Raw genomic sequence first — 57,671 nt, forward strand, 5'->3', positions numbered from 1 at the left:
AAAGGGACCGAGGCGCTGGTGATACTTGCCAGAAAACTGGCTCGGGTACTGTTTGCCTTGATGAAAAACCAAAGTGAATACAAGCCTATTTCTATGTTTGGGGGTTCCCCCCAAACATAGAATCTCCCACAGGGTTTATGTCGATTCTAAAATCGCGTACGACTCAAATCCTGTGGGAGCGAGCCTGCTCGCGATGACAGCATGACTGCATAACACCGATCATCGAAAACCCCGCCGCTCACGAATCAACGTGTAGGCGCTGTGCAGCTCACGCGTACGCTCGGTCGCTTCACGAACCTGCGATGCCGTCGCCCCGCTGCCGGCGATCTTGTCCGGGTGATGGCGACTGAGCAGGCGCCGGTACGCACGCTTGATCTGCGCCGGCTCGCTGGTTGCCGACACGCCCAATAGCCGCAACGCATCTTGATAGGTCGGCGCCTGGTTGGCCAACGGCCGCTTTTGCGGCTCATAGTCGTGGGCCAACGCCTGTACCTGATGCGACGTCCAACCCAGCCACTTGCCCCATTGGTTGATCAGTTCGCGCTCATGGCGACCGGCACGACCGTCGGCCCACACCATCCGCCAACAAGCCCGCAGCACACCTTCGGCGGCATGGGGTTGTGCGCTCAAGCGGCGCAGGTAACCGCACAACCGGTCACTGCCCGACTTGCCACGATTGAATGCAGCAATCGCCCGGCGTCGGGCGGGTTCGGACATCTCCAGCGAGCGCATCTCCGCTCGGGCCTGCTCGATGTGTCCTGCCAATACCTGGCCGTCGCATTTGGCCAGACGCCCAAGCAGCACGAACAGCAGTTCATCGTTGCGCAGCATCGAACGGCCGCCCAGTTTTTCCCGCAAATGCCCCCAACTCTGCAGGTGCAAGCGCCGATCCAGCGCCTGACCCAACAATGCGCCGAGCATGGCCCCCGGAATGCTGGCTATGGCAAAGCCCGCTCCGGCTCCAATCAGAGTCCCTGGCCACAGCATGTCAGCGGCTCGCTTCTATCAATGTTTCAGCTTCAGCCAGACGCTCGTGAGTGCCAACATCGACCCAGTGTCCTTTGAGATGCTCGCCGCTCACTTGCCCGTCCGCCATGGCTTTTCGCAACAGCGGTGCGAGTTTGAAAGCGCCTGCCGAGCAACCGTCGAACAACTGCGGATGCAATACGGCGATCCCGCTGTACGTCAGCGTCGCGGTGTCCGGCTGACCGTCGCGTACCTGGTCGCCGATCAGGCTGAAATCCCCTGTCGGGTGATGAGCCGGATTGTCGGCCAGCACCAGATGCGCCAGCCCGGTGATGGATGGGTGCAGCACGCTGAAGTCGTAATCGGTCCAGATGTCCCCGTTGACCACCAGAAACGCTTCGTCACCCAGCAACGGCAAGGCGCGGAAGATTCCACCGCCGGTTTCCAGCGGCTCCCCTTCTGCAGAATATTGAATGCTGACGCCATACCGCGAGCCATCCCCCAGATAATCTTCAATCTGCTGGCCGAGCCACGCATGGTTGATGACGATGTCGGTGAAACCCGCGGCGGCCAGCGCACGCAGGTGATACTCGATCAGTGGCACGCCGCCTGCGCGCACCAGAGGTTTAGGCGTCGTCAGGGTCAGCGGGCGCATGCGCTCGCCTTTGCCCGCGGCCAGAATCATTGCCTTCATGCGCTGGCTCCAGCTCGCAGGCCGCCCAACAACTCGGCCAGGCCTGACAGTTCAGGACGGCGGGCAACTACCGCTTCTATGTAAGCGAAGAAGCGCGGCACATCACCCAAATAGCGCGGTTTGCCGTCGCGATGACAGATACGGGCAAAAATACCGATGACTTTCAGGTGACGTTGGACCCCCATCAAGTCACTCGCACGCAGGAAGTCCTCCAGATCAGGTTGAACAGGAATGCCCAACGCGCCCGCCTGCTGCCAGTAGTTTTCCAACCAGCCCCGCACACGTTCTTCGGGCCAACTGAGGAAGGCATCCTTGAACAGGCAGGTCACGTCATAAGTCACCGGGCCATAGACCGCATCCTGAAAATCCAGCACCCCGGGATTAGGTTCGCTGAGCATCAGGTTGCGCGGCATATAGTCGCGATGCACCAGGACTTTCGGTTGGGCCAGGGCACTGTCGATCAGCAGATCGCTGACCTGCTGCCAAAGCGTTTGCTGCGCCGAATCGAATTCGACGCCCAGTTCGCGCTTTACGTACCACTCAGGGAACAGCTCCAGTTCGCGGCGCAACAGGGCCACGTCATAGCTCGGCAGTGGCGCAACCATTGGCAACTGCTGAAAAGCCAACAGTGCTTGCAGGGCATCGCTGAACAAATCGTCGGCGTTTTCGCTGTCGATCACGTCCAGATACGTCTTGTTGCCCAGGTCGTTGAGCAAAAGAAAGCCGCGATCGAGGTCTTCGGCATAAATTTTCGGCACATTTATTCTGGATTTCGCCAGTAAAAAAGCGATATCCACGAAGGGTTTGCAGTTTTCCTGGGGCGGTGGCGCGTCCATGACGATGAAACTTCTGTCACCGCCTTCCCAGCGGAAATACCGCCGAAAACTCGCGTCACTGCTGGCCGCGGTCAACGTGGCCGGGGGTACGCCCCCCCAGCCCTGTTCAGCAAACAGAGTTGCCAATTGCTCTTCGAGCCAAACTTTCAGGTGTTGCAAACGTACATCTTGGTCAGGCATTGCAAGGGTCTCCGACGGCGCTAGCCGTCAAGCGGGTCATGCTTTATTATCCAGCATCTTTTTCAGACCATCGAGAGGCGTGCGGCCCACACCGCGGGCAGATGGCACGCAGGAAGCCCGGACTAATAAGATGGCATTGAAATCCCCCGCGTTTCGTAAAAAATTTCCGTTGTTGGTCACCGGCAGTCTGCTGGTCCTGCAACCCCTCGCCACTTCCTTCGTGGTCGCTGCGGAACAGTATGACTGCTCAGTCTCTGCTTCGGGTGCCTGGAACTGTGCGCCAAAATCACCGGCAGCTGCATTGCCTCCGCGTCCCGTGCATGACGACAGCGCAGTCTCCGCGACCGGTGAAGCCCCGGCCGAGAGCGGCTCCAGCGAAAATGCCGGCGCCAAGGCTGCACTGGTTACCGAGTCCAAGGGCCGTGGCCTGAAGTCGCGCAGTGAAGACTACAGTCACCTCGACTGGGTTCCCCGCGAGCAGCTCACCGCAGCACAGTTGGCCGAAACCGGTCCTTATTGCGCTGGTTCCTATATCGAACCGATTCGTCCTGGCATGAATGACAAGACGAATAAAAGTGACGCGCCTACCTTTATCGGCGCCAAAGCCTCCCGCTATAAGCAGGACGAGCAGATCGCGACCCTGGCCGGTGACGTGGTCATGCGTCAGGGCAGCATGCAGGTCGAAGCCGACGAAGCGAACCTGTACCAGGCCGAGAGCCGTGGCGAGCTGAACGGCAACGTGCGCATTCGCGACAACGGCGCGCTGATCGTGGGCGATCACGCCGACGTGCAGCTCGACACCGGTGAAGCCAAGGTCGACAACGCCGAATACGTGATGCACAAATCGCGCATCCGCGGTAATGCGCTGTACGCCAAACGTTCCGAAAACGCGATCATCCGCCTCAAGGACGGTACGTACACCACGTGCGAACCGAACAGCAACGCCTGGCAGCTCAAGGGCAATAATGTCACCTTGAACCCGGCCACCGGTTTTGGTACCGCGACCAACGTGACACTGCGGGTCAAGGACATTCCGGTCCTGTACACGCCTTACATCTATTTCCCGATCGACGACCGTCGCCAGTCCGGCTTCCTGCCGCCGACCATCGGCACCGGCAGCGATACCGGCTTCCTGCTGGTCACCCCGTACTACTTCAACCTGGCGCCGAACTACGACGCCACGTTGTACCCGCGCTACATGTCCAAGCATGGTTTGTTGATGGAAGGCGAAGCTCGCTACCTGACCCAATCCAGCGAAGGTCAGTTCGGTGCCGCCTACCTCAATGACGAGAGCAACGATCGCGAGGAGCAAAGCGACTACGACAAGACTCGTTACATGTACAACTGGCAGCACAAGGGTGGCCTGGACTCGCGTGTATTCACGCAAGTCGACTACACCAAGATCAGCGATCCGTATTACTTCCAGGATCTGCAGTCTGACCAGATTGGCGTGAAAAGTGCCGATTTCGTGAACCAGCAAGGCGCCGTCACCTATCGTGGCGACAGCTACACCGCTCGCGTGAATGCCCAGGCTTATCAGCTGGCGACCGTATCGAACATCACGCCGTATGACCGCTTGCCGCAGATCACCTTTGACGGTGCCCTGCCCTATCATCCGAACGGTCTGAACTTCTCCTACAACACCGAACTCGTTCGGTTTGACCGGGATCTGCAGAACGGTACCTATTCCGATGAAGACGGCAATGTGGAGCCACGGCTTGATAACAATATTCAAGGCCTGGCACGTGCCACTGGCGACCGTCTGAACCTTGCCCCAGCCGTTAGCCTGCCGCTGGACTGGACGTACGGGTTCATCAAACCGACGCTGAAGTACCAGTACACCCAGTACCAACTGGATCTGGACAGCATCGGCAAAGCCCAGGTCGCTGCGCAAAACGCAGAACAGGACAAGCTCAACGGCACCTTCGACAGCAACCAGAACCGTGGTGTGCCGATTGCCAGCGTCGACAGCGGCCTGTACTTCGATCGCAATACCCAATGGTTCGGCAAGGACTATCGCCAGACCCTCGAACCGCGTCTGTTCTACCTCTACGTTCCAGAAGTGGATCAGGAAGACATTCCGGTATTCGATACCAGTGAAAACACCTTCAGCTATTCGTCGTTGTTCCGCGACAACCGCTTCTCCGGCACCGACCGTGTTGGTGACGAGAACAAGCTGTCGCTGGGTGTGACCAGCCGCTGGATCGAAGACAACGGCTTTGAGCGTCAACGCGTCAGCGTCGGCCAGGCCTTGTACTTCAAGGATCGTGAAGTCCAGCTGCCGGGTATCGATGCCAAGACCCGCGAAGACGCGCATTCCGACGTGTCACCCTACGCACTGGAATACGAATACCGCTACAACCGCGACTGGCGCACTACCGCCGACTACAACTGGGACCCGGACACCCGCAGCCCGCGTTCGGGCAGCGCAATGTTCCACTACCAGCCTGAAGACAACCCGAACAAGGTCATCAACGCCGGCTATCGCTATCGTAATGACCAGGTCCGTTACGACCAGAACACCGGTAAATGGACTGTGGGTGGTGGTGACTATGGCACCCCTGGCCAGCCTGGTTACGTGAAGGACTACTACAAGATTCAACAGCACGACTTCTCGGTGATCTGGCCGATCGTGCCGCAATGGAACGCCATCAGCCGTTGGCAGTATGACTACAACCGTAACCGTACCCTGGAAGCCTTCGGTGGCTTCGAGTACGACAGCTGCTGCTGGAAATTGCGCCTGATCAACCGTTACTGGGTTTCTTATGACGAATTCAGTCAGGAAGCACCGGAAAACGAAAAAGGCGACCATGGCATCTTCCTCCAAATTGTTCTGAAGGGACTCGGCGGCCTCACTGGCGCCAAGGTAGAGACCTTCCTTGACAAAGGCATTCAAGGTTATCGTGAACGTGAAGACCAAGCTTTCTGATTGTCTGCGCCCGCTGATGCTGGGCGCGCTGTTCCTGAGCACGGCGGCGAGCGCCGCCGTGCAGTCCATCGACAAAGTGGTGGCCATTGTCGACAACGACGTGGTCATGCAGAGCCAACTGGACCACCGCGTCCATGAAGTTCAGCAAACCATTGCCAAGCGTGGCTCTGCCGCACCACCAGCCGGTGTGTTGGAACAGCAGGTACTTGAGCGCTTGATCGTCGAAAACCTGCAGCTGCAGATCGGCGAACGCTCCGGCATCCGCATCACCGATGAAGAACTGAATCAGGCGGTCGGCAGCATCGCCCAGCGCAATAACATGTCGCTCGAGCAATTCCGCGCCGCCCTGTCCCACGACGGTCTGTCTTATGACGACGCCCGTGAGCAGATTCGTCGCGAAATGGTCATCAGCCGCGTGCGCCAGCGCCGGGTTGCCGAACGCATTCAGGTGTCCGAGCAGGAAGTGAAGAACTTCCTGGCATCCGACCTTGGCAAGATGCAGCTGTCCGAAGAACTGCACTTGGCCAACATCCTGATTCCAACCCCTGAAAGCGCCAACTCTGAAGCCATTCAGAATGCCGCGCGCCAGGCAATGGACGTCTACCAGCAACTCAAGCAAGGCGCTGACTTCGGTCAAATGGCCGTTGCCAGATCCGCCAGCGAAAACGCACTGGAAGGTGGCGATATGGGCTGGCGCAAAGCCGCTCAACTGCCGCCTCCGTTCGACCGCGAACTGAGCAGAATGACGGTGGGTGACATCACTCAACCGGCGCGGACGCCAGGTGGCTTCATCATCCTCAAGCTCCTCGGCAAGCGTGGCGGCGAGACCCAGATGCGCGATGAAGTGCATGTGCGTCATATTCTGGTCAAACCGAGTCCGATCCGCGACGAAGCAAAGACCAAGGCACTGGCTGAGTCGATTTACACGCGTATCGAAGCCGGCGAAAACTTTGGCGATCTGGCCAAAAGCTACTCGGAAGATCCGGGTTCTGCCCTCAACGGCGGCGACCTGAACTGGATCGACCCGAACGCTCTGGTTCCGGAGTTCCGAGAAGTGATGGCCAAGACCCCCCAAGGTCAGCTGTCCAAGCCATTCCAGACGCAATATGGCTGGCACGTACTCGAAGTTCTTGGTCGCCGCGCCACCGACAGCACCACCCAGGCTCGTGAGCAGCAAGCAATGACCGTACTGCGTAACCGCAAATACGACGAAGAACTGCAAACCTGGCTGCGTCAGATCCGTGACGAAGCGTACGTAGAAATCAAACTCCCTGGCGCCGACCAGGCAGCGCAGTGAAACCCCAACGTTTCGCGCTGACACCCGGCGAACCAGCCGGCATAGGTCCCGACCTGTGCCTGCTGCTCGCCTCGCAAGCCCAGCCACACCCCCTGATTGCCATTACCAGCCGCGACCTGCTCCTTGAGCGGGCCGCGCAACTGGGCGTGGCTGTCGAAGTGCTGCCAGTCACGCCGGACCATTGGCCGGACGCCCCCGCACCCGCCAATAGCCTGTATGTCTGGGATACGCCCCTCAACGCCAGGGTTGTCGCGGGGCAGCTGGACAAGGCCAACGCCGCATTCGTTCTGGAAACCCTGACCCGCGCCGGCCAAGGCTGCCTGGACGGGCATTTCGCCGGGATGATTACTGCCCCGGTGCACAAAGGCGTGATCAACGAATCCGGCATCGCCTTTTCCGGGCACACGGAATTCCTCGCAGACCTGACCCACACCGAACAAGTGGTGATGATGCTGGCTACTCGCGGATTGCGAGTGGCATTGGTGACGACTCACCTGCCCCTTCGCGAGATTGCCGATGCAATCACCCCGGAGCGGCTGGAGCGTGTGACGCGAATCCTGCACGCCGATCTGCAAAACAAATTCGGCATCGCCCAGCCACGCATCCTGGTGTGTGGGCTCAACCCCCATGCCGGTGAAGGCGGACACCTGGGCCATGAAGAAATCGATATCATTGAACCCACATTAGAGCGCCTGCGCGGCGAAGGCATGGACCTGCGCGGTCCCCTGCCCGCCGACACTCTGTTTACCCCCAAGTATCTGGAGCACTGCGACGCAGTGCTGGCGATGTACCACGACCAGGGCTTGCCTGTGCTGAAATACAAAGGCTTCGGCGCGGCAGTCAACGTGACCCTCGGCTTGCCGATCATCCGCACATCGGTCGACCACGGCACCGCCCTGGATCTGGCCGGCAGCGGCAAGATCGATACCGGCAGCCTGCAAGTCGCCCTGGAAACCGCCTACCAGATGGCCGAGACCCGTTTATGACCGAGCATTACCAACACAAGGCGCGCAAGCGTTTTGGCCAGAACTTCCTGCACGATGCCGGCGTTATCGACCGCATCCTGCGCTCCATCCACGCCAAGACCGAGGACCGACTGCTGGAAATCGGCCCGGGCCAGGGTGCGCTCACCCAAGGTTTGCTCAGCAGCGGCGCACAACTCGACGTGGTTGAACTGGACAAGGACCTGATCCCGATCCTCAACCAGCAGTTCGCCAGCAAGAGTAACTTCAACCTGCATCAGGGCGACGCGCTGAAGTTTGACTTCAACAGCCTGAATGCTGCGCCTGGCAGCCTGCGTGTGGTCGGCAACCTGCCGTACAACATCTCCACGCCGCTGATTTTCCACCTGCTGCACAACTCGCACCTGATTCGCGACATGCACTTCATGCTGCAAAAGGAAGTGGTCGAGCGCCTGGCCGCGGGGCCTGGCGGTGGCGATTGGGGTCGTTTGTCGATCATGGTTCAGTATCACTGCCGGGTCGAACACCTGTTCAACGTTGGTCCGGGTGCGTTCAATCCGCCACCGAAAGTCGATTCGGCCATCGTGCGTCTGGTGCCTCACGCCGTGTTGCCGCACCCGGCAAAGGACCACCGGCTGCTGGAGCGCGTCGTTCGCGAAGCCTTCAACCAGCGTCGTAAAACCCTGCGCAACACGCTCAAGCTGCTGCTGAGCAACGACGAAATCGAAGCGGCCGGTGTCGACGGTAGCTTGCGCCCCGAGCAACTCGACCTGGCCGCGTTCGTGCGCCTGGCTGACAAGCTCAGCGAACAAAAGCCCTCCACCGACTGACAGGCGATGAGCGCTATCGGGTAGGACGCCACTCTGGTTTACTACCCGATACTTGGCCTAGACTGAACTCAATCAGTTATGCCCCGCGTCCCGCTTCGTTTTTAAGGCCTCTTGCATGTCCGATCCTCGTTATCAGGTCGACGTCAGCGTCGTCACCCGCTATCTGGCAGAACAATCGCAACCTGAACATGAACGTTTTGCCTTCGCCTACACCATTACCGTGCAAAACAACGGCCTGGTGCCCGCCAAGCTGCTGTCTCGGCATTGGGTGATCACCGATGGTGACGGGCACGTCGAAGAGGTTCGCGGTGCCGGCGTGGTCGGTCAGCAACCTTTGATCGAGGCAGGCAAGAGCCACACCTACAGCAGCGGCACGGTCATGACCACCAAGGTTGGCACCATGCAAGGTTCGTATCAGATGGTTGCCGACGATGGTAAGCAATTCGATGCCATCATTGCCCCGTTCCGCCTGGCCGTGCCGGGGTCGTTGCACTGATGGCAACGTACGCGGTCGGCGATCTGCAAGGCTGCCTTGAAGCGTTGCAATGCCTGCTCAAGCAAGTCGCATTCGATCCTGCAAAGGATCGCCTGTGGCTGGTGGGCGACCTGGTCAATCGCGGCCCCCAGTCGCTGGAAACCTTGCGTTTTCTCTACGGCATCCGTGAATCACTGGTGTGCGTACTCGGCAACCACGACCTGCATCTGCTGGCGGCCGGACGCAACATTGAGCGCCTGAAGAAGTCCGATACCCTGCGCGAAATCATCGAAGCGCCCGATTGCGCCGAATTGCTTGAATGGTTGCGCCAGCAGAAGCTCATGCACTACGACGAACAGCGCAAAGTCGCCTTGGTCCATGCCGGCATCCCGCCCCAGTGGTCGCTGCGCAAAGCCTTGAAGTACGCCGCGGAAGTCGAGACTGCGCTGCGAGACGACAACCTGCTGCCGCCCTATCTCGATGGCATGTACGGCAACGATCCGGCGAAGTGGGAAAACGACCTCAAAGGCGTGACACGCCTGCGAGTGATCACCAACTACTTTACTCGCATGCGTTTTTGCACCGCTGAAGGCAAGCTCGACCTCAAGAGCAAGGAAGGCCTGGACACCGCTCCGCCAGGTTACAAACCCTGGTTCCAGCACAAAGAACGCAAGACCAGGGACCTGAAGATCATCTTCGGTCATTGGGCGGCGCTGGAAGGCAAGATCGATGAGCCGTGCATCCTGGCGCTCGATACCGGTTGCGTCTGGGGCGGCGCCTTGACCCTGATGAACGTCGACAGTGGCCAGCGCGTGTCCTGCAAGTGCGACGAGCACGGGCACCCTGCACCGCCAGTCGCCTCCCCCATTCCCGAAACATCGCCAGCCAGCGCCCCGCGCTAGACTGCCCATTCAGCCGAGCCACAGGAGCCCGCCATGAGCGAATTCAAACGTATCCCCCCGGAACAGGCCCAGGCCCTGCGCGAGCAAGGCGCAGTGGTGGTCGACGTCCGTGACCCCGCGACTTTTGCCTCCCTGCACATTGCCGGTTCGAAGCATCTGGACAACCACTCCTTGCACGCCTTCATCCAGGGTGCCGACCTCGACGCGCCGACCGTGGTGGTCTGCTACCACGGCAACTCCAGCCAGGGCGCTGCGGCCTATCTGATCAGCCAGGGCTTCTCGGATGTCTACAGCATGGATGGCGGTTTTGAGCTGTGGCGTACGACTTATCCTGCGGAAACGTCGCAAGGCACTTCCGAATAATTTTTTTGTAACACGCAAGCCCCCGGCAGCCGCGGGCTAGCGCGGTGGCAGACGAACGGTCTGCCACAACTAATTACGTATCTCGCCTTTACCTCCCGAATTCCCAACTATCCTTAAGCGCAGGCCATCCAAAACAGGGGAGAGCCGGTACACCGGCGCGCGGGTCATCGGGAGTAGCTTTCGGGGCAGTCAGCTCCGGGAGAGTTCTGGGGGGTAAACAGCGATCGCCTGTTCGGTTGCTGCCAGCATCGACTGAATGATCCGGCGTCGGCTCCACGTATCGAGCGAGGTGACGTCATGAGTATCTTTAGCCACTTCCAACAACGCTTCGAGTCCACACGCCAGGAAGAACTCTCTCTGCAAGAGTATCTGGAACTGTGCAAAAAAGACCGCAGCGCCTACGTTTCCGCCGCCGAGCGTCTGCTGTTGGCCATCGGTGAACCGGAACTGCTCGACACCTCGACCAACTCGAGACTGTCGCGAATTTTCTCCAACAAGGTCATTCGCCGCTATCCGGCCTTTGAAGACTTCCATGGGATGGAAGAATGCATCGACCAGATCGTGTCGTACTTCCGCCATGCCGCTCAGGGCCTGGAAGAGAAGAAACAGATTCTTTACCTGCTCGGCCCTGTCGGTGGCGGTAAATCCTCCCTTGCCGAGAAGCTCAAGCAACTGATTGAAAAAGTGCCCTTCTATGCGATCAAGGGCTCGCCAGTGTTCGAATCACCTCTGGGTCTGTTCAACTCCACTGAAGATGGGGCGATCCTCGAGGAAGATTTCGGCATTCCACGGCGCTACCTCAACACCATCATGTCCCCATGGGCGACCAAGCGCCTGGCTGAATTCGGCGGCGACATCAGTCAGTTCCGCGTAGTGAAGCTTTACCCGTCGATCCTCAACCAGATCGCCGTGGCCAAAACCGAACCGGGTGACGAAAATAACCAGGACATCTCGGCGCTGGTGGGCAAGGTCGATATTCGCAAACTGGAAGAGTTCCCACAGAACGACGCCGACGCCTACAGCTACTCGGGCGCACTGTGCCGGGCCAACCAGGGCCTGATGGAATTCGTCGAAATGTTCAAGGCACCGATCAAGGTGCTGCACCCACTGCTGACCGCCACCCAGGAGGGCAACTACAACAGTACCGAAGGCCTCGGCGCGATTCCGTTCACCGGGATCCTGCTCGCGCACTCCAACGAATCGGAGTGGCACACCTTCCGTAACAACAAGAACAACGAAGCGTTCATCGACCGGATCTACATCGTCAAAGTGCCGTACTGCCTGCGGGTCAGTGACGAAGTGAAGATCTACGACAAACTGCTGTTCAACAGCTCACTGGCCAAGGCCCACTGCGCTCCCGACACTTTGAAGATGCTGGCCCAGTTCACCGTACTCTCGCGCCTCAAGGAGCCGGAAAACTCCAACATCTACTCGAAGATGCGCGTGTACGACGGCGAGAACCTCAAGGACACCGATCCGAAAGCCAAGTCGATCCAGGAATACCGCGACAACGCCGGTGTCGACGAAGGCATGAACGGCCTCTCGACCCGCTTCGCGTTCAAGATCCTGTCGAAGGTCTTCAACTTCGACCCGCACGAAATTGCCGCCAACCCAGTGCACTTGCTTTACGTGCTGGAACAACAGATTGAGCAGGAACAGTTCCAGGCCGAAACCCGCGAGCGCTATCTACGCTTCCTCAAGGAATACCTGGCACCGCGCTACATCGAGTTCATCGGCAAGGAGATCCAGACCGCGTACCTCGAGTCCTACAGCGAGTACGGTCAGAACATCTTCGATCGTTACGTGCTGTACGCCGACTTCTGGATCCAGGACCAGGAATACCGCGACCCGGAAACCGGCGAAATCCTCAACCGTGTGGCCCTGAACGAAGAACTGGAGAAAATCGAAAAACCGGCCGGCATCAGCAATCCGAAGGATTTCCGCAACGAAATCGTCAACTTCGTCCTGCGTGCCCGCGCCAACAACAACGGCAAGAACCCGACCTGGCTCAGCTACGAGAAACTGCGGGTGGTCATCGAGAAGAAAATGTTCTCCAACACCGAAGACCTGCTGCCAGTCATCAGTTTCAATGCCAAGGCCAGCAAAGAGGACCAGCAGAAACACAACGACTTCGTCACACGAATGGTCGAGCGGGGCTACACCGACAAACAGGTACGACTGCTGTCCGAGTGGTACCTGCGGGTCAGAAAATCACAATAACCCGCTGCCGGTCAGACCGGTTGTCGTCAGCCAGAGACCTGTGTGCGCTTTTTCTGTTACACAGGCCTCTGGAAGGTGTTCGAAAGTCGGTAGCGAGTTCAGGCAGCATCCAAAGCGCTTGGGGGAGCGTGACCCCTCGGCTCCCGGTTCGATGCTGCATCACCGCTCGCCCCTTTCAGGACAGCTTCTAAGGAGCAGTCATGAGCTATGTGATCGACCGACGTCTCAATGGCAAGAACAAGAGCACGGTGAACCGTCAGCGGTTTCTGCGGCGTTACCGTGATCACATCAAAAAGGCTGTCGAAGAGGCGGTCAGCCGGCGCTCCATTACCGATATGGAACACGGCGAACAAATCAGCATTCCCGGCCGCGACATCGACGAGCCGGTGCTTCACCACGGTCGCGGGGGCAAACAGACGGTCGTGCATCCGGGGAACAAAGAGTTCACCAGCGGCGAGCATATCGCCCGCCCACCGGGAGGTGGCGGCGGCCGCGGGCCTGGTAAGGCCGGTAACTCGGGTGAAGGGATGGACGAGTTTGTCTTCCAGATCACTCAGGAGGAGTTTCTCGAGTTCATGTTCGAGGATCTCGAATTGCCAAACCTGGTCAAACGCAACCTGACCGGCACCGACACCTTCAAAACCGTACGCGCCGGGATCAGCAACGAAGGCAATCCGTCGCGGATCAACATCATCCGTACCCTGCGCTCAGCCCATGCCCGACGGATTGCGTTGTCCGGCAGCAGCCGCGCCAAACTGCGTGAAGCCAAAGAGGAACTCCTGCGACTCAAGCAGGAAGAACCGGACAACTTCGGCGATATTCAGAAAATCGAAGCTGAAATCGAAAAACTCAGTGCACGTATCCATCGCGTGCCGTTTCTTGACACCTTCGACCTCAAGTACAACCTGCTCATCAAGCAACCCAACCCCAGCTCCAAGGCCGTGATGTTCTGCCTGATGGACGTATCCGGCTCGATGACCCAGGCGACCAAGGACATCGCCAAGCGTTTCTTCATCTTGCTGTACCTGTTCCTCAAGCGTAATTACGACAAGATCGACGTCGTGTTCATCCGTCACCACACCAGCGCTCGCGAAGTGGACGAGGAAGAGTTTTTCTACTCCCGGGAAACCGGTGGCACCATCGTGTCCAGCGCCCTGAAACTGATGCAAGAGATCATGGCCGAGCGCTATCCGAGCAACGAGTGGAACATCTATGCCGCCCAGGCTTCCGACGGCGACAACTGGAACGACGACTCGCCGATCTGCCGCGACATCCTGATCAACCAGATCATGCCGTTCGTGCAGTACTACACTTACGTTGAGATAACCCCGCGCGAACATCAAGCCTTGTGGTTCGAGTACGAGCGCATCGCCGAAGCCTTTTCCGACACGTTTGCCCAGCAACAACTGGTCTCGGCCGGGGATATCTATCCGGTCTTCCGTGAACTCTTCCAGCGCAGGTTAGTGACATGACCGCCAAAGAGCAGAAGCGCCAACCCATTTCCACCGGCTCCGAATGGACGTTCGAGCTGATCCAGGCCTACGACCGCGAAATCAGCCGTATTGCGGCCGGCTACGCGCTCGACACCTACCCCAACCAGATCGAAGTCATCACCGCCGAACAGATGATGGACGCCTACGCCTCCGTCGGCATGCCGCTGGGCTATCACCATTGGTCCTACGGCAAACACTTCCTCAGCACCGAAAAATCCTACTCCCGCGGCCAGATGGGGCTGGCCTACGAGATTGTGATCAACTCCGACCCCTGCATCGCCTACCTGATGGAAGAAAACACCATCTGCATGCAGGCGTTGGTCGTGGCCCATGCCTGCTACGGGCATAACAGCTTTTTCAAAGGCAATTACCTGTTCCGCACCTGGACCGACGCCAGTTCGATCATTGATTACCTGGTGTTCGCCAAGCAGTACATCATGCAATGCGAAGAGCGCCACGGCATCGATGCGGTCGAGGACTTGCTCGATTCCTGCCACGCGCTGATGAACTATGGCGTTGACCGCTACAAGCGCCCTTATCCGATTTCCGCGGAAGAAGAACGTCGCCGCCAGAAAGACCGGGAAGAACACCTGCAGAAACAAATCAACGACCTGTGGCGCACCATTCCCAAGGGCGCGGACAAGTACAGCGACAAGGACAACGCTCGCTTCCCCGCCGAACCTCAGGAAAACATCCTGTACTTCATCGAAAAACACGCGCCACTGCTGGAGCCGTGGCAGCGGGAAATCGTGCGTATCGTGCGCAAGATCGCCCAGTATTTTTATCCACAACGCCAGACTCAGGTGATGAACGAGGGCTGGGCCACGTTCTGGCACTACACCCTGATGAACGACCTGTACGACGAAGGCCTGGTGACCGACGGCTTCATGATGGAGTTCCTGACGTCCCACACCAGCGTGGTGTTCCAGCCTGGTTTCGACAGCCCTTACTACAGCGGCATCAACCCCTACGCTTTGGGGTTTGCCATGTACCGCGACATCCGTCGCATGTGCGAAGAACCTACGGAAGAAGATTACCGCTGGTTCCCGGACATCGCCGGTACCGACTGGCTGGCAGCCATCAAGTTCGCCATGAGCAGCTTCAAGGACGAGAGTTTCATCCTGCAGTACCTGTCGCCCAAGGTGATCCGCGATCTGAAGCTGTTCAGCATTCTCGATGACGACCAGAAGGACGATCTGCTGGTGCCCGCCATTCACGACGAGGGCGGCTACCGCATCATCCGCGAAACCCTCGCGGCGCAGTACAATCTGGGCAATCGCGAACCCAATGTGCAGATTTACAGCATCGACCGGCGCGGCGACCGGTCCCTGACCTTGCGCCATCAACAACACGACCGCAAACCGCTGGGAGAGTCCACCGAGGAGGTGCTCAAGCACTTGCACCGCCTCTGGGGTTTCGATATTCACCTGGAAACCTTGCAAGGGGACCAAGTGATGAAAACCCACCATGTCCCCCCCAGGAACGAGCACAGCGAAGGCGATTACGGACGGCTGGATCTGGCTGTCATTCATCTTTGATCCTGTACCAGCCTCCGAAAGCTCGACGCAACGGTTATCCTGTCGAGCTAACGGAGGTTTTTTATGCGGATCTATAAAGTCGGCGGTGCAGTACGCGATCGCCTGCTGGGCATACCGGTCACTGACATTGACCGGGTCGTGGTCGGTGCCACTACCGAAGAGATGCTCGCCAAGGGCTTTCGCCCGGTGGGAGCGGATTTCCCAGTGTTTCTTCATCCCAAAACCGGTGAGGAATACGCCCTCGCCCGGACCGAACGCAAAAGCGGACGCGGTTACGGCGGGTTCACGTTCCACGCCAGCCCTGAAGTCACCCTCGAAGAAGACCTGATTCGCCGCGACCTGACCATCAATGCCATGGCCGAGGACGATCAGCAGAACCTGACCGACCCTTATCACGGTCAACGCGATCTTGAAGCACGTATTCTTCGCCACGTTTCCCCCGCGTTTGCCGAAGATCCGCTCAGGGTTCTGCGTGTTGCCCGCTTCGCCGCTCGTTATGCGGGGCTTGGTTTCACCGTTGCCCCCGAAACGCTGGACCTCATGCGCCAACTCAGTGAGTCAGGCGAACTGGAGGCGCTGACGGCAGAGCGGAGCTGGAAAGAAATATCCCGCGCACTGATGGAAAAACAGCCTCAGGTGTTCATCGAAGTTCTGCGTGCGTGCGGCGCACTGAACGTCTTGATGCCAGAGGTCGATGCACTGTTCGGCGTACCGCAACCGGAAGCTCACCATCCGGAAATCGATACCGGCGCACACACCCTGAGCGTGCTGGAACAAGCCGCAAAGCACCAACAACCGCTGACCGTGCGCTGGGCCTGCCTGCTGCACGACCTGGGCAAAGGCCTGACGCCGGAAGAAGAATGGCCCAGGCACATTGCTCACGAGTTCAAGGGACTCAAACTGATCAAAGCGGTCAATGAGCGCTTCAAGGCGCCAAGGGATTGCCAGGAATTGGCACTATTGGTGGGTGAATATCATACTCACGGTCATCGCGCCCAAGAGCTCAAGCCGTCGACATTGCTGGAGTTACTGCAACGCTTCGACGTGTACCGTCGTCCGCAGCGGTTCGAAGAGTTCATCGCTGCATGCGAAATGGATGCACGCGGACGCAAAGGGCTGGAAGAGAGAAGTTATCCACAGGCGGATTATTTGCGCGGGGCCGCAACAGCTGCTCGCAGCGTCGCGGTTCAGCCGCTGCTGGAGAAAGGCTTCAAAGGACCGGAGCTGGGTGAGGCAATCAAGCGCGAGCGGCTCAATGCGTTGAAGGCTTACAAAGAAAAAGCCTAAGCGGATCAAAAGATCGCAGCCTTCGGCAGCTCCTACAGGACGCACATCAATCCATGCAGGAGATGCCGAAGGCTGCGATATTTGTCATTACAGTAAATTAGAGGGTGTCAGTTGCTCACCACGCCACTCGAAAGCCACCGGCGCCAACACCTGATCAATCTGCGATTCATCCCACAGCCTGGAAAAACTTTTGCCTACTCCGGGATGTACACGATCCGGCGCAATCAAAGACAACGGCCACAGAACGAACGCATTTTTCAGAATTTCTGCCCGCGGCAAGATCAAACCGTCAAAATTCCCCACCAGATCACCGAACAGCAACACGTCGATATCCAGCGGCAAACCCCGGCGATCAGGCGCATAACGACCGTTATCCGCCTCGATAAACTTTAGCCGACGATCCAGTTCCATCAGTGGCAGATCGGTGTAAGCCGATACCACAAAATTGAAGAACGGCCCGCTCTTGATCCCGACTGGCTGGCTTTCGAAAACCGGCGAACAATGAATGTCCGCCAGAAACCCCGACAACGCCTCCAGCCCGGCAAGCAAATGGGTTTCGCGCTCGATATTGCTACCGAGCCCGAGGTACACCTGAGTCAGCGACATCCGCGCTCGATCTCCACACCCACACCACCCGTGGCAGCCGGGACCGCACCGGGCTTGGTCAGCTTGAGGCGCATCCAGGTGATCTTGAATTCGCTCATCAGCACTGCAACCAGACGCTCGGCAAAGGTTTCGACCAACTGAAACTGCGCCTGCTCGGCAAAGGCCTGAATGCGCGAGGAAACGCTTGCGTAGTCGAGCGCCAACGCCAGGTCATCGCCGGCAGCGGCCGGGCGATTGTCCCAGGCGAAGCTCAGATCAAGTCGCAAGCACTGTCGGATGCCTCGCTCCCAGTCGTAGGCACCAATCACCGTATCGACTTCCAGGCCCTCGATAAACACTCTGTCCAAGCACTTCTCTCCGCTACACGACAAGGGCGCAATGCGCCGTTAGAATCAGGGCGTCCTCGCCCGGAATAGTTAGCATGTTTTGGTTATTGGCGATCCTCGCCTACCTGCTCGGCTCTCTGTCCTTTGCCATTTTGCTCAGCCGCCTGACCGGTAACCCCGATCCGCGAATGAGTGGTTCGGGCAATGCCGGCGCCACCAACATGTTGCGCGTCGCAGGCAGGAAACTCGCGATCCTGACCCTGCTCGGCGACCTTTGCAAAGGCTTGCTGCCCGTACTGATTGCAAGCATTGCCGGGCTTTCACTGCAAGAGCAGGCATGGATTGGCGTCAGCGCCGTCATCGGCCATTTGTTCCCGGTGTACTTCCGTTTTCGCGGTGGCAAGGGTGTCGCCACTGCTGCCGGTATGTTGCTGGGCCTGTATCCGCCAGCAGCACTGCTGGCGGTCTGCGCCTGGCTGCTGACGTTCTATCTGACCCGCACCAGCTCCCTGGCCGCCTTGATCGCCACACCGCTGACCCTGCCGCTGCTGGCCTGGCAAGAGCCGGCAGCGCTGCTACCCATGAGCGCACTCACCGCACTGATCGTCTGGCGTCATCGCGGTAATCTACGTGACCTGTTTGCCGGGCGCGAACGGCATTTTTAAATGCCGCACGTGAGCGCCGCTCATCACAGCGCCGACAATTGCTCCATCGGCCAACGCGCCTGCACGCTGATTGCCAGGCTCTCCTGCTGACCGGCCTGCAAGCGCTGGCAACCGGCAAACGCGATCATCGCGCCATTATCGGTACAAAACTCAGGGCGAGCATAAAAAACATCGCCCTTCATGTCGCCGAGCATTTTTTCCAATGAAGTACGCAGAGCCTTGTTGGCACTGACGCCCCCAGCGATCACCAGACGCTTCATGCCAGCCGCTTTGAGGGCACGCTTGCACTTGATGGTCAAAGTCTCCACCACCGCCTGCTGGAACGCCAGTGAGATGTCGCAACGGGCTTGCTCGCCGTCGTCCCCGGCGCTGACGCACTGTTGCCAGGTATTCAAAGCGAAGGTTTTCAAGCCACTGAAGCTGAAATCCAGGCCCGGGCGGTCGCACATCGGACGCGGGAACACGAAACGTCCTGCAACGCCCTGCTCCGCCAGACGAGCGATCTCCGGTCCACCAGGATAATTGAGACCCATCATCTTCGCGGTCTTGTCGAAGGCTTCGCCTGCCGCGTCATCCAGGGTTTCGCCCAGAAGCGTGTATTGACCGATTCCGTCGACCTGAACCAGCTGCGTATGACCGCCCGACACCAACAAAGCGACGAACGGAAATTCCGGCGGTTTTGGCTCCAGCATCGGCGCCAGTAAATGGCCTTCCATGTGGTGCACGCCCAGCGCCGGAATACCCCAGGCAAAGGCCAGCGCCTGGGCGCAGGAAGCCCCCACCAACAAGGCACCAACCAGGCCAGGACCCGCGGTATAAGCGATCGCGTCGATCTCGGTCGGCACGCAGTCCGCCTCGGCCAACACCTGACGAATCAAGGGCAGCATGCGCTTGACGTGGTCCCGCGAGGCCAGCTCCGGCACCACGCCCCCATAGGCACGGTGCAGGTCGATCTGACTGAACAGCGCGTCGGCCAGCAAGCCGCGTTCACTGTCATATAATGCGACACCAGTTTCGTCGCAGGAGGTTTCTAATCCCAGTACTAGCATGGGTTTGCGCCTTGTTTAGGCTGAATTCGAAGGCGCGCATAATAGTCGTCGCGTGATGCCCCGACCAGCGGTTTTCGATCAGAGGCTTTGCATTCCGAGCGATGAGGGGTTAACATCCGCAACCCTTAAAAACCGACGTCTTCAAGTGCTCTTTTGCCGCGAGGATGTTGACCCCGGTAATGAATGAAGGTAGCTCTGGATGCCAGCCGTCAAAGTAAAAGAGAACGAACCCTTCGACGTAGCTCTGCGTCGTTTCAAGCGCTCCTGCGAAAAAGCCGGTGTACTGGCTGAAGTTCGTAGCCGCGAATTTTACGAGAAGCCAACTTCTGAGCGTAAGCGCAAGGCAGCAGCCGCTGTTAAGCGTCACGCCAAGAAAGTTCAGCGCGAACAGCGCCGCGCCGTTCGTCTGTACTAATACACAGACGATCGTAGCAAGCTTCTGCCAAGCCCGGCCCTCAGCCGGGCTTATGGCATTTGCGTAAAACGCTTGATGCTTCACTGTCGAAGCCGCAGACGCGACCGAGACAAATCTGCTTCACCGCGTCAGACCTGGCTCTTTTGCCAGCGGTGCACGTCTTTTCTGACGAGCCTTTCAAGGCTACTGACGAGCACACCCACTGATTCCTCTCACGACGATCAGCCCAAGGCACCTGCATGCGTGCCAAATTGTGAGCTATCCGAGACCATTGATTGGTCGCAGCCGGATTCAGCGCAACATTTTCAAACCGTCGAATACTGATTGGCACTAACGTCAGTGGATTTTCGGCAGATACACTTCCCGACAGCGAATACGCAGACGACACTGGTCGAGCCGCACATCTTGCGCGCCTCACACAATGACCCGCGTTCGGTCACCCTTCGTTTCGGGCTCCTATCAGCGCAGATGACGAGAACGCCATGGCCGGGCTAATTCCCCAGAGCTTCATTGACGACCTTCTGAACCGCACCGACATCGTCGACGTGGTCAGCTCGCGCCTGCAACTGAAAAAAGCCGGCAAGAACCACACCGCCTGCTGCCCGTTCCATAAAGAAAAAACACCCTCTTTCAGCGTCAGCCCCGACAAACAGTTCTATTACTGCTTCGGTTGCGGCGCGGGCGGCAACGCCCTTGGCTTCATCATGGACCACGACAACCTGGATTTCGTCCAGGCTGTCGAAGAACTGGCCAAAGCGGCCGGCATGGAGATCCCCCGCGAAGAAAGCGGGCGGCCGCACAAGCCACGGCAACCGACCAATTCGCCGCTGTACCCGCTGCTCAGTGCCGCCGCCGATTTCTATCGTCAGGCCCTCAAAAGCCATCCATCGCGCAAAGCCGCCGTGGACTACCTAAAAGGTCGCGGGCTGACCGGTGAAATCGCCCGGGACTTCGGCCTCGGCTTTGCACCACCCGGCTGGGACAACCTGTTCAAGCACTTGAGCAGCGATACCCTGCAACAAAAAGCCATGATCGATGCTGGCTTGCTGATCGAGAACGCCGAAACCGGCAAACGCTACGATCGCTTTCGTGATCGCGTGATGTTCCCGATCCGCGACAGCCGCGGCCGCATCATTGCCTTTGGTGGCCGGGTACTGGGCGATGACAAACCGAAATACCTGAACTCCCCGGAAACCCCGGTCTTCCATAAAGGTCAGGAACTCTATGGCCTGTATGAAGCGCGCAAGAACAACCGCAACCTCGACGAAATCATCGTCGTCGAAGGCTACATGGACGTCATCGCCCTCGCCCAGCAAGGCCTGCGCAATGCCGTCGCGACACTGGGCACCGCCACCAGCGAAGAGCACTTGAAGCGATTGTTTCGCGTCGTGCCCAACGTGCTGTTTTGCTTCGACGGCGACCAGGCAGGCCGCAATGCCGCCTGGCGAGCGCTGGAAGCAACGCTTCCGAGCCTTCAGGACGGGCGTCGTGCCCGTTTTCTGTTCCTGCCCGAAGGCGAAGACCCGGATACGCTGGTTCGCTCCGAAGGCACCGATGCCTTCCGCGCCCGGATCAACCAGCACGCGCAGCCATTGGCAGATTATTTTTTCCAGCAACTGACGGAAGAAGCCGACCCGCGCTCGCTCGAAGGCAAGGCCCACATGGCCACCCTCGCCGCGCCGCTGATCGACAAAGTCCCCGGGGCCAACCTGCGCATCCTGATGCGTCAGCGCCTGAGCGAAATCACCGGCCTGAGCGGCGAAGCGGTGAGCCAGCTGGCCCAAAGCGCCCCGCAGGAAGCCCCACCGGCCTACGATCCGGGTATCGATTACGACGCGATGCCCGATTACAGCGACTATCATCAGCCGCAGGCGCAGGAAATGTATGTGCCGCAGCAGGAATGGACGCCGAAGAAACCTGGTGCAGGAGGCAAGAAATGGGACAAGAAACCCTGGGACAAAAATGGCAAACGTGGCGGTGATCGCGATCAACCTCGCGCCCCGCGGGTGCCTGCCGCTGTAGAGCCGCCAACCCTCGCCGCCTTGCGCACGCTGCTGCATCACCCGCAGTTGGCGGAAAAAGTCGAGGACGCCGGGCACTTTGCCGCCGAGGACCACACCAACACGCAATTGCTGGTGGCGCTGCTCGAAGCCGTGCAAAAGAATCCCAAGCTAAACTCAATTCAGTTGATCGCACGCTGGCACGGCACGGAGCAAGGTCGCTTGCTCAGAGCCCTGGCGGAAAAGGAATGGCTGATAGACGGAGATAACCTTGAACAACAGTTTTTTGACACCATAACTAGCTTGTCAGCGCGCCAACGCGAGCGAAACCTGGAACAACTTCTCAGGAAAGCACGTCAAAGCGAACTGACCAGCGACGAGAAAAATCAACTGCGCGACCTATTAAGTCGCAATGTTTCCGCATCAAGCCCGACCTCAACTGGCGCGTGAGGTCATAGCTCAGGTATAATCCTCGGCTTGTTTTTTGCCCGCCAAGACCTTCAGTGGATAGGGTGTTATGTCCGGAAAAGCGCAACAGCAGTCTCGTATCAAAGAGTTGATCACACTTGGTCGTGAGCAGGGCTACCTGACTTACGCGGAGGTCAACGACCACCTGCCGGAGGATATTTCAGATCCGGAACAGGTGGAAGACATCATCCGCATGATTAACGACATGGGGATCAACGTATTCGAGGTTGCGCCAGATAAGGATTCCCTTATGCTGGCCGACGCCGATACCGACGAAGCGGCGGCCGAAGAGGCAGCTGCTGCGTTGGCAGCGGTCGAGACCGACATTGGTCGCACTACCGACCCGGTGCGCATGTACATGCGCGAAATGGGAACAGTAGAGCTCCTCACACGTGAAGGCGAAATTGAAATCGCCAAACGTATTGAAGAGGGCATCCGTGAAGTGATGGGCGCTATCGCGCACTTCCCTGGCACGGTTGATCATATTCTCTCCGAGTACACCCGCGTTACCACCGAAGGTGGTCGCCTGTCTGACGTCCTGAGCGGTTATATCGACCCGGACGACGGCATTGCGCCGCCGGCAGCGGAAGTGCCGCCACCGGTCGACGCGAAAGCGGTGAAAGCGGATGACGACACCGACGACGATGAAGCCGAATCTTCCGATGACGAAGAAGAAGCCGAAAGCGGTCCGGATCCGGTCATCGCTGCACAGCGCTTTGGTGCTGTCGCCGATCAGATGGAAATCGCCCGCAAGGCGCTGAAAAAGCACGGTCGCAACAACAAGGCAACGATTGCCGAGCTATTGGCCTTGGCCGAGCTGTTCATGCCGATCAAACTGGTGCCGAAGCAATTCGAAGGCCTGGTCGAGCGTGTTCGCAGTGCCCTGGATCGCCTGCGTCAGCAAGAGCGCGCAATCATGCAGCTGTGCGTTCGTGATGCACGCATGCCGCGTGCCGACTTCCTGCGCCAGTTCCCGGGCAACGAAGTTGACGAAAGCTGGAGCGACGCTCTGGCCAAAGGCAAAAGCAAATACGCTGAAGCCATTGGTCGCTTGCAACCGGACATCGTCCGTTGCCAGCAGAAGCTGACCGCGCTGGAAACCGAGACCGGCTTGACGATCGCCGAGATCAAGGACATCAACCGTCGCATGTCGATCGGTGAGGCCAAGGCCCGCCGCGCGAAGAAAGAGATGGTTGAAGCGAACTTGCGTCTGGTGATCTCGATTGCCAAGAAGTACACCAACCGTGGCCTGCAATTCCTCGATTTGATCCAGGAAGGCAACATCGGTTTGATGAAAGCGGTAGACAAGTTTGAATACCGTCGCGGCTACAAATTCTCGACTTATGCCACCTGGTGGATCCGTCAGGCGATCACTCGCTCGATCGCCGACCAGGCCCGCACCATCCGTATTCCGGTGCACATGATCGAAACGATCAACAAGCTCAACCGTATTTCCCGCCAGATGTTGCAGGAAATGGGTCGCGAACCGACCCCGGAAGAGCTGGGCGAACGCATGGAAATGCCTGAGGACAAAATCCGCAAGGTATTGAAGATCGCTAAAGAGCCGATCTCCATGGAAACCCCGATCGGTGATGACGAAGACTCCCATCTGGGCGACTTCATCGAAGACTCGACCATGCAGTCGCCAATCGATGTTGCCACCGTTGAGAGCCTTAAAGAAGCGACTCGCGAAGTACTGTCCGGCCTCACTGCCCGTGAAGCCAAGGTATTGCGCATGCGTTTCGGTATCGACATGAATACCGACCACACCCTCGAGGAGGTTGGTAAGCAGTTCGACGTGACCCGTGAACGGATTCGTCAGATCGAAGCCAAGGCGCTGCGCAAGCTGCGCCACCCGACGAGAAGCGAGCATTTGCGCTCCTTCCTCGACGAGTAAACACAACCCCCCGGCCCAGGCCGGGGGTTTTGTTTTGTGCAGATAAATCCCCGCGCCTCCGCCTCCCGACCCATAGCCCGTCTACACTCGAAGCATTCCCCCGAGCCATAACGAGACCGTTATGCCCAGATTGCCGACCGTGCTTTTTTTGCTGTCGCTGATGACCTGGACCGCAACGGCTGGCGCGCTGACTCTCACAGACGAAGAACGTCGCTGGCTGACGGCTCATCCGGACTTGCGCCTGGGTGTCGATGCCTCATGGCCCCCGTTTGAGTTTCGCGACGATCAGGGTCGCTATCAGGGCTTGGCTGCCGACTATATCCAGGTGATACGCCAGCGATTGGCCGTAAAGCTCACACCCGTTGAACCCGTAAGTTGGTCCGTCGTCCTACAGCAAGCCAAACAGGGCAAGCTGGACCTGCTGCCCGGCATCATGTCGACGCCCGAACGCCAGGCTTTTCTGTCCTTTACCCGTCCTTACCTGGACTTTCCGATTGTCATCCTGGCCCATGCCGGAGGCCCGCAACCGCGCAAAATCGAAGATCTGTACGGGCTGAAAATCGCCGTCGTGGAGAACTACGCGCCCCACGAACTCTTGCGCACACACAATCCCGATCTCAACTTAGTGGCGATGCCCAACGTCAGCTCGGCGTTGCAGGCATTGGCGACCGATGAAGTAGACGCCGTTGTGGGGGATCTGGCCTCCAGCGTCTGGAGCCTGCGCCAGCTCAAGCTCGACGGGCTGTATGTCAGCGGTGAGACCCCTTACCGCTATCAGATGGCCATGGGCGTACCCCGCGACAACAAAACTCTGGTCGGCATTCTCGACAAAGTCCTGGCAGACATGAGCCCGGCGGAAATCAGCGCCATCCAGGAACGTTGGGTGGGCAACGTCCTCGATCATCGAACGTTCTGGAACGATCTGCTGATTTACGGCTTACCGGGGTTGCTGTTGTTGACCTTCGTGCTGGCGGCGGTCATTCGGATCAACCGTCGCTTGAGTTCGGAAATTGCCCGCCGGGTCGATCTGGAGCAAGAACTGCGCATTAGCGAATACCATTACCGCGGCCTGGTGGAGAGCCTGTCGGCTATCGCGTGGGAAGCGAAGATGGACGATTTCACCTACAGCTACGTGTCCCCCCATGCCAAAGAACTGCTGGGTTATCCCTTGGCCCATTGGCTGATCCCGGGCTTCTGGCGCAACATCATTCACCCCGCCGACCTGATCCGCGCCCAGACCTACTGCGACAACGAAGTACTGGCTGGACGTGACCACACCCTCGATTACCGGGTCATCACCGCTGACGGCCGTTGCTTGTGGGTGCGCGACATCGTCAGCCTGATCGAACACGGCCATGAGCCAGTGCTGCGCGGACTGATGATCGATATCAGCGACGCCAAACGCACCGAAGAAGCGCTGCGCCTGTCGGAGCAGAAATTCGCCTCGGTGTTCCAGCAATGCCCGGACATTCTGGTGATCGCGCGGCTTTCCGACGGCTGTCTTCTTGAAGTCAACGAAGCGTTTGAAGAACAGATTGGCCTCCGGGCCGAAGACGTCATCGGCCTCACCGCCACCGACCTCAACATCTGGGGTATTCCCGGCGTGGGGCCGGGCCTGTTGCAGCGGCTGCAGGCCGGCAGCATCCGCAACCTGGAAATGCCTTTCCGTCGCAACAATGGCCAAGTGTTTACCGGCCTGATCTCCGCCGAGCCGTTCGATCTCGACATGACGCCCGCGCTGGTGGTCGTGGTGCGTGACATCACTCAGCTCAAGGAAACCCAGCAACAGCTGCAAACGTCCGAAGAAAAATTCGCCAAGGCCTTCCACGCCTCGCCCGACGGTTTATTGCTGTCGCGGCAAAGCGATGGCCTGCTACTGGAGGTCAACGAGGGTTTCAGCCGCATCACCGGGTTCAACAGCGCCATGTCGGTGGATCGTTCGGCGCTGGATTTGGGGATCTGGGTCAACCTCAACGAACGCAAACAAATGCTCGACCTGTTGCATCGTGATGGCTTCGTCCGCGACTTCAGCTGCCACATCCGCCGCAGCGACGGGCAGATCCGGCTTTGCGAAGTGTCCAGCCGGCCGCTGCCGATCGGCGATGAAGACTGCATGTTGACCATCGCCCGGGACATCACCGAGCGGCACCTGATGCAGGAAAAACTGCAACAGGCCGCGACCGTATTCGAGAGCACCGCGGAAGGTGTATTAATCACCGACACCCAGCAGCACATCAGCGCGGTCAACCGGGCGTTCACTGAAATCACCGGCTACAGCGAAAGCGAGGCCTTGGGCCATACGCCGCGCCTGCTTGCCTCAGGCCTGCACGACAGCGCGTTCTACGCGGCCATGTGGCACCAACTGACCGCCGAGGGACACTGGCAAGGCGAGATTTCCAACCGGCGCAAAAACGGCGAACTCTATCCGAGCTGGTTAACCATCAGCTCCGTGCGTAACCGGGACAAATTAATCACTCACTTTGTCGCGGTGTTTGCCGACATTTCCAGCCTCAAGCACGCCCAGGCCAAACTCGACTACCAGGCACACCATGATCCGCTGACCGGCCTGCCCAACCGCACATTGTTTGAAAGCCGATTGCTGACCGCACTCAATAATCAGCAGGAAAATGGCGGCCAGGGCGCCGTGTTGTTTCTCGACCTTGACCGCTTCAAGCATATCAACGACAGCCTTGGCCATCCGGTCGGCGACTTGCTGCTCAAAGGCATCGCCATACGCCTCAAGGAGCAACTTCGTGATATCGATACCGTGGCGCGCCTGGGCGGGGACGAGTTCATCATCCTGCTGCCCGGCCTGCAACAACCCACCGATGCCGACAACATCGCCACCAAACTGCTCAACTGCTTCTCGGCGCCCTTCCAGGCCGGCGAGCATGAGTTTTTCATCAGCGCCAGCATCGGCACCAGCCTCTATCCGAAGGATGGCAGCGACGTCGCCACGCTGATCAAGAATGCGGACGCGGCGATGTATCGCTCCAAGGCCAAGGGCCGCAACCGCGTAGAAAGCTATACCCGCGACCTCACGGCCCAGGCCAGCGAGCGTGTGGCCCTGGAACACGAACTTCGCCGCGCCATCGAACGCAACGAACTGCACCTGTACTACCAACCAAAAATCAGCCTCGATGACTACCGCCTGGTCGGTGCCGAAGCCTTGATCCGCTGGCACCACCCGACCTTTGGTGACGTGCCGCGAGAGCACTTCATTCCGTTGGCCGAAGAAAACGGCATGATCCTGCAAATCGGCGACTGGGTCCTCGAAACCGCCTGCCGCCAGATACGCGAGTGGCACCAGCTGTACGAAGGCCTCGGTCCGCTCTCGGTCAACCTCGCCGGGGCTCAACTGCGTCAGCCGAACCTGCTGGGCCGAATCGAACAACTGCTCAAGGACAACGGCCTCAACCCCGGTATTCTGCAACTGGAAATTACCGAAAACTTCATCATGAGCCAGGCCGAAGAGGCCTTGGCCGTGCTGCATCAACTCAAACAATTGGGCGTCCAACTGGCCATCGACGACTTCGGAACAGGCTATTCCTCCCTGAGCTACCTCAAGCGCCTGCCGTTGGACATTCTCAAGATCGACCAGTCTTTCGTCCGCGGCCTGCCCGACGACCCACACGACGCGGCCATTGTGCGAGCCATAATCGCCCTCGGACGAAGCATGCAATTCACCGTCATCGCCGAAGGAGTCGAGACCCAGGCACAGCAACAATTCCTCGCCGCCGAAGGCTGCGAACAGATCCAGGGCTACATCGTCAGCCTGCCCCTGCCCCCCGAGGAATTTGCTGCGACGTTTCTTCGTACAAACGTAAAGGCTTTTTCGGATGGCACAGCCGTGAAACCGTCGCTATAATCCGCGACCTACTGAGGGCCTATAGCTCAGTTGGTTAGAGCAGAGGACTCATAATCCTTTGGTCCACGGTTCAAGTCCGTGTGGGCCCACCAAACAAGAAAGCCGCGCAATGCGCGGCTTTTTCGTGTCTGCCGTTTAGATTTGTTTACTTAAGGTTTCGCTTTATCGGATGACGCCTTAGGACCTTGTAGGCAAACTCCGAATCTGCTGTTTGGGCACTTTGCCGCCTTGTTGCGCTTTTCTTTGACGGGATAGTCTGCGGACGTCGCTGGCCATTCAGCGATCGGGCTTGGAAACCCGTCGGATCAAAAGCGCAGCAGTATCTACCACTACTCCAGTCGTTTTTTACGACTGCGAGGCTGTGTTATGGCAGCTGTGCGTGGGACGCTTTCGGGCGTGCCGGTTTCCTTGATCCCCGGTTTTCCAACCCGCGTACAGCTGCCACCCATTCGCTTGGAAACGAACGTGGCGGCTCCTTGGATTAAGGAGTTACATAATGAGCAAACCCATCTCGTCCGATCCTTCAGAACTCAAAACCGTCGGCTTCACCCCCTTTCTGTATCTCTCGGACCAACCACTATTCCACGTCTGCCGCGACGTCCCCATCGCCGACGCTCTGGCCCAAGCCTCCGACCTGCTGTTCCTCGCCAAGTCCCTCACCGTGGACGCCGCCTACGCTCAAAACTCCGACCGTCATGCCTGGGCCGCGCATTACCTGACGACGATGAGCAAAGCGGTGATTGATGATGTGGTGAAGGTGCTGACGCGCAAACCGGCGCAAACGAGAGCGCAGGCAGATCAGTAAAACAAACAGAGCCTGAAAATTCCCAAACAGGGACCGAGCGTTCCCTTTTTGGGACTGATTAGCGCCAGATGCTTCGGTTCTTCAGTTCAATCACATCATGAAGGCATGGCCTGCACGGCCAACCGCCGTTCCAGCATTGGCCCCGTCAGCATGCCCTGATACGTATCCGCCGGCCGTCCCCACTGCTCAACGAGCGTCATGCCGTCGACCAATGTCGCCGCCAATTCGGCAATCGTCTCGGCCTGATCTTCTATGATTTTTTGAGTCCGAAGCCACAGCCGATCTGTCATCTCTTTAAGCTCCGCCGCGATCCGCTCAACCGACGCAGGATCAGTGTCCGGGTAGACGATATTTCGCAGCAGATGCTGAAGCTCCCTGACCTTTGCGTAATCCTGCTCCGCGCCCTGCTCGCCTTTGAGGATGGCGGTGGCTTTGCGCTTGTCGACGCGTTTGGCGGCTGAGGGTTTTGAGGGCAGGGTTTGCGCCATAGCGCCAGCCAGGAGCACCATCATTCGGGCTTCCAGATGTTCCTTCATGGCTTCCATCGACGAAATGGGGCGCACCAGGGTAATGGTCGCCCCTCCGTAGTGGCGCAGATCCTTGGTCACCGTCAAGGTCACACCCCCCGTGGCAAAGCCCAGGGCGCGGGCCACGACGTAGTGGCCCATTTCGTGATGGGCGATTTGCAATGCACGCTCGCGTACTGCGGGAGGCAGCTTCCTCGTCATGTCCATCGCATCTGAACCTTCGTTCCAGCATTCGACTACGAGTAACTCTAGCGCCCCGCGCACTGTAGGAGCGAGCTTGCTCGCGATGAACTCAAGAACGACGCGTTTATTCTGCAAGTACGCGTTATCGTTAACGTCCATCGCGAGCAGGCTCGCTCCTACGGTAAAGCGTAAGCAATCACATAATCCCCACGATCCGTCGACTGACGCGCGCCGCCCACCGTCAGCAGGATGTACTGCTTGCCGGTTTTCGGTGAAACGTAGGTCATCGGCCCGGACTGGCTGCCCACTGGCAGGCGCGATTTCCAGATTTCGTTGCCGTTGCCGGTGTCGAAGGCGCGCAGGTAGAAGTCCTGGGTGCCGGCGAAGAACAGCAGGCCCGACTGGGTGGCGAGCGATGCGCCGAGGGTCGGCATGCCGATCGGAATTGGCAGGTGCATGCGGATGCCCATCGGGCCGGTGTCTTGCACGGTGCCGACCGGGACTTGCCACATCAGTTTGTGGGTCTTGAGGTCGATGGCCGACATGGTGCCGAACGGTGGTTTCTGGCACGGAATGCCAACTGCCGAGAGGAAGCGTTCGCGCATGGCGCCGAACGGCGTGCCTTCCTGCGGGGCCACGCCCATTTCGATACCGCTGGCCCCGGCGCCGATCTTGTCACGCGGGATCATGTAGTTGGCCAGGCCCAGGCGCATGTCGTTGACGAACATGTAGTTAGTGTTCGGATCAACCGAGACGCTGCCCCAGTTCATGCCGCCCAGCGAGCCCGGGAATTGCAGGGCGCGGTCCATGCCTGGCGGGGTGTAGACGCCTTCGTGGCGCATGCCTTTGAACTGGATGCGGCACATCAATTGGTCGAACGGTGTGGCGCCCCACATGTCGGACTCGGTCAGGGTTTTGTTGCCGATGGACGGCATGTCGACAGAGAACGGCTGGGTCGGCGAGTAGTGTTCGCCGGGCACATGGCCCTGCGGCACCGGACGCTCTTCAACCCGAGCGATCGGCACGCCGGTCTCACGGTTGAGCAGGAAGATCTCGCCTTGCTTGGTGACTTGCGCCAGCGCAGGCTGGGTGCCGCCCTTGTCGTCGGGCACGTCGTACAGCAGCGGTTGGGCAGGCAGGTCGAAATCCCACAGATCGTTGTGGGTGGTCTGGAAATGCCAGCGCACTTGGCCGGTTTTCACGTCGATGGCAACGACGGAGGAGTTCCACTTGTTGTCCATTTCGGTGCGCTGACCGCCGAAGAAATCCGGTGTGGCGTTACCGGTTGGCAGGTACACCAGACCGAGATTGGCGTCGTAGGACATGGCCGACCACACGTTCGGCGTACCACGGGTATACGTCTCACCGGCCGGAGGGCGTTTGGTGGTGTTCGGGTTACCCGGATCCCACGCCCAGACCAGTTCACCAGTGCGCACGTCGTAGGCACGCACCACGCCCGGCGGCTCGCCAGTGGAATAGTTATCGGCCACGCGGCCACCGACGATCACTACGTCACCCGCAACCAATGGGGTCGAGGTTTGCTGGTAGTAACCGGGCTTCACTTCGCCCATGTCAGTAGTCAGATCGACGGTGCCTTTATTGCCGAACTCTTCGCAGGGCTTGCCGGTTTCAGCGTTGATGGCGATCAGGCGCGCATCGCCGGTCGGCAGAAACAGACGTTTCGTACAGGCTGTAGGCTGATTGTCTGAAGACGCCGGGGTTTCGGAATAGCCCAGGCCACGGCAGCGCTGCCAGTTGGGCGCGGTGCCTTGCGGGTCGAACTTCCAGCGTTGGGTGCCGGTGTCGGCATCGAGGGCGAAGACTTTGCCGTAGGCGGTGCAGGTGTAGACCGTGTCACCGATTTGCAGCGGGGTGTTCTGGTCTTCGGCGCCAGCGCCGGTGCTCTGCGGAATGTCGCCGGTGCGGAAGGTCCACGCGACCTGCAACTTGTCGATGTTGCCCTTGTTGATCTGGTCCAGCGCGGCGAAGCGGTTGCCAGCGGTGGTGTTGCCCCAATGGGCCCAGTCTTTCTGTTCGGTGCCCGGAGCAACCGGCGTTACCGCAGGCACAGTGGCGTTTTTAACCACGTGGGTCGGCACGAACATGTAGGCCAAGGTCGCAACGACGCCAACACCCAGAATGCCCGCCAAGCCGTAAGCGCCACGCCCGCCGCTCGCGCCCGAAGCGCGGACCAGGGTCGGATAGATCAACGCCACCACCAGACCGATGACGGCAAACGTCAGCACCCGCGAGACCAGCGGCCAGTATTCAAAACCGGTGTCCCAAACAGCCCAGATCGCCGTGAGAATCAACGCGACACCGTACAGCCAGGCACCGAGCTGCCTACGCCGGGCAATCATCAGCCCGGACGCCAGCATCGCCAGGCCCATCAGCAGGAAATACCAGCTACCACCCAGCGCGATCAGGTAACCACCGCCACCGACCAGACCGAGCCCGATCAGTGCAATCAACACACCCAGCCCCGCCAGCACCCATTTGCTGCCGGCGGCAGCCCCAGAATTTTTCATGTCGGACATTTTCCCCATTTGTGACAAGGGCGGAATAATGTACTAGCTAGTTACTTATGGCAATTTGTCGCAGCTGGAAATGTCATGAACGGTACTGAGGCCAGATCAAGGATCCGTCGCGAGCGTCGTACAGAAACTGCCTGTAACATGCTTGCGCACTGATCCATGCCGCTGGAGATAACCCTTTGCCTGACACTCGCACACCCGTTCTCGATGAAATCGACCGCCAGTTGATTGCCGCCCTGCAGATCAACGCCCGCGAGAGCGTGGCCATGCTCGCCCGGCAATTGGGCATTGCCCGCACCACGGTGACTTCACGCCTGGCGCGCTTGGAAAAGGCCAAGGTAATCACTGGTTATGGTGTGCGTCTTGGACAGAGGGTGGTGGATGGCGGGTTGCAGGCATATGTGGGGATTACAGTGCAACCGCGTTCGGGCAAGGAGGTGTTGCGGCGGTTGAGTGCTATGGCGCAGGTGCAGCAGTTGTGTGCTGTGAGTGGCGAATTTGATTATGTGGCGTGGTTGCGCACCGATTCGCCGGAGCAGCTGGATCAGTTGCTGGATCAGATTGGCAGCGTGGATGGGGTGGAGAAGACCACGACGTCGATCATCTTGAGTAGCAAGATTGATCGGGGGCAGCCGGTTTAAGTTTTTCCGGTGGTTTTAGGTGCCTGACAGGCTAGCAAAGACCTGTAGGAGCTGGCTTGCCGGCGAAGGCGTCCGGATCTTCAATACAAAATTCCACGGCCTCTTCGCTGGCAAGCCAGCTCCTACAGTGGTCAGTGTGCGCAGTAACATTGTCAGAATGACCTGATAAATGGCAAAACGACGACACTTTGCGTCTTATTAACGTGTTCTGTGCTCTCTAGAATGGCTGGCATCTTTTCCTATACTCAGATGCGCATTCCGCGTCGGGTCGCCAGCAAGGTCAGCCATGAACAAGAACAATCGCCATCCTGCAGACGGTAAGAAACCAATCACCATTTTCGGCCCCGACTTTCCTTTCGCCTTCGACGACTGGATCGAACACCCGGCCGGTTTGGGCAGCATTCCCGAGCACAATCACGGTGCCGAAGTGGCGATTGTCGGTGGCGGGATCGCCGGTCTGGTGGCGGCGTATGAGCTGATGAAACTGGGCCTGAAACCGGTCGTCTACGAAGCCTCGAAAATGGGCGGCCGTCTTCGCTCTCAGGCGTTCAATGGCGCCGAAGGCATTGTTGCCGAACTGGGCGGGATGCGTTTCCCGGTATCGTCCACCGCGTTCTATCACTACGTCGACAAACTGGGTCTGGAAACCAAGCCTTTCCCTAACCCGCTGACGCCCGCGTCGGGCAGCACGGTGATCGACCTCGAAGGCCAGACCCATTACGCACAGAAGCTGTCGGATCTTCCTGCGCTGTTCCAGGAAGTGGCTGACGCCTGGGCTGATGCGCTAGAAGCCGGTTCGCAGTTTGCCGATATCCAGCAAGCCATTCGCGACCGCGATGTGCCACGCCTGAAAGAGCTGTGGAACACCCTGGTGCCGCTGTGGGACGACCGCACCTTCTACGATTTCGTCGCCACCTCCAAAGCGTTCGCCAAGCTCTCGTTCCATCACCGCGAAGTGTTCGGCCAGGTCGGTTTCGGTACCGGCGGCTGGGACTCGGACTTCCCGAACTCGATGCTGGAAATTTTCCGCGTGGTGATGACCAACTGCGACGATCACCAGCACCTGGTGGTCGGTGGCGTGGAACAGGTTCCGCAGGGCATCTGGCGTCATGTGCCGGAACGTTGCGCGCATTGGCCAGCGGGCACCAGCCTCAGCTCGTTGCACAACGGCGCACCACGCACTGGCGTGAAGAAGATTTCCCACGCGCCGGGTGGCCGTTTCGCCGTCACCGACAACTGGGGCGACACCCGCGAATACGCCGCCGTGCTGACCACCTGCCAGAGCTGGTTGCTGACCACCCAGATCGAATGCGACGAAACCCTGTTTTCGCAAAAGATGTGGATGGCTTTGGACCGCACTCGCTACATGCAGTCGTCGAAGACTTTCGTGATGGTCGACCGCCCGTTCTGGAAGGATAAAGATCCAGAAACCGGCCGCGACCTGATGAGCATGACCCTCACCGATCGCCTGACCCGTGGCACCTATCTGTTCGACAACGGCGACGACAAACCCGGCGTGATTTGCCTGTCGTACTCGTGGATGAGCGACGCGCTGAAAATGCTGCCGCAGCCGGTGGAAAAACGCGTGAAGCTGGCGCTGGATGCGTTGAAGAAGATCTACCCGAAAGTCGACATCGCCGCGCGCATCATCGGCGACCCGATCACCGTTTCGTGGGAAGCCGACCCGCATTTCCTCGGCGCGTTCAAAGGCGCCCTGCCCGGCCACTACCGCTACAACCAGCGCATGTACGCGCACTTCATGCAGGACGACATGCCAGCCGAGCAGCGCGGGATCTTCATCGCCGGTGACGACGTTTCGTGGACACCGGCCTGGGTTGAGGGCGCGGTACAGACGTCGCTCAACGCGGTGTGGGGCATCATGAAACATTTCGGCGGTGCAACTCACGCCGAGAATCCGGGTCCAGGAGATGTGTTCAACGAGATCGGACCGATCGCCCTGCCCGAGTAAGAGGAATCCGAAATGCGCGTAGCCCTTTACCAATGTCCACCGCTGCCGCTGGATGTCGCCGGCAACCTGCACCGCTTGCAGCAGCTTGTGCTGGAGGCAAAAGGCGCCGATCTGTTGGTGCTGCCGGAAATGTTCCTGACCGGCTACAACATCGGCGTCGATGCCGTCAGCGTGCTGGCGCAGGTGCACAACGGTGAATCGGCGCAGCAGATTGCGCGTATTGCAAAGGCTGCCGGGATCGCCATTTTGTATGGCTACCCCGAGCGCACCGAGGACGGGCAGATCTACAACGCCGTGCAGCTGATAGACGCTAATGGCGAGCGCGTCTGCAACTACCGCAAGACCCATCTGTTCGGCGATCTGGATCACTCGATGTTCAGCGCCGGTTCCGACGATTTTCCCATCGTTGAACTCAATGGCTGGAAGCTCGGCTTCCTGATCTGCTACGACCTGGAATTTCCGGAGAACGCCCGACGTCTGGCCCTGGCCGGTGCAGAGCTGATTCTGGTGCCGACCGCGAACATGATTCCGTTCGATTTCGTCGCCGATGTCACCGTGCGCGCCCGCGCCTTCGAAAACCAATGCTATGTGGCCTACGCCAACTACTGCGGTACAGAAGGCGACATCCACTACTGCGGCCAGAGCAGCATCGCTGCGCCGGATGGCAGCCGCATTGCCCAGGCCGGATTGGATGAGGCACTGATCGTCGCAGAGCTGAATCGACAGCTGATGATCGATTCCCGTGCCGCCAATCGCTACCTGATTGATCGTCGTCCCGAGCTTTACGGCGACCTGAACAAGCGCTAGCCCACCGTAATCCGCTAGCATTGGCACTTCACTGTTCTGGAAGTGCCCATGCCCGCGCTGAATCCCCCTCGCCCCCACACTGAAACCCTGGCCAATGGCTTGCGGGTGACGCTGCGTCATGCACCGAACTTGAAGCGCTGCGCGGCAGCGTTGCGCGTTGCTGCGGGCAGCCATGACGTGCCACTGGCCTGGCCCGGTCTGGCGCACTTTCTCGAGCATCTGCTGTTTTTGGGGACTGAGCGTTTTCCTGCGGGACAAGGGCTGATGGCTTACGTCCAGAGTCATGGTGGACAAGTGAATGCGCGGACCAGCGAACGCACCACCGACTACTTTTTCGAATTGCCACCTCAAGCATTCGTTGATGGGCTGGAGCGTCTGTCAGACATGCTCGCCCATCCGCGTATGAATCCGGACGATCAAATGCGGGAGCGGGAAGTGCTGCACGCGGAATATGTCGCGTGGTCGCAAGATCCGACAGCTCAGCAGCAGTTTGCTCTCTTCAACGGACTTTCACAGGCTCATCCACTGCGAGGCTTTCACGCTGGCAATCGCGACAGCCTGCCTGTTGCGCAACCCGAGTTTCAGCAAGCCTTGCAGGATTTTTACCAGCGCTACTATCAGACCGGGCAGATGACCTTGAGCCTGGCGGGACCGCAGAGTCTCGATGAATTGAGGGAGATGGCCAACGCGTTTGGCAGAGTCATTGCCAAGGGCGAAGTTGTAGCACAACAAGCCCCAACTCCCCTGATGGAAACGTCGGATAGAAGTTATCAACAGGCCGGCGAGCGGCGATTGGATTTACTGTTCACGCTCGAAGCGCTACCCGAGTCGTCTGCCGAAGCGCTGGCGTTTCTGTGCCATTGGCTCAACACCGAGAAACCGGGCAGTTTGCTGGCGGATTTACACGAACGCGGGCTAGCTCTAAAACTCAAGGCCACCCCGCTGTACCAGTTCGCCGGGCAAGCCGTGCTGCACATCGAATTCACCTTGCCCGCCAATGCGCCGGTAACCGGAATTCCTGAACGACTCATGGATTGGCTGAGCTTCTTCGCCGGGCAAAACTGGAGCGGGGTACGCGAAGAATACGCGGCGTTGCTTGAGCGTCAGCAACAGGTCAGCAGTGCGCTGCAATTGGCCCGTCTGGACAGCGAACAACGCGAATTCGGGTTAACCGAGCACGGCGTTACAGCCCTCAAATCAATCCTTGAACAAATTGGCGCTGTGGATAACTTCAGCGGCCCTTGGCAATTGCCGGCACCCAATCCTTTTTTGCGCGCCGAAGCACCGGCATCGAACGCCGGACTGATTCGCGGCCAGACCAGTGCCCACCGTGGCCTGCGCACCTTTGCCCAGGATCGCTCGCGCAGTCGTCGCGAACGCTCACCGATGCAGTTCAGTCAGGCACTACCGGACAACGGTGCGGAAGGTGCGATTTATCTGCGCTGGCGTCTGGACTCGACACCCGGCAGCACCCTTCAATCACGATTGGAAAATGACCTGCAACCGTTGCGCGAAGACGCACGTCAGGCCGGTGTGGATTTTTCCTTCAGCGCTTCGGGAAATGAATGGCTGCTGAAAATGACCGGGCTACAGGAGCCGATGCCCATCGTCCTGGAGCATGCGCTGAAAGAGCTGACAACGCCTGTTGCGGGGTTCTCACAGGAAGAACCGGCGAGCGCCGCACAGATGCCGATTCGACAACTGCTCAAGGCGTTGCCCGACCACTGTCTAGAACCCACTGCGCACTCGGATGACGTCCAGCAGCTCTGGTCGAGTGCTCGCTGGGATGGTCTGGCCGTGGGGTTATCCGCTCAGACTCAAGCGGGCATGGGGCTGGCTTTGAGTCGAGTACCCGGCACGTCTGATCATCAACCGGCGTTGCCGACTTCGATCCGTTCGCGGCGGGTGTGGAGCACTGTCGACACCGGCTCCAGCGAACACGCACTGCTGCTGTTCTGCCCGACAGCGACTGACGAAATGTCCGACGAAGCTGCCTGGCGTTTACTCGCTCACCTCTGCCAGACACCGTTTTACCAACGGCTGCGGGTGGAGTTGCAACTGGGTTATGCGGTGTTCAGCGCCCTGCGCCAGATTCATGGGCAAACCGGGCTGCTGTTCGGCGTGCAATCGCCAAGCGTTGCGCCAACGGAGCTGCTGCAACACATCGAGCATTTTCTGGGCGGGTTACCGGAACGGATCACTGCCATCGACGACCCTGTTTTGATCGCTCAGCGCCAGGTGCTCGCCGAACAGTTTTCGAGCACCGTGTTGCCCACCGCCCAGGCCGCCGACCTACTCTGGCAGGGCAAACTGGCCGGCCGCTCGTCGGATTACCTGACACAACTGCCCGAAGCAATCCTGCAGATCGACCGCGCTGAATTGCTCGCAGCAGCACAGCGATTGAATCAGGCCGAAGGCGGCTGGCTGTGCCTTGCCAACTGCGCGAAACCAGGCGCTCCTTGGCAAGCGACAAAATGATCATTACCGGGGCGGTAAGGAGCTTTCTCAAAGATTCACGGGCAATCCCTTTGAAATTTTGAGTAACATAGCAGCCTAACTATTTGGAACATCTCTCACTTGAGGTGGACTATACCTATAGATAGCGCTGTCCCACCCTACTTGAAGGAGCTCGATTTATGGCCTGGACCAAACCGGCTTACACCGATCTGCGTATCGGCTTTGAAGTCACCATGTACTTCGCAAGCCGCTAATCTCTGCCTTGGCAGATGAGCAGCACAACGCCTCGGTTATCCGAGGCGTTTTATTTTCAGCGTTGAAATGATGGAGCGCCCATGTTTGTCCAGATTCTAGGTTCCGCTGCCGGCGGCGGTTTTCCACAGTGGAACTGCAACTGCGTGAACTGCGCAGGTTTTCGCGACGGCAGCCTGCGGGCCAAGGCGCGGACGCAATCGTCCATCGCGATCTCCGATGACGGCGTGAACTGGGTGCTGTGCAACACGTCCCCGGACATCCGCGCACAACTCCAGGACTTCGCCCCGATGCAACCGGGCCGCGCCCTGCGTGATACCGGGATCAGCGCAATCATCCTGATGGACAGCCAAATCGATCACACCACCGGCCTGCTCATGCTGCGCGAGGGTTGCCCGCACCAAGTGTGGTGCACCGACATGGTCCACGAAGACTTGAGCACCGGTTTCCCGCTGTTCACCATGCTGACTCACTGGAATGGCGGGTTGAACTGGAACCGCATTGAGCTCGACCAGAGCTTCAGCGTGCCGGCCTGCCCGAACCTGCGTTTCACCCCATTGCCTCTGCGTAGCGCCGCACCGCCCTACTCGCCCCATCGCTTCGACCCGCATCCTGGCGACAACATCGGCCTGATCGTCGAAGACCTCGGCACCGGAGGCAAACTGTTCTATGCGCCGGGACTGGGCAAGGTGGATGCGGCGCTGCTGGACATCATGGCCGACAGCGATTGCCTGCTGGTGGATGGAACGTTGTGGGACGACGATGAAATGCAGCGTCGCGGCGTCGGTACCCGCACCGGTCGCGAGATGGGCCACCTGGCGCAGAACGGCCCCGGCGGTATGCTCGAAGTCTTTGAGCAACTGCCCGAGTCGCGCAAGGTGCTTATCCACATCAACAACACCAACCCCATTCTTGATGAGGATTCACCGGAGCGTGCGGAGCTGGATCGGCGCAATGTTGAAGTGGCTTATGACGGCATGAGTATTGTGCTGTAGCGAATGGTCCCATCGCTGGCAAGCCAGCTCCTACAGGGGAATGTAGGAGCTGGCTTGCCGGCGATGAGGCCAGCTCAGACGATGAAGAATCCACCGGTCCTACCCGGAGAACCGCAATGACTGACACCCCAATGTCCCCCGCCGAATTCGAAGCGGCCCTGCGCGCCAAGGGCGCCTACTACCACATCCATCACCCGTATCACGTGGCGATGTACGAAGGCCGGGCGAGCCGTGAGCAGATCCAGGGCTGGGTCGCCAACCGCTTTTACTATCAGGTGAACATCCCCCTGAAGGACGCGGCGATCCTCGCCAACTGTCCGGACCGCGAGATCCGGCGCGAGTGGATTCAGCGCCTGCTCGACCATGACGGAGCCCCCGGTGAAGACGGCGGCATCGAAGCGTGGTTGCGATTGGGTCAAGCCGTTGGTCTCGACCCGGACCAATTGCGCTCCCAGGAACTGGTACTGCCCGGCGTACGCTTCGCCGTCGACGCTTACGTCAATTTCGCCCGTCGGGCCCGTTGGCAGGAAGCCGCCAGCAGCTCGCTGACGGAACTGTTCGCCCCGCAAATTCATCAGTCGCGCCTGGACAGCTGGCCGCAGCATTACCCGTGGATCGACCCGGCCGGCTACGAGTATTTCCGCACCCGCCTGGGCCAGGCGCGGCGCGATGTCGAGCACGGTCTGGCGATCACGCTTGAGCACTACAAAACCCGCGAAGGCCAGGAGCGCATGCTGGAAATTCTCCAGTTCAAACTGGACATTCTTTGGAGCATGCTCGACGCCATGAGCATGGCCTACGAACTGAAACGCCCGCCGTATCACAGCGTGACCGGGGAACGGGTCTGGCACAAAGGAATCACCTTATGAGTTTCGATCGCAGCAAGACCCCGACCTGGCGTCCCGGCTACCGCTTCCAGTACGAACCGGCGCAAAAAGGCCATGTGCTGCTGTACCCGGAAGGCATGATTAAACTCAATGACAGCGCCGCATTGATTGGCGGTTTGATCGATGGCGAACGCGACGTCGCAGCGATCATCGCCGAACTCGACCAGCAGTTCCCCGGCGTGCTCGAACTCGGTGAGGACATCGAGCAGTTCATGGAGGTTGCCCGTGCGCAGCACTGGATCGAACTTGCCTGATTCATCGGTGCAAGTACCGCCCAAACCGGAAATCGGCCTGCCGCTTTGGTTGCTCGCCGAGCTGACCTATCGCTGCCCGCTGCAATGCCCGTACTGCTCCAATCCGCTGGATTTCGCCGAGCAAGGCAAGGAGCTCAGCACCGAACAGTGGATCAAGGTATTCCGCGAAGCGCGGGAGATGGGCGCGGCGCAACTGGGTTTTTCCGGTGGCGAGCCGCTGGTGCGCCAAGACCTCGCCGAGCTGATCGCTGAAGCCCGAAAGCTGGGTTTCTACACCAACCTGATCACCTCCGGCATCGGCCTGACCGAACAGAAAATCAGCGACTTCAAAAAAGCCGGGCTTGATCACATCCAGATCAGTTTCCAGGCCAGCGACGAGCAGGTGAACAACCTGCTGGCCGGCTCAAAAAAAGCCTTCGCGCAGAAACTGGAAATGGCCCGGGCGGTAAAAGCCCACGGCTACCCGATGGTGCTGAACTTCGTCACCCATCGGCACAACATCGACAAGATCGACCGCATCATCGAGCTGTGCATCGCCCTTGAAGCGGACTTCGTCGAACTCGCCACTTGCCAGTTTTACGGTTGGGCGCAGCTCAATCGCGTCGGGCTATTGCCGACCAAAGAACAACTGGTGCGGGCCGAGCGCATCACCAACGAGTACCGCGCCAAGCTCGAAGCCGAAGGGCATCCGTGCAAGTTGATTTTCGTTACACCGGACTACTATGAAGAACGCCCGAAAGCCTGCATGAATGGCTGGGGCAGTATTTTTCTGACCGTCACACCGGACGGAACCGCACTGCCCTGTCACGGTGCCCGACAGATGCCGGTGCAGTTTCCCAACGTGCGCGACCACAGCATGCAGCACATCTGGTATGACTCGTTCGGCTTCAACCGCTTCCGTGGTTACGACTGGATGCCCGAGCCTTGCCGCTCGTGCGACGAGAAAGAAAAAGACTTCGGCGGCTGCCGTTGTCAGGCCTTCATGCTCACCGGCGATGCGAGCAACGCCGACCCGGTATGCAGCAAATCCGAACATCACGGCGTGATCCTCAAAGCCCGCGAAGAAGCCGAGCACGCCACCCAGACCATCGAACAACTGGCCTTTCGCAATGAACGAAACTCACGCCTCATCGCCAAAAGCTGAGCCTATCAGCGCTGCCAAAGCTGTCGCCGCCGGCATCGATTTTGCCGAACTGCAGGTCGGCCCACAGGGCCTGTTCTGGAACGAGTATCGCCCCGCAGACGCCGCGTGCCGGATCTGGCATTGGCGTAACGGCGTGGCGAAATGTCTGACGCCGCCAGGGTTCAGCGTGCGTAGCCGGGTTTACGAATATGGCGGTGGTGCGTTTTGTCTGACGGACGATGGGATCGTTTTCGTCAACGAGGCTGACCAGCAGTTGTATCGTCAGTCGATACAGGGCGAAACGCCCGAAGTGCTTACGTCTGGCGTATGTCGCTACGGTGATCTGCAGTTCGCCGACGGCCAGGTGCTGGCGGTTGAGGAAAACCGTAATGAGCACCGTTTGGTGGCCATTGATCTGGTCGACGGCACGCGGCATTTGTTGGCCGAAGGCGCTGACTTCTACGCCGCCCCGACCCTCAGTCCAGACGCGCGTCGTCTGGCCTGGATCGAATGGAGTCGCCCCGATCAACCCTGGACCGCGACCCGTTTGATGATTTCCGAACGCCAGAACGACGGTGGCTTTGGCCCGGCCCGATGCGTGGCCGGAGACACCCTTCAGGAGTCCCTGCAGCAACCGAGATTTGATCACTCCGGCCGTTTGTTTTGCCTGACCGATCGTGGCGGTTACTGGCAACCGTGGGTGGCATCTGAAAATGGCCTGAGCCCTCTGCCAAGTGCCGCCGCCGACCATGGCCCCGCGCCTTGGCAACTCGGTGGATGTACTTGGTTGCCGCTGGGCGAAGCTAACTATCTGGCGAGTTGGACCGAAGAGGGTTTCGGCCGACTGGGTCTTCGCGGTGCCACGTGCGAAGACTTCACCGGGGACTACAGCCGCTTCCGCCATCTCGCGCTGGATGAACAATTCATCTACTGCATTGCCGCTTCGCCGCTCAGTTCAACCGCCGTGATCGCAATCGATCGCCAGTCCCGGCAAGTAAAGGTACTGGCCGGCGGCGTTGCGCCGCTGCCCGCCGAGCAGATCAGCCAGCCACAAACACTGCGTTATCCAAGCGGTTCCGGTGAGGCACACGGTTTCTTCTATCCGGCGATGGCTGGCCAGGCGAAACCGCCATTGGTGGTGTTCATCCACGGCGGCCCGACGTCGGCGTGCTACCCGATGCTCGATCCGCGCATTCAGTACTGGGCGCAACGCGGCTTCGCCGTGGCCGACCTCAACTATCGCGGCAGCAGCGGCTATGGCCGGGCTTACCGCCAGGCATTGCATTTGAGTTGGGGAGCGGTCGATGTCGAAGATGCGTGTGCTGTGGTCAGCCATCTCGCCGAACGCGGATTGATTGACGGCAATAAAGCGTTCATTCGAGGAGGCAGCGCGGGCGGGTACACCACGCTGTGTGCTCTGGCTTTCCACAACGTATTCCGGGCCGGGGCGAGCCTTTATGGGGTCAGCGACCCGGTCGCGCTGGGCCGTGCGACCCACAAGTTCGAGGGTGACTACCTGGATTGGCTGATCGGCGATCCAGAGCAGGACGCCGAGCGCTACGCCGCACGAACGCCGTTACTGCACGCAGGCAACATCCGCGTACCGGTGATTTTCTTTCAAGGGGAACTGGATGCCGTGGTTGTGCCACAGCAGACCCGCGACATGGTCGAGGCCCTGCAGGACAACGGCGTTCCGGTCGAAGCGCACTACTACGCCGACGAACGCCATGGCTTTCGCAAGGCCGGCAATCAGGCCCATGCGCTGGAACAGGAGTGGCTGTTTTATCGGCGGATGATGGACTCAGCGGGCTGAAGCCCACGCTCACTGCCGACACGGTGGCGCCTCAATCGCGAGCAGGCTCGCTCCCACAATTAATCGCGTTCCTTTGGGAGAACTCGATCGAGTGTGGGAGTGACGGTGCGGCAATACGACCTGCTCGCGAAGGCAATCTACCTGCCGACACTCGACTCAACGCTTGGCGATGATGTACACCGCATGCACGATCCCCGGAATGTAGCCGCACAGCGTCAGCAGAATATTCAGCCAGAACGCCCCGCCAAATCCTACTTGCAGAAACACGCCCAGCGGCGGTAACAGAATGGCGATGATGATGCGAATGAAGTCCATGGGGCAGCTCCTGATTGGGGGTGGGTTCGTTCACACCCTACAGCTAATCGACCTGTGCCGCTTGTCAGGGTTCAGCACGATTGCTCAGGCCAGTATCTCCAGACCGTGTTTCTGCACGATGCTCAGCAACTTCAACGCCATGCCACTGGGGCGCTTATCCCCAGCCTCCCATTGCTTGACGGTCGAAGCGCTGGTGTTCAAGTAGCGTGCAAACACCGGCTGACTGACATTGTTGCGCTCGCGCAATGCCTTGATCTCCTGCGCCGGGATCGCATCCGGTACCGTTGCAAGGCAAGACTCATCGAACTCACGCATGGTTGCCTTGCTGATTGCGCCGATGGCGTACAAGGCACTGGCGGACTCGTGGATTGATTCAAATACTTCACTCTTAAATTTCTTACTCATTAGGTATCTCCACAAACTCCTTGGTATTGAGCAAGTACTCCACTTGCACTTCTGTCAGACCCTCGTAGGTTTTTGCCATTTTTCGAAATCCGATCAGTTCGGCCTGACTAATATTGCTCTGATCTCTCTTCGCATACAGGAACTGATAAATCCAGTATCCACTTCCCTTAGCCAGGACAATCGAGCGATGGCGGTTGGCATTCAAACGCTTCTTCCAGACTCCGCCGCCTAAATTGTCAGCCTGACCATTGAGCATTTCGGTGAACGCTTCCCGAAGCTCATCATCACCAATCCACGCTTTCGCGGCTTGCGTTGCAAAACGCTTTGTCTTGAACAACCTGGGTGACATTGGCATCCCTTCCACAAAACATACCACTCAGTGGTATAGATATCAAAGCCAACGCAGCAACCAAACAGTTACGTTGGCACCGGCACTCCTTGCCGATTCCCTCTAAAAAACCAGTGATCTGCCCTTCGCACAAGCGCCGAAATGCTTTTGGCAAAACCCGGCCACAAAAAAACGCCCCACGCCAAAAGAATCAGGCGTGGGGCGTGCGTTATACCGCGAGACGGTTCTGGAATTTGTGTAGGGCAGGTCTGATCAGACGGCAATCCCTTTGCGGCACTGCAATTGCGCGGTGCGTACGCGGGAGAAGGCGCGAGCCAGGCGCAGGAGCATTTCGTCGATGTTGGCGTTGCTCACATTCAGCGCGGGGGTAAAGCGCAAGCAGTCGGGTTGCGGGGCATTGAGTAGCAGGCCTTCATACAGTGCGGCCTTGACTACGGCATCAGCCGAGTCGTCAGACAGTGTCAGCCCCCAGAGCAGCCCCTGACCGCGCAGTTCGCCATGGCCGTAGCGGTGGGACAAACGCCCTAATCCTTCGCGCAAGTGTTGACCGGTCTCTGCGACGTGTTTGAGCAAGCCTTTGTCTTGCACGGCGTCAAGCACCGTTAGGCCCACTGACGCCATCAATGCATTGCCATGATGATGAGTGGCGGTCATCTCGCCCGTTTCGAAACAGCACACCTTTTCCCGCGCCAGCAACGCAGCCAATGGCACGCCACCGCCCAATCCTTCGCCGAGCACGACGATATCCGCCTTGACGCCGTAGGACTGTTCGGCAAGTAAAGTGCCGCAGCGACCGACACCGGATTGCACTTCGTCGAGGATCAACAGAATGCCGAGCTCTCGACAGAGCCGCTCGACGCCTTTGAGGTAATACGCGGCGGCGGGAATGACGCCAGCATCGCTCTGGACCGGTTCGAGCATAATTGCCACGGTTCGCTCATCCACCGCCGCGTGCAATGCAGGAAGGTCATTGAACGGGACATGGCTGACCGACGCCGCAGTCGTCGCCAGACCAAATCCACGACAATCATTGCTGGCCACGATAATTCTCGAAGCACCACCGCGATGTGTTTGACCCCATTTACGCGCCAGTTCGATCGCCGCCTCGCCGGCTTCGCTGCCTGAATTGAACAAGCAGGCGTGATCACTGCCGGTGCTGACACACAGTCGTTCGGTGAGATTGCGCATGCCGCGGTTATGCAGATCGAAACCGGGATTGATCAACGATTGCGCTTGAGCGGCGATAGCATTGACCAGTACCGATGGGCTATGTCCGAGCGTGTTGGCGCCGCACCCTTGGGAAAAATCCAGGTAAGCGCGGTCATCGCTGTCCCATAACCATGAACCCTGGCCCCGGACAAAAACCTGCGGCGGCCGTTCGCGTTTGGATGGCAGGGGCGCGTGCATCGCCAGATCATCAAGGCTGGGGATGTGCCGACGCAGTTTGAACAGATTCATCTGAGAAAACCTCGCTGGAGGTTTTTTGCCTTACCTATGCAAATACCATCGAAACACACCGTATCCATTTCGCTTTCTGGCCCTGTAAGCCCTGTGAATACGGTTAGACTAGGCTCAGACAAGGCGTTGAGCCATTTCGATTTCCGAGCATTTTTGATAAGTGTTACTTATGGATTTCAAACAACTGCGTTATTTCGTCGCGGTCTACGAAGAGGGTCATGTGGGCCGGGCCGCCGAGCGGCTTTCAATCTCACAACCGGCGCTGTCCCAACAGATCCGTCACCTCGAACAGAACCTCGACGTGAGCCTGTTCGAGCGCAGCAGCAAACGCCTGTTGCCAACCCTCGCCGCCCACACGCTGTACAACCACGCGCAGCCTTTGCTCGATGGCCTGCAACGGGCGCGTGAAGCGCTGGGTAACTTCAAGGGACAAGCGCTGCGCACCTTGGCGATTGGCGTATTGCAGACGGTCCACACCAGTCTTGTGCCGCAGATGCTTGAACGAGTGCGCAAGGCGCAGCCACACCTCGTAGTTCAGATCTATGAGCTGACCGGGCTGGAGATCGAACGCCGCCTGCTCAATGGCTCGCTGGACATCGGCATCAGCTACCTGCCGCCGCGTCAGCCGGGCCTGCATGGCGTGATGCTGTACGAAGATGAACTGACCCTTGTCATCCCCGCCGACCATCCGCTGCGCGAATTCAAGAAGGTCTCCATGAGCCAGGCCGCCGAATTGCCCATGTTGCTGCTCGGGGAAGAGTTCCAGATACGCCAGATCTGGCAGGCGCAATTGGCGAGCCTGGGACGACGCCCACAGGTACAAGCCGAATTGAACAACATGGCCGGGATACTCGACAGCCTGCCGCACACGCGATTGGCGACGGTGCTGCCAGGACGTTCGCAAAAGACCCATGGCAATCAAGAACTGCTCTGGAAACCCCTGAGCGAGCCACGCGTGCCATTGAAAGTCGGATTGGTGTGTCGGGATGTGCAACGCCAACAGGCTTCGTTGAGCTTGTTGCGCACGTTGCTGGAAGAAGTGATAAACGGCCCGCACGAGCGCTTGAACAGCCCGCAAGTCATGGACGGATTGGACTGAGCACTTTTCTGCAGGCAAAAGAAAACCCCGCCGAAGCGGGGCTTTGCAGACTGTTTCCCTGACATCCATTTCGCTCCACCGTCCTGGCGGAATCCTACGTGTCCGTGTTGTTGCTTTTGCGCTTCCTGCGCTACGTCCATGAGAAGTAGATTAGCTGTGGATCCAATTTGCTTCTATGGGAGAACAGCAGCACGCCATGTAAGCGAATGCTTACATGGCGTTGCGTTGTCAGAACTGTTTGGCGTCCAGCAGGAACAGTGACTCGCTCCCCGACTTGACCGAAGCGCTCAGCGAGTGAATCCGCGGCAGCAGACGGGCGAAGTAAAACCGCGCGGTGCCCAGTTTGCTTGCGTAGAAATCATCCTGCGCTTCCTTGCCGAACGCGGCTTTGGCCATCAGCGCCCACATGTAAGCGTAAGCAACGTAGCCAAACGCTTGCAGATACTCGACCGACGCCGCGCCGATTTCGTTCGGGTTGGCTTTTGCACGGTCCAGCAACCAGGCGGTCAATTCGTCGAGGGTGGTCACCGCGTCGTTCAATGGCTTGGTGAACTCAACCAGATCGGCGCTGGCAGTGGCCGTGAAATGGCGAATCTCGTCAGCGAACAGGTTATAGAACGCGCCGCCGCTACCCACGATTTTGCGCCCGACCAGGTCCAGCGCCTGAATACCGTTGGTGCCTTCGTAGATTTGGGTGATGCGCACATCACGAACCAGTTGCTCCTGGCCCCACTCACGAATGTAACCATGACCGCCGAAAACCTGTTGGCCGTGCACGGTGGTTTCCAGGCCGAGGTCGGTCAGGAACGCTTTGGCCACCGGGGTCAGCAAAGCCACCAGATCTTCGGCGCGTTTGCGGGTGGTCGCGTCTTCGCTGAACTTGGCGGTGTCCAGTTGCATGGCCACGTAAGTGGAAAACGCACGACCGCCTTCGTTCGAGGCTTTCATGGTCAGCAGCATGCGACGCACGTCCGGGTGGACGATGATCGGGTCAGCCACTTTGTCCTTGTTCTGCGCGCCGGTTGGCGAACGGCTTTGCAGGCGATCACGGGCGTATTCAACAGCGTTCTGGTACGAGCGCTCGCCAGTGGCAAGGCCCTGGATACCGACGCCCAGACGCTCGTAGTTCATCATGGTGAACATCGCCGCCAGGCCTTTGTTTGGCTCGCCGACCAGGTAACCCACGGCTTCATCGAAGTTCATCACGCAGGTCGCGGAGGCCTGGATGCCCATCTTGTGTTCAATCGAACCGCAGTTGGCCGGGTTGCGTGCGCCCAGGCTGCCATCGGCATTGACCATGAACTTCGGCACCAGGAACAGCGAAATGCCTTTCGGACCCGCCGGTGCGTCCGGCAGTTTGGCCAGCACTAGGTGAATGATGTTTTCGGTCAGGTCGTGTTCGCCACCGGTGATGAATATCTTGGTGCCGCTGACCTTGTAGGAACCGTCGGCCTGAGGCTCAGCCTTGGTGCGGATGATCCCCAGGTCGGTACCGGCATGCGGCTCGGTCAGGCACATCGAGCCAGCCCAGACGCCGGCGTACATGTTCGGCAGGTACGCCGCCTTCAGCTCTTCGCTGGCGTGAGCATTGATCGACAGGCAAGCGCCGGCCGTCAGCATCGGGTACAGACCGAACGACAGGCTCGCGGAGTTGACCATTTCTTCGACCTGGGCCGAAACGGCTTTGGGCATGCCCATGCCGCCGTAAGCCGGATCACCCCCCACACCAACCCAGCCGCCTTCAGCGTAAGTCTGATAAGCCTGTGGGAAACCTGCCGGCGTGGTGACGGCACCGTCCGCCCAATGGCAACCTTCTTCGTCAGCCGCACGGCTCAATGGCGCAATGCTTTTGCTGGTGACCTTGCCCGCTTCTTCCAGGATCGCCTCGACGGTTTCTGCATCGATGGTCTCGGCCAGCGCAGGCAGTTCGGCCCAGAGTTTGGCGACCTCGAAAACTTCATTGAGGACGAAGCGCATATCGCGCAGGGGCGCTTTGTAGTCAGCCATGGCAAACCTCGCAAGATCTATACAGGTGATTCGTAGGAAGATGATTTTCGTTGGGTCGGAGTGTACCCCAACAACTTTTGCGACACATAGGGTCAGCCTGTGACGTTTTTGTTATTTTTAGTCACGCAAAAGATCGCAGCCTCCCCGAGCTCCTACGCCAATTAAGGTAGGAGTTGCCGAAGGCTGCGATCGTCTAAGGATTGAAAACCAATTAAAGCGCGAACAACTCCGCCGGCAGTTGCATCAGGCAATCGCTGCCCGCCTCGATGGCTGCCCGATGAGCGGCGGTTCGCGGCAACAAGCGCTTGAAGTAGAACTCGCTGGTGGCGAGTTTGCCCCGGCAGAAATCGGCATCACCTGTGCCGTTATCGAGCTGCGCCTGAGCGACCAGCGCCATCCGTAACCATAGATAGCCGAGGATGATGTAACCGCTGTACATCAGGTAATCCACCGACGCGGCACCGACTTCGTCGGGGTTTTTCATCGCGGCCATACCGACCTGAGCGGTCAACTCGCCCCACTGCTGGTTCAACCCTTTGAGCTGTGCCACATAACGGGCCAGTTGCGGATGCTCGGCATTTGCCTCACAGAATTTATGGACGATTTTGGTAAAGCCCCGCAACAATTTGCCTTGGCTGCCAAGGACTTTACGACCGAGCAGATCCAGCGCCTGAATGCCGTTGGTGCCTTCGTAGATCGGCGCGATCCGGCAGTCGCGAACCAACTGTTCCATGCCCCATTCGCGAATGAACCCGTGGCCGCCAAACACCTGCATGCCGTGGTTGGTGACTTCCAGGCCCGTGTCGGTCATGAAGGCTTTGCAGATCGGCGTGAGGAAGGCCAACAGGTCTTCTGCGTCCTGGCGCGCGGCTGCATCCGGGCTCAAGTGCGCCACGTCGAGCAATTGTGCAGTGAAATACGTCAGCGCCCGATTGCCCTCGTTGAAGGCCTTCATGGTCAGCAACATCCGTCGCACATCGGGATGCACGATGATCGGGTCAGCGACTTTTTCCGGGGCTTTCGGGCCGGTCAGCGAACGCATCTGCAAGCGGTCGTTGGCGTACTTGATCGCTCCCTGGAAACTCGCTTCGCCCAGACACAACCCCTGCATGCCAGTGCCCAGGCGTGCGTGGTTCATCATGGTGAACATGCAGTTCAGGCCCTTGTTCGCCTCGCCGATCAGGAAGCCCTTGGCACCGTCGAAATTCAGCACGCAGGTAGCCGAGGCCTTGATGCCCATTTTGTGTTCGATCGAACCGCAAGACACACCATTGCGCTCGCCCGCTTCACCCGCTGCATCGGGCAAGAACTTGGGCACGATAAACAGCGAAATGCCCTTGGTCCCGGCTGGCGCATCCGGCAACTTTGCCAGCACCAGATGAATGATGTTGTCGCTCATGTCGTGCTCGCCGGCAGAGATGAAAATCTTGCTGCCGGTGATCGCATAACTGCCATCGGCAGAAGGTACGGCGCGGGTCTTGATGATGCCCAGGTCGGTACCGCAATGGGCTTCGGTCAGGCACATGGTGCCGGTCCATTGGCCCGCGGTGAGCTTGCTCAGGTAAGTATCTTTTTGCGCTTCGGTGCCATGGGCGTGAATGGCCGACATGGCGCCGTGGGTCAGGCCCGGGTACATGCCCCAAGAGGTGTTGCTGGAACCGACCATTTCGCTGATGACCAGCCCCAGCGAGCTTGGCAAACCCTGGCCGCCGTAGACCGGATCCGCCGCCAGCCCATGCCAGCCGCCCTCAACATATTGTGCAAAAGCCTGCTTGAACCCTGCGGGCGTCGTGACCACGCCGTTGTCGAAATGGCAGCCTTCTTCATCACCACTGCGGTTGAGCGGCGAGAGGACGTTCTCGCAGAATTTCGCCCCTTCTTCGAGGATCGCATTGACCATGTCCGGACTGGCGTCGGTCGCCCCCAGCGCGGCGTAGTTGCCGTGGAAATCGAAGACGTGATCGATCAAAAAGCGCATATCGCGCAAGGGAGCTTTGTAGTCGGGCATGGTCATTCTCCGTCAGCAGATTGCTCCAACCTACTGCCGTCGACCCCGCCTCACAATCACAGTCCAGACGCTGAATGCGCCATCATCACTCAACCGTAGCGGCTTCCATACGCACGGCGCCACGGCGGTTCTGACCGAACGCCATCACGCAGTTTCGCCCCGCACCCTTGGCGCTGTAGAGCGCCTGGTCAGCGGACTTGAGCACTTCTTCCGGGGTGCGCTGCTCGATGCGTTCGGCGACGCCGATGCTGACCGTTACCGACACGCTCGAAGCGCCGGCACCGGCACGACGTTGCCGACCCTGATGGTCGTCCTGTGGCCTGTCCGGATTGCGCAGTTGAATGTTGTAAGTGGCGATGGACTCGCGGATGACTTCAAGATGCGGCATGCACTCTTCGAGGGTCTTGCCTGCAAACACCAGGGCAAATTCCTCACCGCCGTAACGATATGCCTTACCGCCGCCGCCGATTTTCGACAACTTGCTGGCCACCAACCGCAGCACCTGGTCACCGACGTCGTGACCGTGGGTGTCGTTGAATTTCTTGAAGTGGTCGACGTCGCTCATGGCCAACACGTAGTTGCGACCCAACCGCTGCATGCGCTCGTTCAGCGCGCGACGGCCCGGCAACCCGGTCAGCTCGTCGCGGAAGGCCATTTGATAGGCTTCGTGGGCGACGGCGGCGGCGATCATCAACATCACCTGGCTGCACATGATGTTCAGGGTGAACGGCAGGATGAAGGTTTTCGGCAGCATCCAGAACAACCCGAGCAGGCCCACCAATTGCGCGGCATGCAAGGGGCGTGGGTTGCGCCAGTACTGATAAGCCAGCAATAAAAATGCGGCGATGAACACCGGATAAGACAACTGGATCAAGCTCATCCAGGCACCGTGCAATGCGGGCCAGCGAATCTCCGAGAGCCAGATCAGCAACGCATGGGGATAACTTTGCTCAAGCGCCAACGCCACGCTGCCCACCGCCAGCAACACGGCAAAACGCGCCACCATGTCCTGGAACAGATGCGTGCGCTCCTGCCACGCGGCGAAAATGCCAAACAGCAACGGCAGCAGCAGACAACACAAATGAAAGACCACGGCGGCGTCATCGCGCACCTTGCCGTTGTCGCGGTAATAGTCGGTCTGGGTGTCGAGCAGGAAGTAGGCGATGTACACCGTGACCATCAGAAACAGCTCACGCTGGCGTCGGTAAACCGCGCAATAAGCACCGCCGAGCAGTAAAACCAGAGTCGGCAGGACGTTGAACAGCGACGTGAAGAAAACGTTGAGATCCTTAACGTATGCAGCCGCGAGCCCCGCCAACAGAAGCAGTAATGACGGTAGGAAATGACTGAAACGTACAGCGGAAGAACGCAGCAAGGGTAGAGCTCCGACCCGTCTATTCAGGAGATGGCATTGTGCCCACCACTGTAACGGCAGAAACCCCGAGTTGCTGAGTGAATTACTGAGGTATTTTTTAAAAGGGTGTCGCCCGCTTCAATTTCACCGACCATCTTTAAAGCAAAAAAGCCGCTGATCCCTAAGGAACAGCGGCTTTTTGGAGTGCTTCACCAGGCCTTAGTAGCCCAGGTCGAAGTGCTCTTCTTTCATGTCCATCAGGTTGTTGGCGCCCGACAGCATGGTTACAACGTGAGAACGGGTACGCGGCAGGATGCGCTGGAAGTAGAAGCGCGCGGTCTGCAGCTTGGCCGTGTAGAACGCTTCGTCCGCGGTGCCGGCAGCCAGTTTCTCGGCAGCCAGGCGTGCCATGTCAGCCCAGAAGTAGGCCAGGCAGGCGTAACCGGAGTACATCAGGTAGTCCACGGAGGCCGCGCCGACTTCTTCGCGATCTTTCATGGCAGCCATACCGACCTTCATGGTCAGCTCGCCCCACTCTTTGTTCAGTGCAGCCAGCGGTGCGACGAACTCTTGAACCGCTTCGTTGCCTTCGTTGGTCTGGCAGAACTTGTGGACGATCTTGGTGAAGCTTTTCAGAGCCTCGCCTTGAGTCATCAGCACTTTACGGCCCAGCAGGTCGAGTGCCTGGATACCGGTGGTGCCTTCGTACAGCATCGAAATGCGGCTGTCGCGAACGTTCTGCTCCATGCCCCACTCGGCGATGAAGCCGTGGCCGCCGTAGATCTGCACGCCGTGGTTGGCCGACTCGAAACCGACTTCGGTCATGAAGGCTTTGGCGATTGGCGTCATGAACGCCAGCAGCGCGTCGGCTTTCTTCTTCTCTTCTTCGTCCACGCCGTACTTGACGATGTCGACTTGCTTGGCAGTGAAGTAAACCATCGCACGGTTGCCTTCGGCGAATGCCTTCATGGTCAACAGCATGCGGCGTACGTCAGGGTGCACGATGATTGGGTCAGCGGCTTTGTCCGGCGCTTTCGGGCCAGTCAGCGAACGCATTTGCAGACGGTCGCGAGCGTACTTCAAGCCGCCCTGGAAACCGATTTCGGCGTGGGCCAGACCTTGCAGCGCGGTACCCAGACGTGCGGTGTTCATGAAGGTGAACATGCAGTTCAGGCCTTTGTTCGCCGGACCGATCAGGAAACCGGTCGCGCCATCAAAGTTCATCACGCAAGTGGCGTTGCCGTGGATGCCCATCTTGTGTTCCAGGGAACCGCAAGACACAGCGTTACGTGCGCCAACCGAACCATCGGCGTTCGGCATGAACTTCGGCACGATGAACAGCGAAATGCCTTTGGTGCCAGCCGGTGCATCCGGCAGGCGAGCCAGTACGATGTGGACGATGTTATCGGCCATGTCGTGTTCACCGGCCGAGATGAAGATCTTGGTGCCGGAGACTTTGTAGGAACCGTCGGCCTGAGGTTCAGCCTTGGTGCGCAGCATGCCCAGGTCGGTGCCGCAGTGCGGCTCGGTCAGGCACATGGTGCCGGTCCACTCGCCGGAAACCAGCTTGGTCAGGTAGGCCTCTTGCTGCTCAGGGGTGCCGTGCTCGGAGATGGTGTTCATCGCGCCGTGCGACAGGCCTGGGTACATGCCCCACGACCAGTTCGACTCGCCGACCATTTCGCTGATCGCCAGACCCAGGGACTCCGGCAGGCCTTGGCCGCCGTGCTCAACATCGTGAGCCAGGCTTGGCCAGCCGCCTTCTACGAATTGCTTGTACGCTTCTTTGAAGCCAGTCGGGGTCTTAACGCCGGACTCGCTCCAGGTGCAGCCTTCAAGGTCGCCCACACGGTTCAGCGGAGCCAGTACCTGCTCACAAAACTTGGCGCCTTCTTCGAGAATGGCGTCAACCATGTCCGGTGTTGCGTCTGCACACGCCGGAAGGCTCTGATAGTGCGCTTCGTAGCCGAGCAGCTCGTCACGAACGAAGCGAATATCACGCAAGGGGGCCTTGTAGTCAGGCATAGCGATAAACCTCTGCTGATGTAACCGGGAATGAACGACCGCGTTGATTTGTTGTAGCGATCAAACAGTTGTTTGAAACATACGTTTACGCCGAATTCTTGTCAAGCATCGATCTTTTGCCGTTCGTCATCGACCCTCAAAACACACAGCCACGCAACGACGCGACAGCGCTGAAAAGCGATCCGTCGATTAAAAAAGATTAGTTGAGGAAGAAGGACTTACGCAGAAAAACGCCGCGAACAGGCGCGGCGTTGAGGGGGCGGACTCAGAGAGGCATCAAGCAAAGGTGTCGATCAACGTTCCCTGCACTTCATCGGACGCCTTGGCGATTTTAGCGCCCAGTTCGACCTGAAACTTTCCTTGGGACATTTCGACGACATTACTGGCGAGGTCCGATTGCTGACTGAGATCAACCGAACGCAGGCGATCAACCTGCGCCTCGGAAGACTGGCTGGTGACCGAACGCTCAAGGGTTGTGTTGGCGATCTGCCCGGCAGCCTGATCGACGCGATTCAGCCCTGTCTGAATAGTGCTCAGACCGGCATAAAAAGCGGTGTTTCCTGAGATTTCCATGGGAGAACTCGTCCTTGCAAAGGATCAACAGTGGGCATTGAAGCAGACCTGTGAAAAAAAGGCCCGTCAAAAACACTAATGGCATAGTGCCTTGCCATAGGCAAAACTAGTCGAGCAAATCCAGTTGAAGATGTTCTGCCACGGCTTCCGCCGTCACTGACTTGAGTTTCGGTACCCGCCCCAGGCATGGCGCTGGCAGGCGTTCGGCGAGGGTCGCCAGGTTTTCTTCAAGCCGTGAAGTTTTCGGATCAATGATATTCGCCACCCATCCCGCCAGTTGCAAACCATCACGAGCAATGGCCTCAGCCGTCAGCAAGGCATGACTGATGCAGCCCAAGCGCACGCCGACCACCAGAATCACCGGCAGGCCCAAGGCTTTCGCCAAATCAGAAAGATTATCCTGATCCGCCAACGGCACGCGCCAGCCTCCGGCACCTTCAATCAACGTGAAGTCGGCCTGCATCTCAAGGATCTGCCGCATCGGCGTCAACAACGACTGCACTGTCAGCGCCACACCTGCTTCACGCGCCGCAAGATGCGGGGCAATCGCCGGTTCGAACGCCACCGGATTGACCTGTGCATACGTCAACGGCAACGAACATTCCGCCAACAGCGCCAACGCATCCGCGTTGCGCAAACCCTTGGGCGTGACGGCGCAACCGGAGGCAACCGGCTTGCCCGCCGCCGTGCTCAAACCCGCCGACCGCGCAGCGTGCAGCAACCCCGCCGCGACGGTGGTTTTGCCGACATCCGTGTCTGTGCCAGCGATGAAATAGGCTGCGCTCATAAGGGTTTCTCCAGAACGGCGTACACCACTTGATAAGTCGCCGGCAAACCTTCGGCCTGACGAAACTGCTCATAAGCCTCGATCAAACCCAGAATCCGCGCCCGGCCAGTCAAGCCGCCCGGCCGACCGGGATTAAGGTTGTGTGCGCCCAAGGCCTTGAGCTCATGGGTCAGGCTGCGAACATCCGGGTAGTGCAACACATGTGGACGGGTTTGCAGGCTGACCACCTGCAAACCGCTGTCCGCACACAGCTGTTGATAAACACCGAACTCACGGAAGCGATTGACGTGCACCATACCGTCGACCTCACGCCAACTGTCACGCAGCTCAATCAACGTCCCTACGCATAGACTAGCAAACGCGAAAATTCCGCCCGGTTTCAGTACCCGATGGGCTTCGCTGAGTACCGAACCGAAGTCTGCACACCACTGCACCGCCAGGCTGGAGAAGATCAGATCGCAGGTCGAGTCCTGCAATGGCAAGCGCTCGGCATCACCGGCGATGAAGTGCGTGGCGCCACCCAAGGGCCGGGCGTGGTTGAGCATGCCCTCGGCGATGTCCAGCGCCACACCGTGAGTACCGGCAAAACGTTCACCCAGCGCACGGCTGAAATGCCCGGTGCCACAGCCCAGGTCCAGCCAGCGTTGCGGCATAAAATCTGCCGGCAGGCGGCTCAGCAATTGGCTGCCCACGTCACGTTGCAGTTCGGCCACGCTGTCATAGCTCGACGCCGCACGGGAAAACGAAGCCGCCACCTGGCGCTTGTCAGGCAGACCGTCGGGTGCGTTGGGAAGAGACAAATCAGTCATCGCCGGACTCATGCAAAAAAGCCTGGATCGCCCCCGCCACACCGTGGGGGTCTTCCAGAAGAAACGCGTGGCTGGCCTGTTCAATCAGACCGATTTCGACATCCGGCAGCAATGCCAGCAACTCTGCGGTGGCTTCGGCCGGAACCAGTGCGTCGAGGCCGGCGAACAAGTGCAGTTGCGGGCCACGGAACGCCTGCAAGGCTTGGCGGGTGTCCAGTTGAGCAAGCAACTCCAGGCCGCTCATCAACACGGGGCCAGCCGTATGCGGCGCACCACCGACCAACAACCGCGACAACCCGCGTGGGTCTTCGGCGCCTTGGGCGCAAAGCAGCGAAAAACGTTTCAAGGTCATGCGTGAATCAGCAGCACAGCCGGCCAGGAACGCGTCGAAGGTTTCACCTGGCATCGCGCTCGGCCACTGTTCATGGGCGACAAAAGAAGGATTACTCGCCAGCGTCAGCAATCCGCAGCAACGATCACCGCGACGCGCCGCCAATTCCGAAGCGAGCATGCCACCCAAGGACCAGCCACCCAGCCAGGCGTCCTGCGGCAGCGTCGAATCGAGATCGTCGAGCCATTCTTCGAGATCACTCGACGCCAGCTCCGGCAACGGTTCGATCTCGACCCGCAGGTGTTCATCCAGCCCCTGCAACGCCGCCGCCAAAGGTTCGAGCGGCGAAACACCAAGACCCCAGCCTGGCAGCAGAATCAGACGATCACGCATGGTTCGGCTCCGGTCCCAGTTGTTGAAAACAATCGGCCAATCCTTCTAACAATAGCTGTACCTGCGCCTCGGTATGGGCGGCGGTCAGGGTCACGCGCAGTCGGGCGCTGCCGGCGGGCACGGTTGGCGGACGGATCGCGGTCACCATCAGTCCGCGCTCGCGCAACATCTGCGACAGACGCACCGCACGCCCGGCGTCACCGATCATGATCGGTTGAATGGGCGTGAAACTGTCCATGAGTTCC

The 57,671-nt window shown here is 59.1% G+C and carries 49 protein-coding genes, 1 tRNA gene and 1 pseudogene (1 of these 51 running past the window's edge); 30 read left to right on the forward strand and 21 right to left on the reverse strand.

Features of this window, described 5'->3' with window-relative positions; translation table 11 throughout:
• Positions 1–120 (forward strand): annotated as a pseudogene (locus CKW19_RS29235) (IS110 family transposase); the annotation flags it as partial.
• 99 nt (positions 121–219) lie between these two features.
• Here CKW19_RS29235 and CKW19_RS23710 read toward each other — a convergent pair.
• From CKW19_RS23710 to CKW19_RS23720, 3 genes are read right to left on the reverse strand one after another with little or no spacing between them, the layout of a single operon-like run.
• Complete coding sequence (locus tag CKW19_RS23710) at positions 220–987, reverse strand: TerB family tellurite resistance protein (protein WP_095060317.1); 768 nt, start codon at positions 985–987, stop codon at positions 220–222.
• Between the two features lies 1 nt (position 988).
• Positions 989–1,660: an N-acetylmuramate alpha-1-phosphate uridylyltransferase MurU gene (gene murU, locus CKW19_RS23715; protein ID WP_095060319.1), complete on the reverse strand. Its 672-nt coding sequence runs from the start codon at positions 1,658–1,660 to the stop codon at positions 989–991.
• Complete coding sequence (locus CKW19_RS23720; protein WP_095060321.1) at positions 1,657–2,676, reverse strand: aminoglycoside phosphotransferase family protein; 1,020 nt, start codon at positions 2,674–2,676, stop codon at positions 1,657–1,659. The genes murU and CKW19_RS23720 overlap by 4 nt, the downstream gene beginning before the upstream one ends.
• A gap of 130 nt (positions 2,677–2,806) precedes the next feature.
• Here CKW19_RS23720 and CKW19_RS23725 point away from each other — a divergent pair, with 130 nt between their 5' ends.
• The 11 genes from CKW19_RS23725 (at position 2,807) to CKW19_RS23775 (ending at position 16,972) form a co-directional block, all read left to right on the forward strand.
• A complete protein-coding gene (locus CKW19_RS23725) occupies positions 2,807–5,605 on the forward strand; it encodes an LPS-assembly protein LptD (protein ID WP_095060323.1) in 2,799 nt (932 codons plus the stop codon).
• Positions 5,580–6,902, forward strand: a complete 1,323-nt coding sequence (gene surA, locus CKW19_RS23730) for a peptidylprolyl isomerase SurA (RefSeq protein WP_177408848.1) — start codon at positions 5,580–5,582, stop codon at positions 6,900–6,902. The genes CKW19_RS23725 and surA overlap by 26 nt, the downstream gene beginning before the upstream one ends.
• Positions 6,899–7,888 carry a 4-hydroxythreonine-4-phosphate dehydrogenase PdxA gene (pdxA, locus tag CKW19_RS23735; protein ID WP_095060325.1) on the forward strand — a complete coding sequence of 330 codons (990 nt, stop codon included), beginning with the start codon at positions 6,899–6,901 and terminating at the stop codon, positions 7,886–7,888. Before surA ends, pdxA begins: the two co-directional genes overlap by 4 nt.
• A complete protein-coding gene (rsmA, locus tag CKW19_RS23740) occupies positions 7,885–8,694 on the forward strand; it encodes a 16S rRNA (adenine(1518)-N(6)/adenine(1519)-N(6))-dimethyltransferase RsmA (protein ID WP_095060327.1) in 810 nt (269 codons plus the stop codon). The genes pdxA and rsmA overlap by 4 nt, the downstream gene beginning before the upstream one ends.
• A gap of 115 nt (positions 8,695–8,809) precedes the next feature.
• Positions 8,810–9,190 carry a Co2+/Mg2+ efflux protein ApaG gene (gene apaG / locus CKW19_RS23745; protein ID WP_095060330.1) on the forward strand — a complete coding sequence of 127 codons (381 nt, stop codon included), beginning with the start codon at positions 8,810–8,812 and terminating at the stop codon, positions 9,188–9,190.
• Positions 9,190–10,071: a symmetrical bis(5'-nucleosyl)-tetraphosphatase gene (locus CKW19_RS23750; protein WP_095060331.1), complete on the forward strand. Its 882-nt coding sequence runs from the start codon at positions 9,190–9,192 to the stop codon at positions 10,069–10,071. Before apaG ends, CKW19_RS23750 begins: the two co-directional genes overlap by 1 nt.
• 33 nt (positions 10,072–10,104) lie before the next feature.
• Positions 10,105–10,434 (forward strand): thiosulfate sulfurtransferase GlpE, encoded by a 330-nt coding sequence (gene glpE, locus CKW19_RS23755; RefSeq protein ID WP_095060333.1) that lies wholly within the window; start codon positions 10,105–10,107, stop codon positions 10,432–10,434.
• Between the two features lie 297 nt (positions 10,435–10,731).
• Positions 10,732–12,654, forward strand: a complete 1,923-nt coding sequence (locus CKW19_RS23760) for a PrkA family serine protein kinase (RefSeq protein WP_053162938.1) — start codon at positions 10,732–10,734, stop codon at positions 12,652–12,654.
• A gap of 200 nt (positions 12,655–12,854) precedes the next feature.
• Positions 12,855–14,126, forward strand: a complete 1,272-nt coding sequence (locus CKW19_RS23765; RefSeq protein ID WP_007947798.1) for a YeaH/YhbH family protein — start codon at positions 12,855–12,857, stop codon at positions 14,124–14,126.
• On the forward strand, positions 14,123–15,685 hold the full coding sequence (locus CKW19_RS23770) for a SpoVR family protein (protein ID WP_095060335.1): 1,563 nt from the start codon (positions 14,123–14,125) through the stop codon (positions 15,683–15,685). The genes CKW19_RS23765 and CKW19_RS23770 overlap by 4 nt, the downstream gene beginning before the upstream one ends.
• Positions 15,686–15,748: 63 nt before the next feature.
• Positions 15,749–16,972: a multifunctional CCA addition/repair protein gene (locus CKW19_RS23775; RefSeq protein ID WP_095060337.1), complete on the forward strand. Its 1,224-nt coding sequence runs from the start codon at positions 15,749–15,751 to the stop codon at positions 16,970–16,972.
• 87 nt (positions 16,973–17,059) lie between these two features.
• Here the strand turns inward: CKW19_RS23775 and folK are convergent, their stop codons facing one another.
• The gene (gene folK / locus CKW19_RS23780) at positions 17,060–17,578 is read right to left on the reverse strand and encodes a 2-amino-4-hydroxy-6-hydroxymethyldihydropteridine diphosphokinase (RefSeq protein WP_095060339.1); all 519 of its coding nucleotides are present in this window, start codon (positions 17,576–17,578) and stop codon (positions 17,060–17,062) included.
• A complete protein-coding gene (folB, locus tag CKW19_RS23785) occupies positions 17,569–17,925 on the reverse strand; it encodes a dihydroneopterin aldolase (RefSeq protein WP_095060341.1) in 357 nt (118 codons plus the stop codon). The genes folK and folB overlap by 10 nt, the downstream gene beginning before the upstream one ends.
• Before the next feature lie 74 nt (positions 17,926–17,999).
• Between folB and plsY the strand changes: the two genes are divergently transcribed.
• On the forward strand, positions 18,000–18,569 hold the full coding sequence (gene plsY, locus CKW19_RS23790; protein ID WP_095060343.1) for a glycerol-3-phosphate 1-O-acyltransferase PlsY: 570 nt from the start codon (positions 18,000–18,002) through the stop codon (positions 18,567–18,569).
• Positions 18,570–18,592: 23 nt separating this feature from the next.
• On the opposite strand, the gene tsaD is transcribed toward plsY, so the two are convergent.
• Positions 18,593–19,618, reverse strand: coding sequence for a tRNA (adenosine(37)-N6)-threonylcarbamoyltransferase complex transferase subunit TsaD (gene tsaD / locus CKW19_RS23795; RefSeq protein WP_095060345.1), 1,026 nt, complete (start codon positions 19,616–19,618; stop codon positions 18,593–18,595).
• A gap of 199 nt (positions 19,619–19,817) precedes the next feature.
• Between tsaD and rpsU the strand changes: the two genes are divergently transcribed.
• The 6 genes from rpsU (at position 19,818) to CKW19_RS23830 (ending at position 29,071) form a co-directional block, all read left to right on the forward strand.
• The gene (rpsU, locus tag CKW19_RS23800) at positions 19,818–20,033 is read left to right on the forward strand and encodes a 30S ribosomal protein S21 (RefSeq protein ID WP_002551877.1); all 216 of its coding nucleotides are present in this window, start codon (positions 19,818–19,820) and stop codon (positions 20,031–20,033) included.
• 482 nt (positions 20,034–20,515) lie between these two features.
• Complete coding sequence (gene dnaG, locus CKW19_RS23805) at positions 20,516–22,483, forward strand: DNA primase (RefSeq protein ID WP_095060347.1); 1,968 nt, start codon at positions 20,516–20,518, stop codon at positions 22,481–22,483.
• Positions 22,484–22,550: 67 nt separating this feature from the next.
• A complete protein-coding gene (gene rpoD, locus CKW19_RS23815; protein ID WP_095060349.1) occupies positions 22,551–24,398 on the forward strand; it encodes an RNA polymerase sigma factor RpoD in 1,848 nt (615 codons plus the stop codon).
• 121 nt (positions 24,399–24,519) lie between these two features.
• Complete coding sequence (locus CKW19_RS23820) at positions 24,520–28,266, forward strand: bifunctional diguanylate cyclase/phosphodiesterase (protein WP_095060351.1); 3,747 nt, start codon at positions 24,520–24,522, stop codon at positions 28,264–28,266.
• Between the two features lie 15 nt (positions 28,267–28,281).
• Positions 28,282–28,358, forward strand: a tRNA-Ile gene (locus tag CKW19_RS23825).
• A 404-nt stretch (positions 28,359–28,762) separates the two neighbouring features.
• The gene (locus tag CKW19_RS23830; RefSeq protein ID WP_095060354.1) at positions 28,763–29,071 is read left to right on the forward strand and encodes a DUF3077 domain-containing protein; all 309 of its coding nucleotides are present in this window, start codon (positions 28,763–28,765) and stop codon (positions 29,069–29,071) included.
• Between the two features lie 95 nt (positions 29,072–29,166).
• Here CKW19_RS23830 and CKW19_RS23835 read toward each other — a convergent pair whose 3' ends face one another.
• Entirely contained in the window at positions 29,167–29,799 is a 633-nt protein-coding gene (locus CKW19_RS23835) for a peptidase M41 (RefSeq protein WP_095060404.1), read from the reverse strand.
• A 158-nt stretch (positions 29,800–29,957) separates the two neighbouring features.
• Complete coding sequence (locus CKW19_RS23840) at positions 29,958–32,309, reverse strand: glucose/quinate/shikimate family membrane-bound PQQ-dependent dehydrogenase (RefSeq protein WP_095060356.1); 2,352 nt, start codon at positions 32,307–32,309, stop codon at positions 29,958–29,960.
• 185 nt (positions 32,310–32,494) lie between these two features.
• On the opposite strand from CKW19_RS23840, the gene CKW19_RS23845 reads away from it, so the two are divergent.
• From CKW19_RS23845 to CKW19_RS23890, 10 genes are all read left to right on the forward strand, one after another.
• Positions 32,495–32,956: an Lrp/AsnC family transcriptional regulator gene (locus tag CKW19_RS23845; protein ID WP_046039454.1), complete on the forward strand. Its 462-nt coding sequence runs from the start codon at positions 32,495–32,497 to the stop codon at positions 32,954–32,956.
• A 286-nt stretch (positions 32,957–33,242) separates the two neighbouring features.
• Complete coding sequence (locus CKW19_RS23850) at positions 33,243–34,925, forward strand: NAD(P)/FAD-dependent oxidoreductase (RefSeq protein ID WP_095060358.1); 1,683 nt, start codon at positions 33,243–33,245, stop codon at positions 34,923–34,925.
• Positions 34,926–34,937: 12 nt separating this feature from the next.
• Positions 34,938–35,732, forward strand: coding sequence for a carbon-nitrogen hydrolase family protein (locus tag CKW19_RS23855; protein WP_095060360.1), 795 nt, complete (start codon positions 34,938–34,940; stop codon positions 35,730–35,732).
• 48 nt (positions 35,733–35,780) lie between these two features.
• Positions 35,781–38,210, forward strand: a complete 2,430-nt coding sequence (pqqF, locus tag CKW19_RS23860) for a pyrroloquinoline quinone biosynthesis protein PqqF (RefSeq protein ID WP_095060361.1) — start codon at positions 35,781–35,783, stop codon at positions 38,208–38,210.
• Between the two features lie 158 nt (positions 38,211–38,368).
• Positions 38,369–38,443: a pyrroloquinoline quinone precursor peptide PqqA gene (pqqA, locus tag CKW19_RS23865; RefSeq protein WP_003444522.1), complete on the forward strand. Its 75-nt coding sequence runs from the start codon at positions 38,369–38,371 to the stop codon at positions 38,441–38,443.
• Between the two features lie 81 nt (positions 38,444–38,524).
• Positions 38,525–39,436 carry a pyrroloquinoline quinone biosynthesis protein PqqB gene (gene pqqB, locus CKW19_RS23870; RefSeq protein ID WP_095060362.1) on the forward strand — a complete coding sequence of 304 codons (912 nt, stop codon included), beginning with the start codon at positions 38,525–38,527 and terminating at the stop codon, positions 39,434–39,436.
• 116 nt (positions 39,437–39,552) lie between these two features.
• Entirely contained in the window at positions 39,553–40,305 is a 753-nt protein-coding gene (gene pqqC / locus CKW19_RS23875) for a pyrroloquinoline-quinone synthase PqqC (protein WP_095060363.1), read from the forward strand.
• On the forward strand, positions 40,302–40,577 hold the full coding sequence (pqqD, locus tag CKW19_RS23880; RefSeq protein WP_095060365.1) for a pyrroloquinoline quinone biosynthesis peptide chaperone PqqD: 276 nt from the start codon (positions 40,302–40,304) through the stop codon (positions 40,575–40,577). The genes pqqC and pqqD overlap by 4 nt, the downstream gene beginning before the upstream one ends.
• Positions 40,578–40,584: 7 nt before the next feature.
• Positions 40,585–41,721, forward strand: coding sequence for a pyrroloquinoline quinone biosynthesis protein PqqE (pqqE, locus tag CKW19_RS23885; protein WP_371856309.1), 1,137 nt, complete (start codon positions 40,585–40,587; stop codon positions 41,719–41,721).
• Entirely contained in the window at positions 41,687–43,513 is a 1,827-nt protein-coding gene (locus CKW19_RS23890) for a S9 family peptidase (RefSeq protein WP_095060369.1), read from the forward strand. The genes pqqE and CKW19_RS23890 overlap by 35 nt, the downstream gene beginning before the upstream one ends.
• Positions 43,514–43,669: 156 nt before the next feature.
• On the opposite strand, the gene CKW19_RS23895 is transcribed toward CKW19_RS23890, so the two are convergent.
• The 4 genes from CKW19_RS23895 to CKW19_RS23910 form a co-directional block, all read right to left on the reverse strand.
• Positions 43,670–43,828 (reverse strand): YqaE/Pmp3 family membrane protein, encoded by a 159-nt coding sequence (locus tag CKW19_RS23895; RefSeq protein ID WP_003228885.1) that lies wholly within the window; start codon positions 43,826–43,828, stop codon positions 43,670–43,672.
• Between the two features lie 84 nt (positions 43,829–43,912).
• Positions 43,913–44,233 carry a DNA-binding transcriptional regulator gene (locus tag CKW19_RS23900; protein WP_095060370.1) on the reverse strand — a complete coding sequence of 107 codons (321 nt, stop codon included), beginning with the start codon at positions 44,231–44,233 and terminating at the stop codon, positions 43,913–43,915.
• Positions 44,226–44,582, reverse strand: coding sequence for a type II toxin-antitoxin system RelE/ParE family toxin (locus CKW19_RS23905; RefSeq protein WP_095060371.1), 357 nt, complete (start codon positions 44,580–44,582; stop codon positions 44,226–44,228). The genes CKW19_RS23900 and CKW19_RS23905 overlap by 8 nt, the downstream gene beginning before the upstream one ends.
• A 252-nt stretch (positions 44,583–44,834) precedes the next feature.
• Complete coding sequence (locus tag CKW19_RS23910) at positions 44,835–46,040, reverse strand: aspartate aminotransferase family protein (RefSeq protein ID WP_095060372.1); 1,206 nt, start codon at positions 46,038–46,040, stop codon at positions 44,835–44,837.
• A 169-nt stretch (positions 46,041–46,209) separates the two neighbouring features.
• On the opposite strand from CKW19_RS23910, the gene CKW19_RS23915 reads away from it, so the two are divergent.
• Positions 46,210–47,139: a LysR family transcriptional regulator gene (locus CKW19_RS23915; RefSeq protein WP_095060373.1), complete on the forward strand. Its 930-nt coding sequence runs from the start codon at positions 46,210–46,212 to the stop codon at positions 47,137–47,139.
• 228 nt (positions 47,140–47,367) lie between these two features.
• Here the strand turns inward: CKW19_RS23915 and CKW19_RS23920 are convergent, their stop codons facing one another.
• The 9 genes from CKW19_RS23920 to bioF form a co-directional block, all read right to left on the reverse strand.
• Positions 47,368–49,146: an acyl-CoA dehydrogenase C-terminal domain-containing protein gene (locus CKW19_RS23920; protein ID WP_095060374.1), complete on the reverse strand. Its 1,779-nt coding sequence runs from the start codon at positions 49,144–49,146 to the stop codon at positions 47,368–47,370.
• Positions 49,147–49,357: 211 nt separating this feature from the next.
• The gene (locus CKW19_RS23925) at positions 49,358–51,154 is read right to left on the reverse strand and encodes an acyl-CoA dehydrogenase C-terminal domain-containing protein (RefSeq protein ID WP_095060375.1); all 1,797 of its coding nucleotides are present in this window, start codon (positions 51,152–51,154) and stop codon (positions 49,358–49,360) included.
• An 85-nt stretch (positions 51,155–51,239) separates the two neighbouring features.
• Positions 51,240–52,529, reverse strand: coding sequence for a GGDEF domain-containing protein (locus CKW19_RS23930; RefSeq protein ID WP_095060376.1), 1,290 nt, complete (start codon positions 52,527–52,529; stop codon positions 51,240–51,242).
• Positions 52,530–52,727: 198 nt separating this feature from the next.
• Positions 52,728–54,533, reverse strand: coding sequence for a phenylacyl-CoA dehydrogenase (locus tag CKW19_RS23935; protein ID WP_095060377.1), 1,806 nt, complete (start codon positions 54,531–54,533; stop codon positions 52,728–52,730).
• 276 nt (positions 54,534–54,809) lie between these two features.
• Positions 54,810–55,106: a pyrroloquinoline quinone biosynthesis protein PqqE gene (locus CKW19_RS23940; RefSeq protein ID WP_095060378.1), complete on the reverse strand. Its 297-nt coding sequence runs from the start codon at positions 55,104–55,106 to the stop codon at positions 54,810–54,812.
• A gap of 106 nt (positions 55,107–55,212) precedes the next feature.
• On the reverse strand, positions 55,213–55,893 hold the full coding sequence (bioD, locus tag CKW19_RS23945) for a dethiobiotin synthase (protein WP_095060379.1): 681 nt from the start codon (positions 55,891–55,893) through the stop codon (positions 55,213–55,215).
• The gene (bioC, locus tag CKW19_RS23950; RefSeq protein WP_095060380.1) at positions 55,890–56,702 is read right to left on the reverse strand and encodes a malonyl-ACP O-methyltransferase BioC; all 813 of its coding nucleotides are present in this window, start codon (positions 56,700–56,702) and stop codon (positions 55,890–55,892) included. Before bioC ends, bioD begins: the two co-directional genes overlap by 4 nt.
• Complete coding sequence (locus tag CKW19_RS23955) at positions 56,695–57,426, reverse strand: alpha/beta fold hydrolase (protein ID WP_095060381.1); 732 nt, start codon at positions 57,424–57,426, stop codon at positions 56,695–56,697. The genes bioC and CKW19_RS23955 overlap by 8 nt, the downstream gene beginning before the upstream one ends.
• Positions 57,419–57,671 carry the end of an 8-amino-7-oxononanoate synthase gene (gene bioF, locus CKW19_RS23960; protein ID WP_095060382.1) on the reverse strand. The gene runs 926 nt beyond the window's last position, so 253 of the gene's 1,179 nt are visible here — the last part of the coding sequence; the start codon falls outside the window, past its right edge; the stop codon is at positions 57,419–57,421. The genes CKW19_RS23955 and bioF overlap by 8 nt, the downstream gene beginning before the upstream one ends.

It is taken from the genome of Pseudomonas sp. Irchel s3f7 (genome assembly GCF_900187615.1).
In the GTDB taxonomy this organism is placed as follows: domain Bacteria; phylum Pseudomonadota; class Gammaproteobacteria; order Pseudomonadales; family Pseudomonadaceae; genus Aquipseudomonas.

What these genes read in the sequence shown, in the direction of transcription:
- CKW19_RS23900 (WP_095060370.1), bottom strand. Translation starts at nt 44,233, where the DNA reads ATGAGTAAGAAATTTAAGAGTGAAGTATTTGAATCAATCCACGAGTCC.
- CKW19_RS23915 (WP_095060373.1), top strand. Translation starts at nt 46,210, where the DNA reads ATGGATTTCAAACAACTGCGTTATTTCGTCGCGGTCTACGAAGAGGGT.
- CKW19_RS23910 (WP_095060372.1), bottom strand. Translation starts at nt 46,040, where the DNA reads ATGAATCTGTTCAAACTGCGTCGGCACATCCCCAGCCTTGATGATCTG.
- pqqC (WP_095060363.1), top strand. Translation starts at nt 39,553, where the DNA reads ATGACTGACACCCCAATGTCCCCCGCCGAATTCGAAGCGGCCCTGCGC.
- CKW19_RS23835 (WP_095060404.1), bottom strand. Translation starts at nt 29,799, where the DNA reads ATGACGAGGAAGCTGCCTCCCGCAGTACGCGAGCGTGCATTGCAAATC.
- CKW19_RS23895 (WP_003228885.1), bottom strand. Translation starts at nt 43,828, where the DNA reads ATGGACTTCATTCGCATCATCATCGCCATTCTGTTACCGCCGCTGGGC.
- CKW19_RS23855 (WP_095060360.1), top strand. Translation starts at nt 34,938, where the DNA reads ATGCGCGTAGCCCTTTACCAATGTCCACCGCTGCCGCTGGATGTCGCC.
- CKW19_RS23725 (WP_095060323.1), top strand. Translation starts at nt 2,807, where the DNA reads ATGGCATTGAAATCCCCCGCGTTTCGTAAAAAATTTCCGTTGTTGGTC.
- apaG (WP_095060330.1), top strand. Translation starts at nt 8,810, where the DNA reads ATGTCCGATCCTCGTTATCAGGTCGACGTCAGCGTCGTCACCCGCTAT.
- CKW19_RS23750 (WP_095060331.1), top strand. Translation starts at nt 9,190, where the DNA reads ATGGCAACGTACGCGGTCGGCGATCTGCAAGGCTGCCTTGAAGCGTTG.
- CKW19_RS23840 (WP_095060356.1), bottom strand. Translation starts at nt 32,309, where the DNA reads ATGAAAAATTCTGGGGCTGCCGCCGGCAGCAAATGGGTGCTGGCGGGG.
- pqqD (WP_095060365.1), top strand. Translation starts at nt 40,302, where the DNA reads ATGAGTTTCGATCGCAGCAAGACCCCGACCTGGCGTCCCGGCTACCGC.
- CKW19_RS23920 (WP_095060374.1), bottom strand. Translation starts at nt 49,146, where the DNA reads ATGGCTGACTACAAAGCGCCCCTGCGCGATATGCGCTTCGTCCTCAAT.
- CKW19_RS23830 (WP_095060354.1), top strand. Translation starts at nt 28,763, where the DNA reads ATGAGCAAACCCATCTCGTCCGATCCTTCAGAACTCAAAACCGTCGGC.
- bioD (WP_095060379.1), bottom strand. Translation starts at nt 55,893, where the DNA reads ATGAGCGCAGCCTATTTCATCGCTGGCACAGACACGGATGTCGGCAAA.
- CKW19_RS23710 (WP_095060317.1), bottom strand. Translation starts at nt 987, where the DNA reads ATGCTGTGGCCAGGGACTCTGATTGGAGCCGGAGCGGGCTTTGCCATA.
- CKW19_RS23925 (WP_095060375.1), bottom strand. Translation starts at nt 51,154, where the DNA reads ATGCCCGACTACAAAGCTCCCTTGCGCGATATGCGCTTTTTGATCGAT.
- pqqF (WP_095060361.1), top strand. Translation starts at nt 35,781, where the DNA reads ATGCCCGCGCTGAATCCCCCTCGCCCCCACACTGAAACCCTGGCCAAT.
- CKW19_RS23775 (WP_095060337.1), top strand. Translation starts at nt 15,749, where the DNA reads ATGCGGATCTATAAAGTCGGCGGTGCAGTACGCGATCGCCTGCTGGGC.
- rpoD (WP_095060349.1), top strand. Translation starts at nt 22,551, where the DNA reads ATGTCCGGAAAAGCGCAACAGCAGTCTCGTATCAAAGAGTTGATCACA.
- CKW19_RS23770 (WP_095060335.1), top strand. Translation starts at nt 14,123, where the DNA reads ATGACCGCCAAAGAGCAGAAGCGCCAACCCATTTCCACCGGCTCCGAA.
- CKW19_RS23905 (WP_095060371.1), bottom strand. Translation starts at nt 44,582, where the DNA reads ATGTCACCCAGGTTGTTCAAGACAAAGCGTTTTGCAACGCAAGCCGCG.
- pqqB (WP_095060362.1), top strand. Translation starts at nt 38,525, where the DNA reads ATGTTTGTCCAGATTCTAGGTTCCGCTGCCGGCGGCGGTTTTCCACAG.
- folK (WP_095060339.1), bottom strand. Translation starts at nt 17,578, where the DNA reads ATGTCGCTGACTCAGGTGTACCTCGGGCTCGGTAGCAATATCGAGCGC.
- CKW19_RS23955 (WP_095060381.1), bottom strand. Translation starts at nt 57,426, where the DNA reads ATGCGTGATCGTCTGATTCTGCTGCCAGGCTGGGGTCTTGGTGTTTCG.
- rpsU (WP_002551877.1), top strand. Translation starts at nt 19,818, where the DNA reads ATGCCAGCCGTCAAAGTAAAAGAGAACGAACCCTTCGACGTAGCTCTG.
- CKW19_RS23935 (WP_095060377.1), bottom strand. Translation starts at nt 54,533, where the DNA reads ATGCCTGACTACAAGGCCCCCTTGCGTGATATTCGCTTCGTTCGTGAC.
- CKW19_RS23765 (WP_007947798.1), top strand. Translation starts at nt 12,855, where the DNA reads ATGAGCTATGTGATCGACCGACGTCTCAATGGCAAGAACAAGAGCACG.
- CKW19_RS23760 (WP_053162938.1), top strand. Translation starts at nt 10,732, where the DNA reads ATGAGTATCTTTAGCCACTTCCAACAACGCTTCGAGTCCACACGCCAG.
- tsaD (WP_095060345.1), bottom strand. Translation starts at nt 19,618, where the DNA reads ATGCTAGTACTGGGATTAGAAACCTCCTGCGACGAAACTGGTGTCGCA.
- CKW19_RS23820 (WP_095060351.1), top strand. Translation starts at nt 24,520, where the DNA reads ATGCCCAGATTGCCGACCGTGCTTTTTTTGCTGTCGCTGATGACCTGG.
- rsmA (WP_095060327.1), top strand. Translation starts at nt 7,885, where the DNA reads ATGACCGAGCATTACCAACACAAGGCGCGCAAGCGTTTTGGCCAGAAC.
- dnaG (WP_095060347.1), top strand. Translation starts at nt 20,516, where the DNA reads ATGGCCGGGCTAATTCCCCAGAGCTTCATTGACGACCTTCTGAACCGC.
- murU (WP_095060319.1), bottom strand. Translation starts at nt 1,660, where the DNA reads ATGAAGGCAATGATTCTGGCCGCGGGCAAAGGCGAGCGCATGCGCCCG.
- CKW19_RS23720 (WP_095060321.1), bottom strand. Translation starts at nt 2,676, where the DNA reads ATGCCTGACCAAGATGTACGTTTGCAACACCTGAAAGTTTGGCTCGAA.
- glpE (WP_095060333.1), top strand. Translation starts at nt 10,105, where the DNA reads ATGAGCGAATTCAAACGTATCCCCCCGGAACAGGCCCAGGCCCTGCGC.
- CKW19_RS23940 (WP_095060378.1), bottom strand. Translation starts at nt 55,106, where the DNA reads ATGGAAATCTCAGGAAACACCGCTTTTTATGCCGGTCTGAGCACTATT.
- CKW19_RS23890 (WP_095060369.1), top strand. Translation starts at nt 41,687, where the DNA reads ATGAACGAAACTCACGCCTCATCGCCAAAAGCTGAGCCTATCAGCGCT.
- CKW19_RS23850 (WP_095060358.1), top strand. Translation starts at nt 33,243, where the DNA reads ATGAACAAGAACAATCGCCATCCTGCAGACGGTAAGAAACCAATCACC.
- plsY (WP_095060343.1), top strand. Translation starts at nt 18,000, where the DNA reads ATGTTTTGGTTATTGGCGATCCTCGCCTACCTGCTCGGCTCTCTGTCC.
- bioC (WP_095060380.1), bottom strand. Translation starts at nt 56,702, where the DNA reads ATGACTGATTTGTCTCTTCCCAACGCACCCGACGGTCTGCCTGACAAG.